This window comes from Mesorhizobium sp. M7D.F.Ca.US.004.01.2.1 (assembly GCF_003997785.1).
Taxonomy (GTDB): domain Bacteria; phylum Pseudomonadota; class Alphaproteobacteria; order Rhizobiales; family Rhizobiaceae; genus Mesorhizobium; species Mesorhizobium loti.
The window spans coordinates 1-42,535 of the sequence record NZ_RZRQ01000013.1 but is presented as its reverse complement, the minus strand read 5'-3'; the positions used below and the strand labels follow the sequence as shown (position 1 = coordinate 42,535).

The window sequence follows — 42,535 nt, the reverse complement described above, 5'->3', positions numbered from 1 at the left end:
GTCCGGCGATTGCGGCGAAATGCCTGGTCAGGCCGAGCGCCTCGATCAGCGCCAGCGAGTTGGCCTCGTACTTGTTGGTGCAGATGGCCAGGAGATAGCCGGCATCTTCGAAGCGCGCGATCGCCTCGACGACGCCGGGGTAGGGGCGCGATTTGCCGGGGATGTTGATCGTGTAGTGGTCGAGGAACAGTTTCAGCAGCCGGTCGTGCTCCTGGACATCGAGCGACCGCTGCTGGGCCGCGTGCGCCCGTTCGATCATCACGCGGCCGCCGTGACCGACAAAGCGCCTGAAGCCGGCTTCGTCGACCGCCGCGAGCGCGCTGGCGGCAAGGCTGTGGTTCAAGCTGTCGAGCAGGTCCGGCGCTGTGTCGATCAGCGTACCGTCGAGGTCGAAGACGATGATCGGTCGGGTCATGGTCAGTCCTGCGCAGATTTGTACAAGGGGGAGGCGATAAAGGCTGCGACGCGTCATGGCAAGCTGACTGGGGGCAAGCCGGCTTGGCAAAGCTCGCTCAGGCAGCCCAAGAGCTGGACATTTCGCGGCGAGCCGCCAGACATGAAAAACCCGCCACGGCGGCGGGTCGCTGGCGCAAATCAGCACCATCGACAAATATGTAGCATAGCTGCCGTCACCGGATCAAGAAAAAATTCCTATCATGGCTGCCCGCGCTCATTGTCCGCGCGTGCACAACATGCCTCTCGCCAACAGCGGTAGGCCACTGCCAAGGGCTTTGACCAGACCGGCAAAGATGCTAGGAGCCCAAAACGTCAGGTTTCGGGGCAGCAAGCGGCATGGATGCAAGGCAATTGAAGGTCGAAGCCGCACGCGCGGCGCTCGCCCATGTGAGCGACGGCATGCGGCTCGGCATCGGCACCGGCACCACGGCCGAAGAGTTCGTGCGGCTACTGGCCGAAAAGGTCGCCACCGGCATGACCGTCATCGGCGTGCCGACCTCGGAGCGCACCGCGTTGCTGTGCCGTGAGCTCGGCGTGCCGCTGTCGACGCTAGAGGAAACGCCTGAGCTCGATCTCACCGTCGACGGCGCCGACGAAGTCGATCCGGAACTGACCTTGATCAAGGGCGGCGGCGGCGCGCTGCTGCGCGAGAAGATCGTCGCTGCGGCGTCCCAGAGCATGATCGTCATTGCCGACCGGTCGAAGATGGTCGAGACGCTCGGCCGTTTTCCACTGCCGATCGAAGTCAACCAGTTCGGCCTGCGCGCCACCGAAATCGCGATTGGCGCCGCGGCTGAAAGGCTCGGTCTTTCCGGTCCGGTCACATTGAGGATGACGGGGGACCAGGCTTTTGTTACAGACGGCGGCCATTTTATCCTCGATGCATCTTTTGGCCGCATTCCGGATACAAGAGCGCTTTCGAATGCTCTCCACGCCATTCCGGGCGTGGTCGAGCATGGTCTTTTCATCGGGCTGGCTTCAGCGGCCATCATCGCCGGCGGCGACGGTATCCAAACCGTCCATGCCGCCCGAAAACCAGGGAGTTCTACCGATCATGATGTTGCATAACCGGGTTCGCAGCCTTTGCGCCGTTCTGGCGGCTTCAGCCGTTCTTGCCTTCTCTTCGCCGGCGTTTTCACAGGATGTCACGGAATCGCACCTGAAGGCCGCCCGCGCCGCGGTCGCGGCGATCCACGCGACCGACCCGTTCGACAACATCCTGCCGCAGGCGGCCGCCGCGCTTGAGTCGCAGCTCATCCAGAAGAACCCGGACATGCAGGAACTGATCGGCAAGACCATCAGCGAGAAGGCGCTGGCGCTGGCTTCGCGCCGCGCTGACCTCGAGAAGGAAGCAGCACTCGCTTACGCAAAAGTGTTCTCCGAAAAGGAACTGACCGATATCGCCGCCTTCTACAATTCCGATTCGGGCAAGAAGCTGCTCGACAGCGGCCCGACGGTGACCCGCGACCTGGTCAAGGCAGCCGACATCTGGCAGAACGGCCTCGGTCGCGATCTTGCCCAGCAGGTCGGCGAAACGCTGGCGGCTGCCGCCAAGGCAAAGGCGCAGGCAGCACCAGCGGCGCCCGCGGACGGAGCCGCTCCGGCGGATGACGCAGCACCGGCCGATGGTGCGGCCCCCGCGGACAACAACTGATCCTGCATTTCAAAACGGCCTAGAGCCCTGGGGCTCTAGCTCTTTATTTGAGCATGATCTTTTCCGAAAACCGGATTCCACTTTTCGGGATCATGCTCAAGCGGCCATCAGCAAAAGCCCGGCTTGTCCGGGCTTTTCTTTTGACGTTTTGCGGCCTACCTGTCTCTCACATTTCTGAAGCCTAGGGAGCCGCGTCATGGCCGGTTACGACTACGATCTTTTCGTCATCGGCGGCGGCTCGGGCGGGGTGCGCGCGGCGCGCGTGGCGGCCGCGCTCGGCAAGCGCGTCGGCATCGCCGAGGAATACCGCTATGGCGGCACCTGCGTCATCCGCGGCTGCGTGCCGAAAAAACTCTATGTCTATGCCTCGCAATTTCCCGAGCATTTTGCCGATGCCGCCGGCTATGGCTGGACGGTGCCGGAAGCCAGTTTCGACTGGCAGACGCTGGTTGCCAACAAGGATCGCGAGATCAGCCGGCTGGAGGCGATCTACAAGAGGAATGTCGAGGGCGCCGGCGGCGAGGCTTTTCATTCGCGCGCCATGATCGTCGACCCGCATGTCGTGCATCTTCTCAGCGAGGATCGCACCGTCACATCGGACCAGATCCTGATCGCCACCGGCGGCCGCCCGGCGGCGCATCCGGCGCTGCCCGGCCACGAACATTGCATCTTTTCCAACGAGGCTTTCGACCTCAAGGAGCTGCCCAAGGCGATCATGATCGAAGGCGGCGGCTACATCGCCGTCGAATTCGCCAACATCTTCCACGGCCTCGGCGTCGACACCACGCTGGTCTATCGCGGCAAGGAGATCCTCAGCCGCTTCGACATGGATCTGCGGCGCATGCTGCACGAGACGATGGAGAAGAAGGGGATAAAGATCCTCTGCCATTCCGTATCCGAATGGGTGCGCAAGCGGCCGGACGGCCGGCTCGACGCGCTCGTCAGCGGCGGCAAGGTGCTGACGGTCGACCAGGTGATGCTGGCCATCGGCCGCATTCCCAACACCGAGAATATGGGCCTGGAAGGCATCGGTCTGGAGATGACCAAGACCGGCGCGATCGCGGTCGACGAATACTCGCGCACCAACGTCGACAACATCTGGGCGATCGGCGACGTCACCAACCGCGTACAACTGACGCCGGTGGCGATCCATGAGGCGATGTGTTTCATCGAAACCGCCTTCAAGGGAAATCCGACCGCACCCGACCACCAGACGATTGCGACCGCAGTGTTTTCACAGCCGGAGATCGGCACCGTCGGCCTGTCTGAGGACGATGCCGTCAAACGATTCTCCGACATCGAAATCTACCGCGCGACATTCCGGCCGATGCGGCACACGCTGTCCGGGCGCGACGAGAAGATGCTGATGAAGCTGGTGGTCGATGGCGCGTCGAAGAAAGTGCTTGGCGCCCACATATTGGGGCCGGATGCCGGCGAGATGGCGCAGCTTCTCGCCATTCCGCTGAAAGCCGAGCTGACCAAGGATGATTTCGACCGGACAATGGCGGTGCATCCGACAGCGGCGGAAGAACTGGTCACCATGTACAAGCCGACCTATCGCGTGAAGGACGGCGAGCGCGTCGGCTGATGCCGGTTGGCTCGTCGCCAAGGGAGCAATCAATGCCCGCACCGCTCGACCATGACTTTGGCGGACGCGTCGATCAGGTTGTCGATAGGGCCGTCGAGGAGGAGCGCATTGTCGGCGCGGTGATCCTCGTCGCCCGACGCGGCGAAACCCTATACAGCCGCGCCGCCGGCCTTGCGGACCGCGAATCCAAGAAACCGATGGCGGCGGACGCGATCTTCCGGCTGGCGTCGGTGACCAAACCCGTCGTCGCGACCGCGGCACTTGCGCTTGTCGAAGCCGGCGTGATCGGCCTCGACGATCCCACGACGAAATTCATCCCTGAATTCCAACCGAAACTGGCGGACGGCAGCGAGCCCGTCATCACCCTGCGACAGCTGCTGACGCATACCGCCGGCCTGAGCTACGGCTTCCGCGAGGCAGCCGACGGACCCTATCATCGCGCCGGGATCTCCGACGGTCTTGACCAGCCCGGCCTTTCGATGGCCGAGAACCTCAGCCGCATCGCCTCGGTGCCGCTGTCCTATGTGCCGGGAACGGGCTGGGGCTATTCGGTGGCGATGGATGTGCTGGGCGAGGCCATGGCGAGAGCCACTGGCGCCACCCTGCCGGAGCTGGTCGATCGCCTGGTCGTCCAGCCGCTCGGCATGGATGACGCAGCCTTTGTCGTGCGCGATCGATCGCGGCTGGTGACGCCTTACGCCGATGGACCCGGCAAGGCCATCGCCATGGGCGAGCAACATCGCGTGCCCTTCGGCGATGGCGCCATCTCATTTTCGCCTGGGCGCGTCTTCGATCCCGCGTCTTTCGCCTCGGGCGGCACCGGCATGAACGGCACCGCCGGCGACGTCCTCAAGCTTCTTGAGGCGCTGCGTTCCAGGGGTGGATCGGTCATCCGCCCCGAAACGGCAGCGGCTATGACCACGGACGCAATAGCGGGCCTGGAGACCACCATGCCCGGCTGGGGCTGGGGTCTCGGATTTGGCGTCCTGCGCGACCCGCTTGCCGCGTCGACGCCCCAGGCCGCCGGCACCTGGCGCTGGGGCGGTGTCTACGGTCATTCCTGGTTCGTTGATCCGACGCTCGACCTGACGGTGGTGACGCTGACCAACACCGCCATATCAGGCATGACGGGCGCCTTCCCCGATGCACTGCGCGACGCGATCTATGGCAGGCAGGCCTGACACAGGGAAGGTCGGAACCCCCGCCGGCGATGGCCGGCGGCGGAGACAGGTGTGCCGCTCAGAGCAGCGTTCCGCGCAGGATCACCAGCGCCACCGAGAAATAGATCACCAGCCCGGTGACATCGACCAGCGTGGCGACGAACGGGGCCGATGCGCTGGCCGGATCGAAGCCGATGCGTTTCAAGGCGAACGGCAGCATCGACCCCGACAGCGAACCGAAGGTGACGATACCGACCAGTGCCGCGCCGACCGTCGTGGCGATCAGCGGCCAGTGCGGGCCATAGTCGTAGAAGCCCATATATTGCCAGAGCGCGATGCGGCAGATGCCGACCACGCCCAGCATGGCGCCGAGCACGAGGCCAGTCGGCAGTTCGCGCAGCGCCACCCGCCACCAGTCACGAAGACCGATCTCGCGCAGCGCCAGCGCCCGGATGACGAGCGACGTCGCCTGCGAGCCGGAATTGCCGCCCGAGCTCATGATCAACGGGATGAACAGCGTCAGCACGATCGCCTTCTCCAACTCGCCCTCATAGCTTTGCATGGCGTTGGCCGTCAGCATCTCTGAGATGAACAGCGCGCACAGCCAGCCGCCGCGCTTCTTGATCATGGCGAGGAAGCTCATCTTCATATACGGCTCGTCGAGGGCTTCCATGCCGCCGAAACGATGGACGTCCTCGGTCGTCTCCTCGATCATCGTGTCGATGATGTCGTCGATGGTGACGATGCCGAGGATCTTGCCGTGATCGACGACCGGGACGGCAAGCAGATCGTATTTGGAGATCGTCTGTGCCAGGGTTTCGCGATCGGTCAGCGGGCTGACCGTCACCGGAACACGATCCGGCGCCACCGTCATGATCGAGTCGTCCGGCTCACCGGTGATCAGCCGGCGCAGGCCGGTCGACCGCACAAGCAGGTGCGTTTCCGGATCGACGATATAGATCGCGTAGACGGTCTCGCGCGTCCGCTCGACCTTGCGGATGTAGTCGAGCGTGCGGCCCACGGTCCAGTCCGAGGGTACGCTGACGAACTCCGTCGTCATGATCGATGCGGCACTGCCTTCGGGATAACCGAGAATGGAAAGCAGCGTTACGCGCAGCGGTGGTGCAAGCCCGCCGAGCAGCTCGGAACGGGCCGGCTCGTCGAGCTCGCGCAGGATGTCGGCGGCGCGGTCGACCGACATGGCGGTGAGCAGCTTGCCCGCCTTGGCGCGCGGCAGCGCCTCCATGAGTTCGGACGCGCCGTCGAGTTCGGGCTGGTCGAAGATCTCGACCAGCCGCTCGAACGTCACTTCACAAAGCAGTTCCGTCGCGGTTTCCCGCGGCTCCCTGTTCAGGGCCTCGACAATGTCGGCGACGTGATCATTGGCTAGGATACGGGCGATGGCGACGGCCTCGTCGCTCGCTACGGCGGTAAATTCGTTCATGGCTCACTCCTTGCCGTCCGGCAGGACATGAACCATTAGAGGTCACGTCTAGGCGGACGGCGGTTGCGTTCGACTGTGACTGTCGCCAGGCATGGCGCGGTGACCTTTCCGCTTGCGGGTTCGCGTTTGACTGTCTGCAAGCGGGCGCAACATAGGAGCGCGCCTTGCCGTGTCAATCGCGGTGAGGAAGGAAAATGCCGGCGGGTTGCCGAGATCGCGCGACTGTGATCGCAGGCCGCCGCATGACACGGCCGGCTCGGATCAGAGCGTCTTTATTTCTGCTTTAGCCGGCGCGAGAAACGCAGCCACTTGTCCTCGACCGGCCTTGGGACCGGCCTTGGCTGCGCGAGAATGGTGGTGAGTTCGACAGGCAGGGTCGGAACCAGCGGCTTCTTGGTGGCGACGCCGTCGGCGATCGCGACGATGCTGTGATAGAATTCGCTGCCGGTCATCGATCGCGGCGCCACCGCCTCGTGCATGACGCTGATCACCGTGACATCGGGGCAGTTGTCCTTGATGGCCTGGTGGAAAGCAATTTTGCCATCGGGGTCGAGCGCGCCGGTTGCCTCGTCGAGGAACAGTAATCCCGGTTGCTGCAGCACGATGCGGGCCACCACCAGCTTCTGTTTCTGGCCACCCGACAGGACCTGATCCCAGCTTTTGCCTTCGCGGTTTTCGTCGGCCATGTGCTCGATAAAGTCGCCCAGGCCGGCCTTGTGCAGCGCTGATGCGACCTGCGCGTCGCCATGGTCGTGCTCGGAGCCGGGCAGGCAGACTAGCTGTTTCAGCGACACCGGCTGCAGCTTGACCTCCTGGGCAGCATAGAAACTCTTGACGCCTTCGGGGAAGACAATGGTGCCGCGGCCATAGGGCCACAGGCCGTTGATCGCCTTGATCAGCGAAGTCTTGCCGCAACCGGACTCGCCTTTCAGGAAGGTCCATTCGCCGCGCCGGAAGCGCAAATTGGCGGCACTGAGGAAGGGCGTCGCATCCTCGCCCTGATGCGCCAGTTCGAGCTTCTGGATGGTCAGACCGAAAACCGGGTTCTGGCTGGCATAGTGGAAGTCGGAGCGGCCGGTCTGGCTGTAGAATTCCTGCGGATGCTGGACATTCTCGATCGCATTGGCCAGCTCGGTGACACGCTGGCTGTTGGCGCGCAGCGTGGCGATGGCGGGCATGACGTGGATGAACCACGAACACTGGCCGATCAACGAATTGACCAGTTCGGAGCCGGTTATGTAGCCCTTGAGATCAAGGCCGTTGTGGATGAACGGCACCAGGCCCGGTCCGTAGGCGACAATGCGGGCGCCGATGAAATTGTAGATCAGCTCGAACGACATGTAGACCGTGTTGACGATGTTCAGCCGCGTCCAGGTGCCGTCGATATCGACATAGAGCCGGCCATGCATGGTCCTTTGCACGCCTTCGCCCTGAGACGCCGCGACATGGAAGCTGCGGCGCAGGAACGTCGTCAGCTCGCCGCGATAGCTGCCCTCGGCTTGCTGCATCCTGACGTTGAGGCGCTCGAGCAGGCCGCCGAGCTTGACCGCGATCCATGTGTTCAGCGGCACATAGGTGGCGACGGCCAGGAAGGCGAGGACAGCGCTGCCATAGTTGCCGAGGAACTCCAGCCCCTTCACCTCGACGGAGTTTTCGAGCAGCTTCTGGCCGACGAAATAGAGCGAAGTGGCGACGCCCAGCACGCCCATGGCGAGCCCGATGGCGCCGCCGGTCATGTCCTTGATGGATTCCTGGACGCGCTGATCGATATTGTCGGGGGCGGGCGCGCCGCTGCCGGTCGACGCATGCTGCGCATGGAAATGCGTATGATTGCCATCCAGCAACGCTTCATTGAAGCGGCTGTCCAGCCAGCCGCGCCATTTGCGGTGCAATGTCGCTGAGACAAGGTTGCGGATGCCAGTGAAGCCGGCGTCCTTGAGCAGGACCAGCAGGACGAGGATGCCGGCATTGACCAGCAGCGAGCGAAGCGGCGTGGTGTTGGCCGCATCATGGAAGAAGGCGATCGAGTTGACCAGTTCGCCGGAGGCTTCGGCGAACCAGACACCGGCCTTGCTGGACAGCGCGGTGAGCAGCGCAATCACCAGCGTCAGTGTCCAGGCTTCTTTCCAGCGGTCCGAGACCCAGTAGGCCCGCATCAGGCCCCAGAAGCTGCGCATCGACGATACCGGCGTCAGAAGCGATCGCCCTGCGGCATCGCGAGGTGTTTTTTCCGGTACTGACTCTTGCGATGGTCTACCGACCCGAATCACGATCCCGCCCAAACCTTTTTTCTTTTGTTACGGATGGTAACACCAATTGATCATTTTCCATTAATTTTTAAAGCTGGCCAAACTGATTACACCCAACGGCCGTTGCCAAGAGGCAACAGATGACACGCCGAAATATAGCGACAACAGCCGGCAAAAATCAGGATATCGTTATTGATTTCAAACGCTTGATCTGCGGAGACATGCCGTCGATGAAGCTTCCCTTAGGGAAGGTTATCGCACGGTTTTGTGAACTCGAAATCGTACGGATCGAGCGATTTTCTCAGAGCGGGCTGGCCCGAACATCGGAAAATTTGCCGTTCGTGACCTCGCCAGGCTTGCCGTTATCGTCCTTGCCGGAGGCAGGAAGTGACCGGAAAATCGTCCGAGCGGCGCGTTCCGTCTTGTCGGGTCAGCTCAGGAACTGCGTTTGACAATTCATCCGTTCGGGATTGAACCTTGCCTGGCATTGTCGACACTCATGCATGTCCGGTTCTCCAACAAGGAAGCTCCCAATGCTTGCACGCTCGGCCGCAATCCTGTTCCTCTTCGCCTGGCTGCCCCTATTTGCCTCTGTACCTTTGGCCCATGCCGCCGAGCAGGGCATCCCGGCAAGCGCCGACGGCCAGATCGAGTTCAACACGCCATCCGGCAACATCGGCTGCATCTACACGGCGAAAGGCGGCACCAGCACCTATGAGCCGAAGGATGGCGGCCCGGAATTGAGTTGCTCGCGCGTCGAGCCGAGCTATGTCACCATCATCCTGGGCCCCAAGGGACCGGCGACACTGATCAAAAACCCAGGCGAGCAAGGCTGCTGCAGCGATGTCGACAAGCTTGGCTACGGCAACAGCTGGAGCGCAGGACCGTTCTCGTGCCAGTCGTCAACCAAGGGACTGACCTGCACGGCCACAAACGGCCATGGATTTTTCATCAGCAAGGCCAAGGTGACGGTGAAGTAAGACTTGCTCCTGTCGGGAAAGGAGAAGGTGGCCGGCCTCAGCCGACCTTTTCCAATTCGCCGCGCGCCTTGGCAGCCGCCACCTGGCGAATGGCATCAGCCAGGGTATCGGCATCCTGCGCGCCCATGACCGCGTATTTGCCCTCGAGCAGGAAGCACGGCACGCCAGATATGCCCATTCGCGACGCGGTGGCGATCTCGGTGCGAACCGCCTCGACATCGGCGTCAGTCGGCAAAAGCGTGGCAACGACGGACGCGTCCATGCCGGCCTCGCGCGCGGCTTCGATCAGAACGGCATGGTCGCCGATGTTGGCGCCTTCCTCGAAATTCAGCTGGAACAGCCGGCGCACAAGCCTGTTCTGCACGGCTTCGCCGGCGGCACCCGCCCAGCGGATCAGGCGGTGCGCATCCAGCGTGTTCGGCGCTACCTTGATGGTGTCGAAGGCGAAGGAGATGCCTTCGACTTCGCCGAGCGGCTCGATGCGGCCATGAATCTCGCGGATACGCTCGTCACTGCCGAACTTGGCCAGCATGTATTCGTGGCGATCCTTGCCTTGCGGCGGAATGGTCGGATCGAGCTGGAATGGCCGCCAGCGAATATGCACGTCAACATCGCCGACAGCCGCGATCGCTCTGTCGAGCCGCTTCTGCCCGATGAAGCACCATGGGCAGACCACATCGGACACCACATCGACGGTGATGGCGTTCATCTCGCTCATCTCGATCTCCTGTATCTTCAATTTGGCTTGCGCCACCAGGTCGGCAGTTGATAGCCAAATATGGGCGTCTTTTGCGGATGTTCCAGATAGTTCCAGTAAGCAATCCATTGCTGCGTGTTGTGCTGCATCGGCACCATGTAGTTGCCGGAGATCAGCAGCCGGTCGAGAACGCGAACCGCAGCGACATAATCCTCCTTCGAGCGGGCGCGCAGCATCGCTTCGATTGCCGCGTCCACCGCCGGATCGGCGACGCCGGCAAGATTGAACGAGCCTTCCGTCCTGGCCGCGGCCGAACTCCAACGCCCGGTCTGCTCGATGCCGGGCGACAGCGAATTGTTGAAGCCGCTCGATCCAACCAGGACCTCGAAATCGAAGCGCTGCTTGCGCGACTGGATCTGATCGCCGTCAAGGCTGCGAATGGTGACATTGATGCCGATCTTCTCCAGCGTGCGCTGGTAGATGCCGGCAAGGCGCTCCTCGTCCTGCGAGGCGGTCAGTATCTCGAAACCGAAAGGTTTGCCCTCGGCATCGAGCATTATCCCGTCCTGCACATGATAACCGGCGCTTTTCAAGAGATCGAAGGCTGCCTTCAGCACGCGGCGGTCCTGGCCGGATCCGTCAGTCACCGGTGGCCGATACGTGCCGTCCATGACATTGGCCGGCACGCGGCCGGGGTAGGGCGCCAGAAGCGCCTTCTCCCTGTCGTCGGCCGGATGACCGATCGCGGAAAGCTCCGAATTCTGCCAGTAACTCATCGTGCGCGTGTATTTGCCGCCAAACAGGTTCTTGTTGGCCCATTCGAAGTCGTAGAGCATGCCGAGCGCGCGCCGCACGGCCGGATTGGCGAATTTCTGCAGCCTTGTGTTGAACAGGAAGCCGGTCACGACGGGCGGAATGCCGGTGTCGAAGGTTTGCGCGACCACATCGCCCTTGTGGAAGGCCGGAAAATCGAGATCGCGCTCGCGCTTGACCGGGTCGCTGTCATCGTCGATGGCGCAAAGGCCTTTCTTGAACGCTTCGAGCTTGGCGTTGGCGTTGAGGAAATACTCGATGGTGATCTGGTCGTAATTGTCGAAACCGCGCTTGGCAGGGACATCCTTGCCCCAGTAATCCGGGTTGCGCTTGAACACGATGCGCTGGCCGGGCTGTACCTGCGCGATCGTATAGGGACCACTGCCGATCACCGGCTTCAGCGTCGTCTTGTCGAAGGTCTCCTTGTCGAAGGCGTGCTTCGGGATGATCGGCGTCAGCGCGATGATCAGCGGGAATTCGCGATCGGCCTTGTCGTTGAAGGTGAAGCGCACACTGTGGTCGCCGGTCTTTTCGAGCTTGGCGACCCTGGCCATGCGGTCGCTGTAGGGCGGTCGCCCTTTCTCGGTGTAGACGTCATAGCTGAACAGCACGTCCTCCGGCGTCACCGGCTGGCCGTCCGACCACTTGGCTTTCGGATTGAGGTGGAATTCGATGCTCTTGCGCTCGGGATCCATGTCGGCCGTGTCGGCCAGCAGCCCGTAGAGCGTGAAAGCCTCGTCGGCATTGCGCTGCATCAGCGGTTCGAAAACCAGATTGCCGAAGATCGTGTCCATCATGCCGCGCGCCGTCGTGCGCAGGCTCTTGAGGATGAAAGGGTTGAGATTGTCGAAGCTGCCGACGACGCAATAGGTGATCGAGCCACCCTTCGGCGCATCGGGATTGACGTAGTTGAAATGCGTGTAGTCGGGCGGCAGCGCCGGTTCGCCCTGCATGGCGATCGCGTGCTTCGGCTCCGATGCGGCCGGCTGATGCGAAAGTGCGAGAAACGATATCGCGGTGATCAGCCAAACAAGAACGCGGCCCATGACCGTCTCCTTACTGGGTCGGCTTGATGATTCGGTGTGCACCCTAGCATGAGGCGGCTGCGCGCCAGCCAACCGCGCGCTCAACAATTGCTCACGTCGGGCTGGATTCGGCCTCGCTTGCAGTGTAACACGCCCTCCGAAGTCATTCTGTTGCCTCATTTCGGCAACAGGTAGCTGGACCACACGGCACGAAGAAGCCGGTCCCGGGATCATTTGAGAGGAAGTGCACGACATGACGAGCCTGAACAGCAACGCGTACCGCCTGTCGGTCATGGCCGCTGGCGTGATCGGCTTTCTGGGCGCAGGACTTCCCGCTGCTTCCGCACAGCAGCAACAGCAGATTCCGCAAGGCTGGTTCAAGGCCTGCACCAAGCAGGAAGACGTCGACATCTGCAATGTCCAGAACATCACCACCGCCGGCAATGGCCAGCTGGTCACCGGCGTCAGCTTGATCGAGCTCAAGGGCAAAGTGAACCGCAAGGTGTTCCAGGTGACGGTCCCAACCGGTCGTCTGGTGCCTCCCGGCATCGGCCTGCAGATCGACACCGGCAAGGCGCAGAAGCTCGACTATGTGATTTGCTTCCCGGATCGTTGCGTGGCCGAAGTGCCGCTGACCGATCAGCTTGTCGCCTCGTTCAAGAAAGGCCAGGCGATCACGCTGACCTCCGTCAATTTCCAGAACCAGCCCAACCCGATCAAGATCGCCCTGCAGGGCTTCAGCGGCGCCTATGACGGCCCGGCGCTGCAGCAGTCGGACATCGAGGACCGGCAGAAGAAGCTTCAGGACTTCGTCGCCAAGAACAACCAGGATTTCGCCAAGAAGCTCAAGGAAGAGCAGGACAAGGCGAAGACCGCCAACTGATCGGCCGATATCGCCGAGCCAATAAAAAAGCGGGATCATGCCCCGCTTTTTTTGTGACCCTGGTGGGTCAATGCCTCGACTGCCGTTTCGGCTGGTAGCCCCCATCCGGCTTCTTGTCGAACATCTCCTTGATCTGCGGATGCCGGACCGGTTCACCCGACTGATCCTCGAGCAGATTCTGCTCGGAGACATAGGCGATGTATTCGGTCTCCGAATTCTCGGCGAGCAGATGGTAGAAAGGTTGATCCTTGCGCGGCCTAACGTCGGCGGGGATGGCTTCGTACCATTCGTCGGTGTTGGCGAATTGCGGATCGACGTCGAAAATGATGCCCCGGAATGGAAACAGCCGGTGGCGAACCACCTGTCCGATTGCGAATTTGGCTGTTTTCATCGTACTCACCACTGAATTCCTTGAGCTTATTTGGCGCAGACGGCTCATCAATTCAATCCCGAAGCGTCCAAGCGCGCCTCTAAGCTACGCAGGACGCGATGCAAAGGTTTGCAGCACGCGACGATGTCGATGACGCAGATTATCGGAAACGTTCGGAAATTCGCTGTCAGCGTGCCGGCCTTCGCAGGCCGCCGGCCAGTGCCGCGAAACCGCTGCCGGGACGAAGTCCCTCGCGCATGAAAAAGGCGCGAAGCGGCGCGAAGCCACCGAGCGCGCCGAGCCCGGCAACGCGGGCCATCTGCGCCGGCAGCATGTCGGATAGCAGCGACATGTTGAGCAGGTTGACCGCGCTGCTGCGCGCCAGAATATCGGGCCGACGCTTGAAGTCATAGGCTGCCAAGGCCTTGGCGGCGCCGGGATCGCTCCGATTTTCACAAGCGATTCCAATCAGATCGTCGACATCCCTGATGCCGAGATTGAGGCCTTGCGCGCCGATCGGCGGAAACACATGGGCGGCTTCGCCGACCAACGCCACACGGTCTCGCGCGAAACGCAGCGGCGTCACCGCCGAAAGCGGATAGATCTGCCGGCCCGGCTCGATCGTCACCCGGCCCAGCATCGACTGCATCTGCTGTTCGACCCGCATCGAAAGCGTCGCATCGTCCAATGCGGCGAGTTCGGTCGCGGTCTCGGGCCTCACCACCCAAACCAGGCTCGAGCGATTGCCGGGAAGGGGAACCTGCGTGAACGGGCCGGTTTCGGTGTGGAATTCCGTCGAGGTGAAGGCGTGGTCGCTGCTGTGGCGGAAATTGAGGACAAAAGCCGCCTGCGGATAGGAGCGAGCCGAGGTCGAGATGCCGGCTGCCTGGCGCGCCGGCGACAAGCGTCCGTCCGCGGCGACCGCCAGCGATGCATCCACCGAGCTGCCGTCGCTCAGGACGGCACGGACGTGCTCGGCATCGAGGTGCCAGGTCGCCACCATTGACTTCAGCCATTCGATGCCGGCATGCGCGGCAACCTTGCTGGCGAGTGCCGGATTGAGCACGCTGTTGGGCAGGTTCAGCCCGAACTGGTCCTCATCGATCTCGCTTGCGCGAAAGGTGACGACCGGGCTGCGGATCAACCGGCTGGTCGCGTCGACGATGCGCATGACTTTCAGGGGCGCCGCCTTGGGCTTGATGTCTTCGAGCACGCCCAGCCGCTCAAGCACTTTCAAGGCGGGGTTCATCAGGGCCGTGGTGCGACCATCGGGGGCAGTGGCCTCCGGCCCGACCAGCGTCACCGGGAAACCTGCGGCGGCAAAACCGAGCGCCGCGATCAGTCCTGCCGGCCCCGTGCCAGCAACCAGTATCCGCGCAGTTTGCTCATGCTCCAAGATCGGCTTCCGGCTTGCAGTGCGAGGCGGTCTACCCGACCCGCCGTTCGATAAGCATATAGGTCAGATCATGCCGCTTGATCAACGCGGCGATTCGGCCCATTCGAATGACATGACCGGCCAGCAAGACGACTTCAGCCATCTCGACCGCGCCGGCCGCGCCATGGCGAGCATCGCACGAAATCCTCGCGTCACGGTAAACGTCGTTGTCGGCGCCTGTATCTTGCTTGCCTGGCTGTCTCTTGCCGCGATGGCAATCCGCAGCGCTGAAGGCAGGATTGCAGGCGTCAGCACCCCTGGCGACACGATCCTGCGCAATCTGCCGCGATTGCCGCTGCCCGATTTCCTGGAACGGTTCTTTGCGCTCTGCCTCTCGCCGGTGCCTCTGGACGCAAGTCTCGGCCTGCAGGTCGGCGCGCTCGTTTTCATGTGGTTCCTGATGGCGATCGCAACGATGCTGCCTTCGGCCGCGCCGATGATCCGCACCTATTGCGAGATCGCCGATACGGCTCGCATCAAGGGCGAACCAGTCGTCCATCCGCTGGTGCTGGTCGCTGGTTACCTCAGCGTCTGGCTCGCTGCCTCAGTGATGTTCGCGGCGCTGACCCTGGCCGCCCATACATTCGCCGCTTCAGGCGAGATGCTCGACCCGGTCGTCGGCGCTGCCAGTGCGCTCGCTCTGCTGGTCGCCGGCCTCTATCAGTTCAGTGGCCTGAAGGAAGCCTGCCTGAAGAAATGCAAGAACCCGTTCTCGATCCTTTTCGCGAACTGGAGCGCCAGGCCGGCCAGCATCTTCCGGCTTGGCGTCACGCAAGGCCTGTGGTGCCTCGGCTGCTGCTGGGCGTTGATGCTGGTGATGTTCGCCGTCGGCGTCATGAACGTCTTCTGGATGGCGCTGATCGGGCTGTTCACCCTGATCGAAAAACAAACGGCCAGCAGGGTTCCAACCCGGCTGGCCGGTGCGATACTGCTTGTCTGGGCAGCCGCGCTGCTAGTAGTCTCGCTGTGAGTGGGGGAAAATCGATGGCAGATCATAACTGGGCAATGAAGGGAGAGCTTGTACTCTCCTGCAATTGCACGGTTTTTTGCCCTTGCGTGCTGTCCCTCGGCAACCATCCGCCAACTGAAGGCTATTGCCAGACCTGGGCCGGGTTTCGCATCGATGCAGGCCATTTCGGCGACGTCGACCTGTCCAATCTCAATCTTGGGCTGGTCATGGAAATCCCCGGTTACATGAGCCGCGGCAACTGGACCGCCGGCCTGTTCATCGACAAGCGAGCCTCGGTCTACGCGGTCAAGGCGCTGACCAAGATCTTCACCGGCAAGGCGGGCGGAACCACATCGCTGCTCTCCATCCTGGTCGGCAAATTCCTCGGCGTCGAGCAGGTGCCGATTACCTATGAGACGCGTGACAAGACGCGCATCTTCCAGATACCGAAGATCATCGACGGGGCGGTGACACCCATCCCCGGCAAGGACCGCGACAAGGATACGGTGATCAGCAATTCTGAATACTGGATCGCGCCGGAGATCATCGTGGCCAGGTCCGACAAAAGCAAGATGCGGGCTTTCGGCCGCAACTGGAATTTCGCCGGCCGTTCGGCCGAAATCTGCAAGCTGGATTGGCGGGGCCCGTGAGCAAGAACACAACGGCCAGAAAAGCCGCCAAGAAGATCACGGACCGGATTCCGCGGCCGAAGAAGAAAGTCACCTGGCCGCAGGCAAGGGCGTTCTCCGTCCATCTCTTGACCGCATCGGGCTCGTTCCTGGCCTTCCTGTCGCTGGTGGCGGCAAGCGAAGAGCGCTGGACGGCGATGTTCTGGTGGCTCGGGCTGGCGCTGTTCGTCGACGGCATCGACGGGCCGATCGCGCGCAAGCTCGAGGTCAAGGAGATCCTGCCGACCTGGTCGGGCGAACTGCTCGACAACATCATCGACTACGTGACCTATGTGCTGATCCCGGCCTTCGCGCTCTATCAGCGCGGCTTCATGGGCGAAGGCCTGTCGTTCCTGTCGGCGGCGATCATCGTCGTCTCCAGCGCCATCTACTATGCCGATACCGGCATGAAGACGAAGGAGAATTTCTTCAAGGGATTCCCGGTGGTCTGGAACATGGTGGTGTTCACGCTGTTCGTCATCGAGCCCGGACAATGGGTTTCGTTCGCGGTGGTGGTGGCGGCCGGCATTCTGACTTTCGTGCCGATCAACTTCATCCATCCGGTGCGTGTGGTGCGGCTGCGGCGCATCAATCTTGCGATGACCCTTTTGTGGTGCGCTTTCGGCGCGCTTGCCCTGGCGCAGGCGGCACTTGCCGCCTTCTATGATCAGATCGGCGTGCTCGGCGAACAGGTCAGCACCTTCACCAAGATTGGCATCACCATCACCGGGCTCTACCTTGCCTGCATCGGTGGCGTCATGCAGTTCTTTCCCAACCTCGGTGCCAAAAAGGCCTGATCAGCCAGTTTTCTCAAGGAAGCCTAACGATGTCCAAAGCGATCCGTATCCACGCCCATGGCGGCCCGGAAGTCCTGACCTATGAGGACACAGATCCCGGCCAGCCGGGATCGGGGCAGATCCTGATCCGGCACACGGCGATCGGCCTCAATTTTATCGATGTCTATCATCGCACGGGCCTTTATCCGCCGCCCGGCGGGTTCCCGCTTGTGCCAGGCAGCGAAGCCGCCGGCGTGGTGCTGGAGGTGGGCCAGGACGTCGATTGGCTGAAGCAGGGCGATCGCATCGCCTATGCCGTGACGACAGGGGCTTACGCGCAAAAGCGCATCATCGATGCCAGCCGCGTCGTCAAGGTTCCAGATGGCATCAGCGACGAACAGGCCGCCGCGATGATGCTGAAAGGCATGACATCAGAATATCTGCTGCGCCGGACATTCAAGGTGAAAGCCGGCGACACGATCCTGTTCCATGCCGCGGCCGGCGGCGTCGGGCTGATCCTCGGCCAATGGGCGAAACATCTCGGAGCGACCGTCATCGGCACCGCCAGTTCGTCCGACAAGATCGAACTCGCCAAGGTGCACGGCTTCGACCACGTCATCAACTACAAGGAACAGGATTTCGTCGCCGGCGTCGCCGCCATCACCGGCGGCAGGAAGTGCGATGTCGTCTACGATTCGGTCGGCAACGACACGTTTCCGGCTTCACTCGACTGCCTGAGGCCGCTTGGCATGTTCGTCAGCTTCGGCCAGTCCTCCGGACCGATCCCGCCGTTCAGCATGTCGTTGCTGGCACAGAAGGGCTCGTTGTTCGCAACCCGGCCGACGCTGTTCGTCTACAATGCAAAACGCGAAGACCTCGAGGCGTCCGCCGCTGCCTTGTTCGAAGTCGTGCTCACTGGCGCCGTCAAGATCAAGATCAACCAGCGCTATGCGCTCAAGGACGCCGGCAAAGCGCATTCCGACCTCGAGGGCCGCAGGACGACAGGGACGACCATTCTCATCCCTTAGTCCGTTCTGCCTTGCTAATCCTTGAATTTCCGCTGAAATTCTTGAAGCTCTTTCAAGACGCGTGCCGCTTTCCGATGAGAGCCGGCCGCGCCTACCATGCTTGCGGGAACACAGAACATATCTGGCTAACCAGATGGGAGGCACTGTGAGTGCAAATCAGGACGGCACGAACCTGCTCGAGGTCCGTGGCCTCACCAAGATATTCGGCACGCTGACGGCGTGCGATCACATCGATCTCGACATCGCCAGAGGTGAAATCCACGCCTTGCTTGGCGAAAACGGCGCCGGCAAGTCGACGCTGGTCAAGATGCTGTTCGGCTCGCTGGAGCCCAATTCCGGCGAGATCTTCTGGAACGGCCAGGCAGTCAGGATTTCCAGCCCGGGCGTCGCGAAAAAACTCGGCATCGGCATGGTGTTCCAGCATTTTTCGCTGTTCGAGGCGCTGACCGCGGCCGAAAACATCGCGCTATCGCTGGACGACGGCTCGCCGATCAGCAGCATCGCGGCGAAGGCGAGGGCGCTTTCCTTCAGCTATGGCCTGCCGCTCGATCCTGAATCGCTGGTCGGCGACCTGTCGGTGGGCGAGCGCCAGCGCATCGAGATCATACGCTGCCTGCTGCAGACACCGCAGCTCATCATCCTCGACGAGCCGACCTCGGTGCTGACGCCGCAGGAAGCCGACAAGCTGTTCGAGACGCTGGAGCGTCTGCGCTCCGAGGGCAAATCCATCCTCTACATTTCGCACCGGCTCGAAGAGGTCAAACGCATCTGCGACCGCGCCACCGTGCTGCGCCACGGCAAGGTGGTCGGCCACTGCAACCCGCGTGAGGAAACCGCCTCGTCGCTGGCCCGCATGATGGTCGGCAATGAGGTGCAGGCCGTGGTGCGCGCACCGGTCGAGGGCATCGCCACGGCGCAACCGCTTCTCGAAGTCCGCAACCTCAGCCGCAAGCCGGCAACGCCGTTCTCGATCCCGCTCAAGGGCATCAACCTGAATGTCCGGGCCGGCGAGGTGATCGGCATCGCGGGCGTCGCCGGCAACGGCCAGGGCGAGTTCTTTGAATCCGTCTCCGGCGAGGTGTTGCAGCAGGATGCCGCCTCGGTGCGCATCCGCGGCAAGGACGCAGGTGGCCTCACCATCACCGGACGGCGCCTGCTGGGTGCCGCCTTCGTGCCAGAGGAACGCCTCGGCCACGGTGCCGCGCCGCGCATGAAGCTTTCCGAGAACCTGCTGCTGTCGCGCCATGCAACCGACGGCAAGGCGTTTGTCGGCACTGGGGGAATGGTCAAGAGCGCCGCCATCTACGCCGCCGCCCAACGCATCATCGAGGCGATGGATGTGCGCAAGAGCGCGCCGGATCCTGAAGCAGCAGCCCTTTCGGGCGGCAATCTGCAGAAATTCATCGTCGGCCGCGAACTCGATCGCCGGCCAAGTGTCTTGGTGGTGAACCAGCCGACCTGGGGTGTCGATGCGGGCGCCGCCGCCCACATCCGCCAGGCGCTGATCGAGTTGTCGCGCAGCGGATCGGCGGTGCTGGTGATCAGCCAGGATCTCGACGAGCTGTTCGAGATATCGGATGCGATCGCCGTCATGCACAATGGCGTGCTGTCGAAGCCGATGCCGATCGCCGAGGCCACCTTCGAGAAGGTCGGTTTGCTGATGGGTGGCGCCGAACCCGGTCACGCCGAACACACGCTGGAGACGGCATGATGCGCCTCGAACTCGTCAAACGCCCGCAGCGCTCCGCGCTGTTTTCGGCCCTGTCGCCGTTCATCGCCTTCGCGCTGACGATCATCGCCGGTGCCATCATGTTCGCGTTGCTCGGCGTCAATCCGCTGACCGCGTTCAATATCTATTTCATCGAGCCGATCAGCCAGGTCTGGCAGTTGCATGAACTGGCGATCAAGGCAGCGCCGCTCATTCTGATCGCCGTTGGCCTGTCGGTCTGCTACAAGGCCAACATCTGGAACATCGGCGCCGAAGGTCAGTTCATCCTGGGCGGCATTGTCGGCTCGATCATTCCGGTGCTGTTTCCGCAGTTCGAAGGCCCGCTGGTGCTGCCGCTGATGCTTTTGCTCGGCATGGTCGGCGGCGCCGCCTATGCGGCAATCCCGGCCTTGCTCAAGACGCGCTTCGGCACCAACGAGATCCTGACCAGCTTGATGCTGGTCTATGTCGCTCAATTGTTCCTCGACTGGCTGGTGCGCGGCCCATGGCGCGATCCGCAGGGCCATGGCTTCCCACAGACGATCCAGTTCGGCGACTCGGCCGTGTTGCCGGAACTTATGCCGGATGCCGGGCGGGCGAACTGGGGATTTGTCTTCGCGCTGGTCGCCGCAGTGCTGGTCTGGATCCTGATGAGCCGCATGCTGAAAGGTTTTGAGGTGCGCGTACTGGGCTCAAGCCCGCGGGCAGGGCGCTTCGCCGGCTTCGGCCTCAACCGGATGGTGTTCTTCGCCTTCCTGCTGTCGGGTGCGCTCGCCGGCCTGGCCGGCATCTCGGAAGTCTCCGGCGCCATCGGCCAGTTGCAGCCCGTCATCTCGCCCGGCTACGGTTTCACCGCCATCATCGTGGCCTTCCTTGGCCGCCTCAACCCGCTCGGCATCGTCGCCGCCGGTCTGGTGCTGGCGCTGACCTATCTCGGCGGCGAAGCGGTGCAGAGCGCGCTCGGCATTTCCGACAAGGTGGCGCGGGTGTTCCAGGGCATGCTTTTGTTCTTCGTGCTCGGCTGCGACACGCTCATCCACTACCGCATTCGCCTGATCGGCCTGGCGCTGACCAAACCGCAGGATGCCGCGAAACTCGAAGCCGCGCCAAAGTTGAAGGAAGCCCGTTGATGGACATCACCGTAAACATCCTTCTGACCATCGCCACGGCGGCAACGCCGCTGCTGATCGCGGCGATCGGCGAACTGGTCGTCGAGCGCTCCGGCGTGCTCAATCTCGGCGTCGAAGGCATGATGATCATGGGCGCCGTAGGCGGCTTCGGCGCCAGCTATCTCACGGGCTCGCCCTGGATCGGCCTCCTGGCGGCCATCGCCATGGGCGCGGTGTTCTCGCTGCTGTTTGCCGTCATGACGCTGTCGCTGGCCACCAACCAGGTCGCGACCGGGCTGTCGCTGACGCTGCTCGGTCTCGGCCTATCCGGCATGATGGGCACCAGCTTCGTCGGCCAGCCCGGCGAACGGCTGCCCAACATCGACATCCCTGGCCTGACCTCGATCCCGGTGATCGGCAGATTGCTGTTCGGCCAGGATCCGATCTTCTACATCTCAATTGCCCTGACCGCTGCCGTCATGTGGTTCCTGTTCAAGACCCGTACCGGGCTGACGCTGCGCTCGATCGGCGACAGCCATACGTCGGCGCATGCGCTCGGCATCAAGGTCATCCGCTACCGTTATCTCGCGGTCATCTTCGGCGGCGCCTGTGCCGGCCTCGCCGGCGGCCACCTGTCGCTGGTCTACACGCCGCAATGGGTGGAGAACATGAGTGCCGGCCGCGGCTGGATCGCGCTAGCGCTGGTGGTGTTTGCCTCGTGGCGGCCATGGCGGGTGCTGGCCGGCGCCTACATCTTCGGCGCGGTGTGGATCGGACAGCTTCATGCACAGGCTTTTGGCATTCCGGTGCCTTCACAGTTCCTTTCTTCGCTGCCCTATCTGGCAACCGTCGTGGTTCTCGTTCTAATCTCGCGCAACAAGCGTCTGACGATGATGAACACGCCGGCTTCCTTGGGGCAGCCATTCGTTCCGGATCGTTGACAACAAAAACAAAACGGGAAGCTCCAAGGCTTAACTCAGAGAGGTAACACAATGAAAAAACTGCTTATTGCCCTGATGACCACGACCGCCGCCTTATCGCTGGCGGCAACCGCAGAGGCCGCGGACAAGCTGAAGGCGTGCTGGGTCTATACTGGCCCGATCGGCGACTTCGGTTATTCCTACCAGCACGACCAGGGCCGTCTCGAAGTGGAGAAGGCGCTCGGCGACAAGGTCGAAACCGCCTATCTCGAAAACGTCTCGGAAGGCCCCGACGCCGACCGCGCTTTTGAGCGTCTGGCGCGCGAAGGCTGCAAGATCATCTTCGGTACATCCTTTGGCTTCATGGACCCGGAAGTGAAGGTCGCCAAGAAATTCCCAAAGGTGATGTTCGAGCACGCAACCGGCTACAAGACATCAGACAATCTCGGCATCTACAATGCGCGTTTCTATGAAGGCCGCTATGTGCTCGGCCAGATCGCCGCAAAAGAATCGAAGGCCGGCGTTGCCGGCTACATCGTTTCCTTCCCGATCCCCGAAGTGGTGATGGGCATCAACTCCTTCATGCTCGGTGCACAGTCGATCAACCCGAACTTCAAGGCCAAGATCGTCTGGGTGAACTCGTGGTTCGATCCGGGCAAGGAAGCCGACGCCGCCAAGGCGCTGTTCGACCAGGGCGCCGACATCATCGTCCAGCACACCGATTCGACCGCTGCCCTGCAGGTGGCGGAAGAGCGCAAGCTGCACGGCTTCGGCCAGTCCTCCGACATGATCAAGTTCGCGCCGAACGCGCAGCTGACCTCACTTACCGACGAATGGGGTCCCTACTACATCAGCCGGGTCCAGGCAGCCCTCGACGGAACCTGGAAGCCGGACAATGTCTGGCTTGGTATCAAGGACGGCGCGGTCAAGCTCGCCCCCTTCACCAACATGCCCGACGATGTGAAGGCGATGGCTGAGGCGACCGAAAAGAAGATCGCCGGCGGCTGGAACCCCTTCACCGGACCGGTTGCCAAGCAGGACGGCACGCCTTGGCTGAAGGATGGCGAAGTCGCCGACGACGGCACGCTGCTCGGCATGAACTTCTATGTGAAGGGCGTCGACGACAAGCTGCCGCAGTAAGCAGCCCAAGATATCAATGAAGAGGGCGCCGCGAGGCGCCCTTTTCATTCGGCGGGCTGCGCCTTAACCGAGACGCGACGAAATCGAGCCAGTCCAGCATCGACCGCGCGGCCAAGCCAAATCCTCAGCAGCCGCTGCGCGGGTCGTTCGCAGGTGCGCCAGATCGCCCACGAAGCGGAGAGCATGAGCGCAATGCAGCCAAAGGCGGCAAACCATTTCCCGACCAGGGGTGCTGCGGCATTGATAGCGAGATAGCCGATCTCCTGGTGCAGCAGGTAGAGCGGATAGGTCAGCCCGCCCAAGGCTAGAGTGAGTGAGGATGGCCTGACACGGCAGCGCAGCAGGACCGCGCCGATCAGCGCGCCATGCATGACGATATTGGCAACGACCAGATTGGCCGACGAAACGGCAATGCCGTAGTGGTTCTGCATCCAATGCTGCGTCACCGACAGAGTGCCGCAGGAGATCAGGAATGCAGCGGCAAGCAGCAGCAGGGCCAGCAGTGAACGGCCATGCGCATGGAGGTGGTGGACCAGCACGCCGGCGGCGAAGAACGGCCCGAACTCGGTGATGAACAGCAATCGAACCGCGCCGCTGCCGAGGAAGAATTCGTTCAAGGCCGAGATCGCCAGCCAGACGAGGATCAGCTCCAGCTTGCGTTTCTGGAAGAGCCCGGTGAACAGGGCCAGCGTCACCCAACCGTAGAAAACCAGTTCAAGCACAATCGACCAATAGACGCCGTCCATGAAGGGTTGGCCGAAGGCTGGCGCAAACATCGACAGATTGGCGGCATACTGGCTGAACGAGGCTGAAAGCAGCGGTGAGCCGGCAAGGGCGATAATCGCGAAGGTGATCGTCATGCAGAGCAGGAAGCCCGGATAGAGGCGAACGAACCGCGCGATCGCAAACTGGTCCCAACTGCGGTTTTCCGCTGACCAGGCAATGACGAAGCCGCTGATCAGGAAGAACAAATTGACGCCGAGATAGCCGTAGAGAGCCACCGGTGCGGCAAGCGGATAGCCCTCGGCAAGGTAGCCTTCAGCCGCCGCGCCGCGGAAGAAATAGTGAAAAAACACAACCGCAAGTGCCGCCGCCAGCCTGAGCAGGTCCAACGTCGCGATGTAATCCTGCCCAGCAGGTCTGGTGTTCATCCGAGTTCCCGCTTTTACGATCCGGAAACCATAGAGCGGATCGCGGCTGAGCGGGTTAAGACGGCTGAACTATCGCTAGATGTAGTAAATACGGGCCCGTCAAACCGCCGAACCGTAGAGATCGTAGGCATCGGCACGGTCGATCTTGACGGTGACGATGTCGCCTTGGCGCAGCGGGCGGCGCGACTGGATATGCACCGAGCCGTCGATCTCGGGCGCGTCGTATTTGGTGCGGCCCTTTGCCGATGTGCCATGCGCCTCGTCGATCAGCACCGGCAAGCGCTTGCCGACCTTCTTGGCCAGCTGCGTCGCCGAAATCTTCTGCTGGCGCTGCATGAAGCGGTGCCAGCGCGCCTCCTTGATCTCCTGCGGGACCTGTTCGAGCCCAAGATCGTTGGAACGGGCGCCCCGGACCGGCTCGTATTTGAAGCAGCCGGCGCGATCGATCTTCGCCTCATCGAGCCAGTCGAGCAGCATCTCGAAATCATCGTCCGTCTCGCCGGGGAAGCCGACGATGAAGGTCGAACGAATGGCCAGATCCGGGCAAATTTCGCGCCAGCCGCGAATGCGCTCGAGCGTCTTTTCGCCATGCGCCGGCCGCCGCATGTTCTTCAACACCTGCGGCGAAGCGTGCTGGAAGGGGATATCCAGATAGGGGAGGATCTTGCCTTCCGCCATCAGGGGGATGACATCGGCGACATGCGGGTAGGGGTAGACATAGTGCATGCGCACCCAGATGCCGAGCTTGCCCAGTTCTTCGGAGAGATCGAGGAATTTCGCACGGACTTCGCGGTCGCCGAACATGCTGGTCTGGTACTTGATGTCGATGCCGTAGGCGCTGGTGTCCTGCGAGATGACCAGGAGCTCCTTGACGCCAGCTTTGGCCAGTTTCTCGGCCTCGCGCAGCACATCGGCCGCCGGTCGCGAGACGAGGTCGCCACGCAGAGCGGGAATGATGCAGAAGGTGCAGCGGTTGTTGCAGCCTTCGGAAATCTTGAGATAGGCGTAGTGGCGCGGCGTCAGCTTGACGCCCTGCGGCGGCAAGAGATCGATATAGGGGTCGTGCGAGGGCGGTGCGGCCTCGTGCACGGCGGCCATCACGCTCTCATAGGCCTGCGGTCCGGTGATCGCCAGCACATTGGGGTGCCTCTCGCGAATGACATCCGGTTCGGCGCCGAGGCAGCCGGTGACGATGACCCTGCCGTTTTCCGAAAGCGCGGAGCCGATGGCATTGAGTGACTCGTCGCGGGCGGAATCGAGAAAGCCGCAGGTGTTGACGACGACCAGGTCGGCGCCGTCATGCTTGCGGGCGATCTCGTAGCCTTCGGCGCGCAGGCGCGTGATGATGCGTTCCGAATCCACAAGGGCTTTCGGGCATCCAAGACTGACAAAACTCACGCGAGGAGCGGACATAGAGGGTTTCCGGGCTTTTCAGGATTGCCGGCGCAGTACCACACTTATTGCGGCATTGGTATGGGCACGGCTGCGATGCGGCAAAACGCATGGCGATTGCGCTGCGGACCTCGCTTTGCGGATCGAAGACGAGGCAGGCCGGCAGCCTCAGCTGACCGCGTTGTTTAGATGCGGCCAGACTTCCACCGCGCCACGATAGACCATGTCCAACGCGACATAGAAAATGATCAGCAGGCCGACATAGGCGATCCAGCGGTGGCGATGCAGCAGTTTTGCGATGAAAGTCGCGGCGAGCCCCATCAGCGCGATCGACAGCACGAGGCCGATGACCAGCACCGGGAAATGATCGCGCGCGGCACCCGCGACCGCCAGCACGTTGTCGAGCGACATCGACACGTCGGCGACGACAATCTGCAATGCGGCCTGGCCGAGCGTCTTGCGCTTCGTCTTGCCGGCCACCGCATTGTCGCTGTTGAGATCGGAGTTCGACAGCGCCTCGGTCGCCTCCAGCTCATCGGCATGGGACGTGCGCAGCTCGCGGTACATCTTCCAGCAGACCCACAGCAGCAAGATACCGCCAGCCAGCAGCAGGCCGACGATCGCCAGCAGCTTGACGGTAACCGCGGCAAAGCCGATGCGCAGCACCGTTGCCGCCAGCACACCGATGAGGATCGCCTTCTTGCGTTGTTCGGCCGGCAGGCCGGCAGCGGCAAGCCCGATGACGATCGCATTGTCGCCGGCAAGCACGAGGTCGATGGCGATGACCTGGAGCAGGGCGGTCAGGCTGGCAGCGCTGAAAATGTCCATCGACCGGAAGCCCTTGCTGGTTTGCCGAGTGTTCGTCGATTATCCAGACGGCCCTAACTTGGTGGTCCCTTGGCGTCAAGGGATCACTCGTGGTGACCTCACCGAAGCATCTTCAGGTCAAAACCGGATCAAAGACTCTGCAGCACTCGCCGGCAGCCGGGCAAAACCGCCGCGGCCGATCATAAATCAATCGTAGAGATTGTACTTTGCCCAATCTGCTTCCGGAATCTCGTCACCGATCCGGTAGCGGAGCTGCAGAACTTCCATATGGTCGGGCGCCGTCTGGCACTTGAATTTCAGCCGGTACCATTGCCCGTTGCTGCGAAACGCAGCGCCGGGGCTTTTGATTGCATCAGCACCCATCTCGGGCGTCGCGAAGGCGTAGGCGACGACGCGATCGGCTTTGAACTTGCGATCGTCGTGGGTGATCCGGTCGAGCACTTCGGCGTCACAACGCTGTTCAAGACGGGTTTGGGGATCGAGTTTCATCAAGCCGGCGCGCAATGCACTGTCCATTGCGTTGGCTGGAAAACTCAGTGTCACAGACGCCAAGGCGGTCATGCAGAGTTTCTTCATGGGCGGGACAAGCAACATATTTTGTCGGAGAAATCAACCAACGGGACCGGCTCGGACCCCGCAGGCATCATCAATCAAATGGCCGATGCGTTCAAAATTGCGTGTCGGGATTCATCATGCGATGCCTGCGGCCAACGGACCAACGAGGCGCGGCCGGCATCGGTGAGATCGTAGAGGCCGCGGTCGACGCGCGCGAACCAGCCATAGACATTGTGCTGCAGGATCTTCGGCGCGAGCGGCGTCAGCGCCTTCAGATCACGCGGGCGCCTGGGTCCGTCCACCATGGCGGCAGCGCAGGCGAGGGCGCTTTGGCGATAGGCCGTCATGATCGGATTGCGCGATCCTCCTCCAGCAACAGGATCGCCGCGACGGCGCTGGTGCTCGTCGACCAGGCGAGAGCGCCGGCGTGCATTGTTGCGCGGTGCCGGCGCGATCGGGCTGAGAAGCACCTCGACCCGGTCCGTCGCGGTCACGCCAAGCAGACCGAAGCCAAGGCGGCGGCAGAGATTGCGGAACCTGGCATCGCTCTCGCGTCCCTTGCCGCGGGCCGATAGGCGCGCGGCAAGCCACACCTCGTCACAGGCGGCCGCGCGATCGACGCCTTGCAGCACCAGTTCCAGATTGAACTGCAGCTTCAGTTCGCAGATGACAACGACAGGCGGCTCCCCCTCGCGCAATGCAACGATATCGCAGCCACCGATCTCGCCTTTCACGACGAAATCCAGGTTTTCGAGGAACCGCTTCACCGGCGCATAGAGTGAGGTCTCGTTCATGCCTCGAAGGTTTAGCCGATTCGAGGCGAAAAGCCTTCAGACCTCGTGGCTGCCCGAAGCCATCGAGCAACCCGCTCGATGCCGTCGAATCTGGCGGCCTACGCAATCCGCTACGGATTCTCAGGCGATATCGGCCGGTTCGGCTTTGCGTTTTCGCCCGGTGATCATTGCCCGAACCAGGTTTTCGCGATGGCGAAAGCTTGCCAGCGCAACGCCGCTGCCGCCGGCAGCGAGTGCCGGTCCTGCGACCATGCCGGCGAGAGCGAGTGTGCGATACATGATGGCTCCATTCGGGAGGTTGGGCGCGAATGTCACGCCTGCGGTTGGGATTTCGATCGGCCGTGTCAGACGGCGATTTCACCGTCATTGGTGCGACATAGCCAATTCAACCTGACAACTGGCTAACAACTGCATCCGCGCCGCTGATGGGCCGCCCAACCAAATTTTCACTGTCAGCTTGTTGTCAGCGTGGCTGTTCTAGCCGAGTGCCGCGACCAAGAATCATTCCCCAATCAGTGCTTGCGGGGTCGCCGCAAGCGATCAGGAGCCTTTCGAACATGCAGCCCTTCAAGACCGGACTGGTCCTCGTCCTACTAGCCGCGTCGGCACCCGCCTTCGCCAACACGATCGTAAACGTCAAGCTGTGGGACAAGGATGGCGTCGCGAACCCCGATGCAAAGATGGGAATGGGCATGCCGGCAAACATGAGCATGGCAACCATGAGGATCAAGCTGGACCAGACCGTCGTATTAGCGGGCAAGGTGACCTTCGAGGTTCAGAACAGCTCCAAGGACACGGTCCATGAGATGATCGTGGTGCCGGTGAGCGACGCCAAAAGGACAACGCTGCCCTATGTGCCAAATGAAAACCGCGTCAACGAGGATGCGGCAGGCCATCTCGGCGAAGTCTCCGAGCTTGATCCGGGCAAGACCGGATCACTGACGCTAGACCTCAAGCCTGGCAACTATGCCGTCTTTTGCAACATTCCCGGCCACTTCATGAATGGAATGTGGGCGACCATCCTGGTCAAGTAGGCCGTGATTTGATGAGGCACCCGCCGCGCCAAAGGAGCGGCGGGTTTTTGGTTTCATGTCCGTCGATGCCAACCCGTCAGGCTTCAGTGCTCTGCGCTGCTCGCTTCACAAGCTTCCTGCGGGGCAGGAGCGGATAGCCGATCTGGCCGAAATAGGTGGAGGGGATCGGATCATCGACGCCGTACTTCTCCGGCACCTTGTCACCGGTGACATTGTAAGTTCCGAACAGCATGTCGAGGACAGGCAACTGCCCGGCGAAGTTCTTGTCATAGGCTTCGCGCTGGTTGGCATGGTGCCAGCGATGGAACTGCGGGCTGGCGATCAGCCACTTCAAGGGGCCGAACGGAATCCGCACGTTGGAATGAACAAGCATCGTGTGGCCAAAGTAGATCATCGAAAAGAGGGCGATTGAGGCGTCGGAGAAGCCGAGGAAATAGACCGGCGTCAGCGATACTGCCTTCGTGACGATGATGTCGACCGGATGATTATGGAAAGCACCGAGCCAATCCAGTTCCTCGATGCCATGGTGAACTGCATGGAACTTCCAAAGTGCAGGGATTTTGTGGAAGGCTCGATGTGCCCAATAGACGCCGATATCGGTGATGAGGATGATCTCCGCAACCTGCAGCCAGACGGGCTGACCGCTGACGGCTTGCGTTATCGATTGCGGGACGAGCATTTCAGCGGCGCCGAGGGCACCGGCCGCTATCATGACGATGGCAACTTTTACGATGAAGCCGTTGAACAGCAGATAGATCAGGTCGACAGCCAGACCCTTGCGGAAAATCTTCTGCGGCCGCTCGGCAAACAGATGTTCGAACGGAATGAAGATCAGCGCGCAGATCAACAGTGCCTTGATGCCAAAGATATCCATCCATTCGCCCCGGCGCGCCGTCTGCGCCTCTGAGAAGAACCACATCTCCCTTTCCAAAGGGCTAAAGGCTCTGCCGTTTTTGGGTGGCGGACCGCACCTGACGATGACGAGCCCTACGCTGTCGCGCTGCGATAAACAGGATCCCGCGACCGATATCGGCTGTCAAAGTCCAACAAGGTCGGCCTGAAACCTGCTATTCCCGGTGCATCCCGACGCTGTGTCGTAGTAAGCGGAACGTGCGAGCAAATGTCGCCGAACGCGACGGCTCGGAGTAATGGGACCGTCGAACACGGTTCCTTGACAAGGCTTCGAACTGTTCGTGTCCTAGCCGTCAAGACCCCAAAGATCCGGGTTGCGTTTGAAATATTCAATCAGCATCTCGGTGAGCACCCGCACTTTCCGCGTAGGATGCTGACCCGGCGGGCGGACGACATACGCGGCTCCCGGAGGCACCGGATAGCGTGTCATGATCGGGACCAGCGCACCGGAGGCCACATATTCATGTGTGATGCAATCGGGGAGCCAGGCGATGCCGAGACCTGCCGCCGCCGCAGCGGCAAGCGCCGTGGCGCTGTCGGCCTTGAACCTGCCCTGCGGCTGGACCGTAACAATCTTGTCGCCATCTATGAACTGCCAGGCTTCCGTTCCCTGCATGAGGGCCTGATGGGTGACGAGTTCGTCCGGAGTCTCGGGTGGTACGTGCGCTTTGATGTAATCCGGGCTCGCGACAAGCTTTCCATGGATCGGCCCGACGCGCTTCGCGATTAGGTTGGAGTCCTGAAGGTAGGCGCCCCGGATCGCGCAATCGAAACCCTCTGCGATGAGATCGACGAAGCGATCGCTGTAAGAAGTATGGATGTGAAGCTTCGGGTGCAGACGCGCCATTTCCGCTAGCACGGGGGCGAAATGGGTCGCGCCGAAAGTAAGCGGCATGGCAACCCTCAGGCGGCCGCGCAGCTCACCTGTGGGGAGGATCGTTTCCCTGGCCGTATCAATCTCGGCGCTGGCTCGGGCCGCATGGTCTCTGAACGTGATGCCCGCTTCTGTGAGCGAGGCGCCGCGGGTCGTTCGTGCAAGCAGCTGGACGCCAAGTTCCGCTTCAACCCGAAAGAGCCGCCGACTGACGATTGACTTGGAGACGCCGAGCCGGCGCGCGGCGGCCGATACGCCCCCGGCGTCGGCCACTGCGACGAATGTCTGTAGATCTTCGATGTCCATTGGTGTTCCTCGTTTAGCGACACAGCTTGCCTGAACATGGCACTACCGCATCACCAAAAGGAACAGCAAATTGCGTCCAGGCAACGTCGCCCGCCGGCGCATGTCTCCCATGAACCCATTGCCGTCCATCGCGACGGAGAAAGAACGTCTTTATGACCTTTCGTAACGGCCTTGATTCACTTCTTCGCCCCGAGGATTCGGTCCTCGTTTTGATCGACCACCAGCCTTACCAGCTCGCAAACCTGAACAGCCACGATCCGCACATGGTGGTCAACAACACGACCGCGCTGGCGAAGCTGGCAAAAGCCTTCAATGTTCCGACCATTCTCACCAGCGTGATCGCGGCGCGCGGTGGACTTCTCTTTAAGCAGATCACCGAGGTATTTCCGGACCAGGAAGTCATCGATCGCACCTGGGTGAACACCTGGCAGGACGAGAATGTGGTGAGCGTCGTCAAGGCGACTGGCCGCAAGCAGCTGATCATCGCCGGTCTGTGGACCGAGGTCTGCGTCGCAATGCCTGTCATCCAGGCCGCCGGCGAAGGCTGGGACGTGACCGTGATCACCGACGCGTCGGGCGGGATTTCGAAGGAGTCTCACGAAGTTGCCATCCAGCGAATGATCGCGGCCGGCGCGAACGTGATGACCGTGATGGCGCTCGCTGGCGAATGGCAACGCGATTGGGCGCGCACCGAGCATGTCGAGGAGCTGACCGAGATTCTCATCCAGCACTTCGGCGGCAGCGGCATCGCGTATCTTTGGGAGCAGCAGCTTCTCAACACGCCTGTGCCGAGCACCACGGGTTGATCTGGGCGGAGGTGACGAAAGTTTTGAGCGATCCAGCGCCAACATGCTGACTGCTTATCGAGCCGCGTCACCCCCGCTCCACAAGACGGCCGCCCATGCCTGAATGCAGGGCGGCCGGCATGATCAACGACCACTTCCTCCAGCCATTATCCAGGACAGAGGCTCGGCATCACCGAGGTCGACGACGCATTTGGCTCTTGAGCTTCATGCAATATGATCTCGGATATATCGACCTGGAACAGGGGACTTTGCAACCAATCGACAACCCGTTCGGCACGAGGTTGTCACCCATGTCTTAGGTACAAACTGTTACCCACCGCTGTGGCGGCTTCCTGCTGTCCTGGCAGGAGGTGCGCATAAATGTTCAACTTGACCGACCGGTTCGCATGGCCGGCGCGTGCCGACACGACATGCACAGGAACGCCGCTGCGCAAACAGGTGCGTGATATGGGTATGCCGGCGGCCATGGAAGTTACTTGCGGAACGCCTGCGGTAACCCAAGGTAAAGCCGAATCATCTGGACTGACAAAGGCGGGGGACTTCCGAGAGAGAAAGGAAGACCCAATGAACATGATCGATCACGGTTCGCACTTCGAATGTGCGGACGCCGACCAGTCTGAAATGACTGATGATGAATTTGCTGCCGTTCAGTTCGAAGAGTGGAAGCATAAGGAAGGCGAGTGGACCCCGCCTTCAAACGTTGATTGGTGTAACCCGACATTAGTCTCGGTTCGCATTGCTTGGCTAACTATGTTCAAACCCAAGGGGGAACTTGTAGCCTTGTTCGAAGCGAATCCTGACCTCGCAATGGAGATGACCGACAGGATCGTTCAGGCCAAGAACGACCTTGATCTCATAATCACTATCCTTGACGGAGCCACGGGAAGGCTTTTAGTCGCGGGCACCGAAGCTTCGTTGGCTGAGACGGTGTCATGAGCACGCCGCTCGTCGAACCGGCCATCGTTCCAGACATCTTCGTCACAGGAAATGCGCCAACGACCACAATGGGCGACAATCTCAGGCTCACCTTGTTCGTGGCCCAGCGCTCGACCTTGGACTGCAGTCCAGAAAACGTCGTTGTCGCGAGGATCGTCGGGAGCAGGTCGGATATGCTCCGGATCGCTGCGGCTATTGTACGGGGCTGCAACTCTACGGAAAAGGCGGCTGAGGCCTTCGAGGCGTTCTTGGACGCACCCACCACGGGCCGGCACTGAAAATCCGCCAACTGGCGATATTGGCCCGCCACCTCTCGGCAGCGGGCCATTTTGGGCCTAATTGTCGTATTCCTTCAGCCCTTCAAGCTCGGCCTTCAATTCCTTGTTGTCTGCAAGGATAGTGTCTGTCGTGTCTACAGACGGCCCATTATCGTGCTTTGAGTAGAAGCGGGCCTTTCCGGCTTCGATCATCTCGATGCGAGCATTCAGACTGACAACCTCCTTCTTCATCCAGGCGATATGATTCTCTAACATGGCGGTCATGCTGCTTTCTTCCATTGTTGCTCTGCTTTTTCACTCCCACATGAAGCCGGTGAAAGTGTCAGTATCAACCATCCGCAAGGTCATCGTCTCAAAATAGTTCTTTCCGAACCATCCCTTGTAATGGATGCGGATCGGGAACTCCGCGGCGTTCCTCCAGAACCCTTTTTCTTCCCCTTCAGTCACGCCAAATGAACAAGAGACCTGTGCGCCGTTGTGCAGCACTGGAATCATGTCCCTACGGTCGAAACAGGACAACCACGCCTTTTTGTCCTTATTATTGGCGCCTCGACCTAATGCAGCAGCCAGGGCTTTAGCGTCCGCGACTTCGAACCAGACGTCGCGAGCGGGAATGGATCCTGAGTTGAGAACAACGAGATTATAGGCGATTCCCGTATTGCCGCCGGAGTGTGTCTTGACCATCGCAGTGACAATCGGGCGAAACTGACGCCTCCAGAAATGAGCAGACATCGCCAAGGCGATCAGGGCGACTGCGAGAGCCGCAATGTTCATCCAGTCCACCTTTTCGCCCCCCAATATTACCCTGAGTGTCGCAGGAAAGAAATGGCACCGCAATTGGCACCGGGGTCGGCTGACGTCGCCTCACGGCGGCCACTTGATCTACTGGCAAATATGAGATCAGCTTCCCGATCCACCCAAACCAGAGAGTTTCAGCAATGCACGTTTTGCTCCGGGGAGATGTGACGTTCGGCAACAACGATCCCGGCCCCCCGCTCGATAAGGTCTACAAAACCGTCACGGTGAGTACGGCCAACGGGCCATTTGTTTTCACTGGCGAAGGCGACATCGCGCGCCACGTCTTCGACTACATCCGTCGGGCTCACGGCAGGAGCGGCGCGTCTAAAAAACTGAAAGACTGCCATGCTGCCATCAAGGTTGGTAAGGGAGCAGCGGCCGACATCGTCTTCGCGTAAGCGGGGCAGATTCTGATTATTTCCAAACGTGCGACAAAAGCCCGCTGACCCTTAACCGGTGGTGGCGGGCTTATTCAACGCAGGATCGCGACGGTGAGAGCAATCACGGCGATCATGGTCCCAATCACCCATTTCCAGTGCTCTAGGTAAAAGTCGACCAAGACATGCGCGGCTTTCGATGTCCAATGCCGTTCATAGCGTTCGCCGGGGAGAACAATGAAATGCTTGCTGACCATTGATTCCTCAGGGACAAGACGGCCCTGATACCAAACGGCCACCACCCGACGAACGTCCATTTTCTCTGGCGACCTCGTTGTGCGTTAATTTGTACGCAAGAACACTAAAATTTCTTATTAGATAAGTAAATCAGCGGCATATGGCGGAGGAAGTGGGATTCGAACCCACGGTGAGCTTGCACCCACGCCGGTTTTCAAGACCGGTGCCTTAAACCGCTCGGCCATTCCTCCAAACAGTTGAAATCATTGTGCTTTTGTCTATTTGTTGCGGGCGACGGATTGTCGTTTGCAACGCACTTTGCAACTATTTGCCTTTTCGCTCGCTGCTTATAGCCGCCTGCAATGCCACGTCAACTTGCTCCGCTGCGTCGGCCTGCATTCCTGGCATGACATGCGAATAAAGGTCTAGCGTGATCCCGATGTTCGAATGTCCCAGGCGCTCGCTTGCTATCTTCGGGTGAACCCCGGCCGAAAGCATCTGCGTGGCGTGGGTATGCCGCAAATCGTGGAATCGGATGCGGGGCAGGGATGTCTTGCCGAGAACGCGCACCCACTCATGCGTGAGGGAACGGGGTTGCAGGGGCTGGCCGTCGACCTGGGCCACAACGAAGCTGTCGGCGTCCGGACGAATGCCAAGGCGCAACTGTTCCTCGGCCTGGCGCGCGCGATGCGCCTTCAGTTCGGCGACAGTGCTGGCCGAAAGCGCCACCGTCCTGGCCCGGCCGCTCTTCGGTTCTTTGTAGCGCACGCCGTCAGCGGTCTGCTCGGCGCTCTCTTCGATCGACATCTGCCGGCGATTGTCTCCAAGCTCCAGGTGCCGCCACCGAAGGGCAAGGATCTCGCCGCGACGCAAGCCACACGTCACAGCCAACAAAATCGGGATAAACATTCTCGTCGGCCGGAGGGTCTCAAGCAGCGTCGCTGTCTGGATCACATCATAGGCGAGCATCTTCTGTCGCTCGACCTTTGGCGGAGTTGTAGCCAAGGCAGGATTGCGAGAAAGCCTCTCCCATGTCACGGCTTGGCCTAGCGCTTTGACCAGCACTCTCCGGTAGTGGTGAACCGTTCGAGGCGACAACGGCGGGAGAGGGTTTAAAGGCTCACCGTCGTTCCTCCGGCGATGATCGACACGCGGAGCTGTCAGTGCGGTGGTGAAGGCGGCATCAATTCGATCAGTTTTCAACTTGGACAGGATCACGTTGCCGATAAGCGGAGCCATACCTTTACGGCATATCTCGGCGTACCGCTCGTGCGTCTTGGGCGCCACAGACGGCCTGATAAAGCCGAGCCACTCGTCCAGGAACTCGGCAACCGTCTGCTTGGTCGGCTCAACATAGAGGCCTTGGTCGAGAACCGTAATGAGGCGGGAGCATTCCTTCTGCGCCTCGCGCTTCGAGCCTTTGAAGCTATGCCATTTGCGCTTCTTCTTGCCGGTCTTAGGGTCGATCTCGCCGACGTCTAATACGATTGCCCAATGGCCTGGGCTGCGTTCGCGGATATGGCCCTTCATTCGCTCACCTCGCGTTTTTCTTGGGCTTTTTGGCGCTGGGCCTGGATTTTGTCTCTCCGCTTTCTCCACCATTCAAGCTGAACTTTGCGAGATGCGCCGATCGCCAGCAAGATTTCTTCGTTGGGATATTCCTCCGCCGCAAGGCGGTCGGCGTCTTTGATCGCCTCCGAAAGCGCAGGGTTGTTTATGAGTGGCGCTATTTCAACGAGGAGGCGAAATAGATTGTCCTGTGCTTCAATCTGTCTGTTGAATACGAAATTCACGGAATCGTAGAGCCTATGAGCAATGACTTTGTCTACCTCGACTTGGGGGGCATCCTCCACCTCCAAGCCGGCGAGTACTTGTTCAGGAATATCTGTTGCTTCTGCTGCAAGGTCGAGAACTTCGGCCACATCTTTGACGATTGACGGCATCGACCGCACCGTTCGCATTCCAATCTGAACAAGGCGGCGCATCGCGTCCGATCTCGTTGCAACCTTGTTTGCGTGCTGCCAATTGTCGACGGCCTCCAACTCCTCAGGCGAAATGAGCATATGGAGCCGCTCGGTCTTCTCGCGCCCCTTGTACCCCTTTGGCATCGGCTGTCCCCGTTCGTGTGAAATTGGGGAATATGCACATATTCGCGTTGCGAACAATGCCGAATTGGCTTAGAACGAAATATGCGCATCTTCCGCATAACCTAATGGAGGTCACTTTGACGCTTGACGAAGCTCTGGCGCGCCCAACGGTATCTGTTCCGGTTGCGGGTGCAGTCTTTTACGATTTGGGCCGAAACGCCGCCTACAGCGCCGCGAAAAGAGGGGACTTCGAAACAATCAAGATTGGCGGCCGGATTGTAGTCCCGGTGGCGCCGATCGCCGCCCGGCTTGGCCTCCAGATGAGCGTCAATGACAAGAAGGCGGTAGCTGCTTGAGCGCCAGTCAGAAAGATCGGACCACCAGGGGCAAGACCTACAATCTAGTCAGGAAGCGCACCAAGCCGCCTATCGACGAAAACGGCTGGCAGGCTTTGACGGCCGACTTCATGGAGTCTGACGCGTTCCGTACGCTCAGCGGCAACGCCTACAGGGCACTCTTCCGGTTAATGATTGAACACGTCTCGCACGGCGCACTTAGCAACGGCCGGCTTGTCGTGACCCATACTCAGTTCATCGACTACGGCGTTACCGGCGAATACGTGGCCGATGCGACCGGTGAGCTCGAGTTCAAAGGGATCGTTCGAGTCAAGCGTGGGAAGGCTGGCGATGGCACGTCTCATCCGAACACATATCGTTTGACCTTTACAGGGGATTTCGAAGGGGCGGCTGCAACAAACGAATGGCGCCGTTTCACTATGGCAAAGGCGAAAGAGTGGTCGACAACAGTCAGGAAGCAATTGGCCGAACAGCGCGGCAAGCTCGGGCGGAAGAAAAAAACCTCGCTTCGGAATCCCGAAATGCCGCCGCTTGGGAATTCCGAAATGCGCGAGGCCTCGTGATGATTTCGGCGCCCAAAAATTCAATGAATTCAATACCCAGCACATTTCGGAGTTCCGAAGTCCTATACATATATCGGAGGGGATATCGATGCGGAGTCTGAGCGCACAGCCGATCACTGATGCATCGTGTGACATCCTTCCCTTCCCGACAAACCGCCGTGTCGGAAAGATCCGTCGAACCGTCGAAGTTCTGTCCGATCGATCCGGAAAGGGTGCCGACCAGTACTGGAAACAGGTGATTGCAGGTATGCGAACCCAGATGGTGTCGGCCGGCTTGGCCGATGACGTCATCGAGAGGGAACTAAGGGCTTTCGCCGACGAGGTTTTTGGCCGGATCAGTCACTGTCCTCGACCTGAAACGAACGGTGCATTGTGAAAGGAAAAGACCACATGAAATACGTTTGGCCGGCGGGCCTCGAACCGCTGCGCAAATGGCTCGTAGCTCAAGGGGTCGACACCAAGTCGATCGTCAGCGAGCGTCAAGCCGCGTTCTTTGTCCAGAAGCTGAGCGACCAGCGCATTAAGTTTCCGGCTGATCGCTCGGCTTCGCATTTCCCGCTGCTCAAGAAGCTGCAGGATATCATCTGCACTGGTGCGGCTACGCCTCGGCCGGTGCCGACACGCGGTCAACCGTTCGCGCCGAAGAAAAAGGGCAAGGCAAAGCCGGCGCACGGACAGACGCATGAGATGCCGGCCGATGCGCTGGTGATCTACTGTGACGGGTGCTGCGAACCTAATCCCGGCGTCGGCGGGTGGGGCTTTGCAGCGTATAAGGACGGCGTTGAGATTGATGCCAGCTTCGGCGGCGCGGCCACTGCCACAAATAACACCATGGAACTGACCGGCCTGCTGATGGCATTGGCCTGGGTCGCGGCCTCGGCGCCGGCTGAGCCTGTGGTGATCTACTGCGATAGCCAGTATGCGGTCAAAGGCCTGAACGAGTGGGTTCCGGGCTGGAAAGCCAAGGGCTGGAAGCGCAAGGGCGAAAACGCCAGCGAGAAAAACCAGTCTATCGCGAACCTTGCCCTATGGCAGGCGATCGACAGGGCGCGCGATGAACTGCAATTCGTCAAGGTCCAGTGGGTAAAGGGCCATGCCGGCGCCGTGGGCAATGAGCGGGCCGACGAGCTGGCGGGGCAGGGGCGCGAAGAGGCTGTCCCTGTGGAAGTCACGCCTCTCGATCTGATCAAACAGCAACTCCAATATTCGGTGTAGCGAATGAACCAGCGCGCGCAAGCTAACCTCTGGTATGTGGTGGAATCGGCGCCGTCGACTGAGCGCAAGGCGCGCGATGAACTGCTGCGCGCCGGCTACGAAGTTTTCTGGCCGTTCTGGCGCAAGGAAATCAAGCATCACCGGACGAAGAAATGGATGATGAAGGACTTCCCGCTGTTCGTGCGCTACGGGTTCGTTCGCCTAGGGTCACCGGATCGCTGCTCTGAGCTGGATGATATCGATGGCATCAACAAGGTGCTGCGTGTCCAGGGCTTCCCGGTGCCCGTCTATGACGATGTGGTCGTGCGGATTCGCCGGGCGGTGGAAAGCGGCGCGTTTGATGAAACCCGCGAAGATGGCTACCGGCTCCACGCTGGCGACAAGGTGAGGATCGCCGAAGGCCAGTTCCTCGGGCTGGAAGGCCTCATCGACGCGGTGAAGGACAATCGGAAGGCAAAGGTGCTGGTCTCGATCTTCGGCCGAGCGGTGCCAACATCGATAGAACTTGAAAATCTGGCGAAGGTAGCGTAATACCACACATAGGCGATTTGCGGCTGACTGAGCGGGATCTTCGGATCACTCGCCGGGCCGATGCGGGGGCAAGATTTCGCCGCCCCCGCGCTCAGGGACATATTCCAGAAATTCAAACGTTAGCTGCTGTTTGCAAACGTTGGTCACGTGAACCGTCAACATGTCACAGTGATGTAACGTTACGTGGCGTTACGAAGCGTTCCAGACCGGGGTGACGAGGGCGTTCAGTCGCCGCCACTTCCATCAGATTCAGAAATGGAGGTTGCAGGCTCCACAGAGGGGCCGGACCGTGGTGTCTTGCTCTCCTCGGCAATTACCAAGAGGGCTTCAAGGGTGACCGCAATACCTGACATCAGCGCGGAAATATCGGTGTTCCCGCCGGGCAATGCGAGTTCTGCCGCCCTGGTTTGCATGCTGGTGCTGAGTTCTTTCAATTTCTGGCGCAGATCGTCGTCCATGACATTCCTCCATTGACTGGAGGCCTAACGCTGCGTTTAGCGACCAGTTCCTTCCTGGCTGATTCCCAGCCTGCTGGGGCGCGCCTATGCTGGATCAGGGCGCACTTGGACTGCTCGCTTCAGCCTGCTCATACGGCAATTCGCCAAGGTGCCGGTGTAGAAACCGTCAGTCGCTGTCTTCCCGCTGGAGTTTGGAGTCGCCAGAGCAACATCTCGGCTTCATCCCGCGCAAGCCCAATGAGCACTCTGCCGGCAATCTCAGCTGGAAGTTCGGAAACTAGATCGTACACCATCCAGTAGTCGGTCGGTTCTTGGATCGCAATGAACCTCATCCCCGCCTCCTTCATTAGTGAGGCCTAACGTAACCGAAACGCGCTCAGTTCCACATAGTGCTTTCGACTAGCCGGCCTCGGTAGCCCCGATACTATGGCTGAAGCAGGGCAGCCCCATATTGTGCCCACAACCGTTCGCAGTCTTTGGCCCTTAAGCTGGGGGTCCCCGGTTCGCCGTAGAACACCATCGCTCCTCGGACGTCATATCCAAGAACCGAAGCGTTAGCCACGAACTGAATGGCCTCCCCGAGCCGCGTGGTGATCTGGCCTTCCGTTTTGCTCGTGAGGTCAACCACCCCAAGAATTTCCGCCTCGGAACTCTTGGCCCCGAGGACAGCAGCCGCCGTCGCACTGCATATGGCAAGTAGCATCCCATTAGCCTCCGCTAATGTCTGTAACCGCGCAACGTATCCTTTGTTCCAGGAATCTGCACCGTCTCAGACCGGGAGAATCGGCCGGCAAGGTGGCTGCGGTCGTTTTGGACCGGGAAAGCGAAAAGACGGCGATCTACTCGGAAGGCCATTCGGTGCGCCATTTGCCGTCGGCGCCTTGAACCAGGACCTCTGCCACGTGCCCGTGCGACGCGGCGACCTTCGCCCCTCTGATTGCTGCCACGACAGCGGCGACGTTCGAAACGTATGAGTAGACCTCTCCGTCGTACCGGACCTTCCAACGATCACCTTCTCTGAAGACGTAGTATTTCGCGTCCGCCATAGGGCCCCCAGCGAAGATGCGCGTTGAACATCGCTCATGCAGCAAACCATGGCGGTGACATTTCTACAAACTTGCACCCGCTCAGACCGGGGAGACCATCTATGCCCGCAAACGAGTTGACCCCGAAGCAAGCGCGCTTCGTCGACGAATTCATGATCGACCTGAACGCCACACAGGCGGCAAAGCGGGCCGGCTACAGCGAATTGACCGCAGATGTGCAGGGTCCGCGCCTGTTAGGGAATGTTGGTGTCGCCGCTGCCATTGCAGCCAGGCAGGAAGCCATCGCCAAAAAGCTTGGCGTCACTCAGGAGCGCATCGTCGCCGAACTGGCGAAGATCGGCTTTTCGGACATTCGCAAGGCGATCAAGTGGCAGAGTGCCCTCATCATCGAACAAGATAATCCGGACGGCGGCGATGTCCTGGTGATCCGAACGGCCGTCACGAACACTGTGCAGATGGTGGCGAGTGACGAACTGGACGACGACACCGCAGCCGCGATTTCCGAAGTCAGCCAGACCGCAACCGGCGGCGTGAAGATCAAGCTTCACGACAAGAAAGGCGCGCTGGTCGACCTCGGCAAGCATCTGGGCATGTTCAAGGAACGCGTCGAGCATACCGGTAAGGACGGCGCGCCGCTTGTCCCGGTGGTCAATGTCCGCCTCAGCAAGCGCTGAGATCAATCTGGACCTGCACGACAAGCAGGCCCTGGCATTCGAGACGGAAGCAACCGAAGCGCTCTATGGCGGGGCAGCGGGGGGCGGGAAGTCGCATCTGATGCGCTCTGCCGCGATAACGTGGTGTTCGGAAATTCCGGGGCTTCAGGTCTATCTATTCCGTCGAATTCGGGAAGACCTGATCAAGAACCACATGGAAGGCCCGCAAGGCTTTCGCGCGTTGCTCGCCGGCTGGGTGGAATGCGGCTTCTGCTCCATCGTCGAGGATGAAATTCGGTTCTGGAACGGGTCCAGGATCTACCTCTGCCATTGCAAGGACGAGAAGGACCGTTTCAAGTATCAGGGCGCCGAAATCCACGTCCTGCTGATCGACGAGTTGACCCACTTCACGGAGGTGATTTACCGGTTCCTCCGCAACCGCGTCCGCATGGTCGGCATAAAGCTTCCCGCGAAGTACGCCGGCCGATTCCCGCGCATCCTATGCGGCGCGAACCCGGGCGGAATCGGCCACCAGTTCGTCAAGGTCACGTTCATCGACGGCGCCAAGGCGATGAGGGTCTACACGACCGAGCCCAGCGAAGGCGGTATGCGGCGGCAGTTCATCCCGGCCCAGCTCGAAGACAATCCGAGCATGAACGACAACGACCCCGGCTACGAAAACCGGCTGATGGGTCTTGGGTCGGAAAGCTTGGTCCGCGCCATGCGATATGGCGACTGGGATGTTGTCGAGGGAGCCTATTTCGACAACTTCGAACGTCGGCGGCATGTGGTGAAGCCCTTCACGCTTCCCGATCACTGGATCCGCTTCCGCGCTGGTGACTGGGGTAGCGCAAAGCCTTTCGCCTTTGGCTGGTATGCGGTGGCGTCGGACGACACGATCATTGCGCCCGGCGTCGTCATTCCGCGTGGCGCCCTGGTCAAATACCGCGAATGGTATGGGGTGAAGGTCGACAAGTCCGGCAAGTATCTGCCCGATGTCGGCCTGAAGCTGCACGCGGAAGCCGTCGGCGCTGGCGTCAGGCAACGCGATTACGATGACATCATCGTCTATGGCGTGCTCGATCCCGCTGCGTTCGCCCAGGATGGTGGCCCCTCGCTCGCCGAGCGCATGGCCCGGGGAACGACCGGTTCCAATGGATCGACCTTCCGCAAGGCCGACAACAAGCGGACGGCCGGTCGCGGCGCCATGGGCGGATGGGATCAACTGCGCGGTCGCCTGACAGGTGACGAAGACGGCCGTCCGATGCTGGTGATTTTCGACACCTGCATTCACAC

At 60.9% G+C, this 42,535-nt stretch carries 47 protein-coding genes and 1 tRNA gene; 26 read left to right on the top strand and 22 right to left on the bottom strand.

The annotated features are described in order from the left end of the window. A partial coding sequence (locus EN993_RS04600; protein ID WP_127262508.1) for an HAD hydrolase-like protein occupies positions 1 to 415 on the bottom strand: 415 nt, incomplete at its 3' end. 377 nt (positions 416 to 792) lie between these two features. Here EN993_RS04600 and rpiA point away from each other — a divergent pair. The 4 genes from rpiA (at position 793) to EN993_RS04580 (ending at position 4,879) form a co-directional block, all read left to right on the top strand. Next, a complete protein-coding gene (gene rpiA, locus EN993_RS04595) occupies positions 793 to 1,524 on the top strand; it encodes a ribose-5-phosphate isomerase RpiA (RefSeq protein WP_127262507.1) in 732 nt (243 codons plus the stop codon). Next, positions 1,511 to 2,110 (top strand): DUF2059 domain-containing protein, encoded by a 600-nt coding sequence (locus EN993_RS04590; protein WP_109671253.1) that lies wholly within the window; start codon positions 1,511 to 1,513, stop codon positions 2,108 to 2,110. The genes rpiA and EN993_RS04590 overlap by 14 nt, the downstream gene beginning before the upstream one ends. 196 nt (positions 2,111 to 2,306) lie before the next feature. Beyond that, positions 2,307 to 3,698, top strand: a complete 1,392-nt coding sequence (gene gor / locus EN993_RS04585; protein WP_127262506.1) for a glutathione-disulfide reductase — start codon at positions 2,307 to 2,309, stop codon at positions 3,696 to 3,698. Positions 3,699 to 3,730: 32 nt separating this feature from the next. Next, positions 3,731 to 4,879 (top strand): serine hydrolase domain-containing protein, encoded by a 1,149-nt coding sequence (locus EN993_RS04580; RefSeq protein ID WP_127262505.1) that lies wholly within the window; start codon positions 3,731 to 3,733, stop codon positions 4,877 to 4,879. Positions 4,880 to 4,937: 58 nt separating this feature from the next. Here the strand turns inward: EN993_RS04580 and mgtE are convergent, their stop codons facing one another. Continuing rightward, positions 4,938 to 6,302, bottom strand: a complete 1,365-nt coding sequence (gene mgtE / locus EN993_RS04575; protein WP_109671256.1) for a magnesium transporter — start codon at positions 6,300 to 6,302, stop codon at positions 4,938 to 4,940. A gap of 272 nt (positions 6,303 to 6,574) precedes the next feature. Continuing rightward, positions 6,575 to 8,479, bottom strand: a complete 1,905-nt coding sequence (locus EN993_RS04570) for an ABC transporter ATP-binding protein/permease (protein WP_164548693.1) — start codon at positions 8,477 to 8,479, stop codon at positions 6,575 to 6,577. Positions 8,480 to 9,084: 605 nt separating this feature from the next. On the opposite strand from EN993_RS04570, the gene EN993_RS04565 reads away from it, so the two are divergent. Further along, on the top strand, positions 9,085 to 9,531 hold the full coding sequence (locus EN993_RS04565; protein ID WP_109671257.1) for a hypothetical protein: 447 nt from the start codon (positions 9,085 to 9,087) through the stop codon (positions 9,529 to 9,531). A 37-nt stretch (positions 9,532 to 9,568) separates the two neighbouring features. Here the strand turns inward: EN993_RS04565 and EN993_RS04560 are convergent, their stop codons facing one another. Continuing rightward, complete coding sequence (locus tag EN993_RS04560; RefSeq protein WP_109671335.1) at positions 9,569 to 10,249, bottom strand: DsbA family protein; 681 nt, start codon at positions 10,247 to 10,249, stop codon at positions 9,569 to 9,571. Positions 10,250 to 10,266: 17 nt separating this feature from the next. Next, positions 10,267 to 12,087 carry an extracellular solute-binding protein gene (locus tag EN993_RS04555; RefSeq protein WP_109671258.1) on the bottom strand — a complete coding sequence of 607 codons (1,821 nt, stop codon included), beginning with the start codon at positions 12,085 to 12,087 and terminating at the stop codon, positions 10,267 to 10,269. A gap of 232 nt (positions 12,088 to 12,319) precedes the next feature. Between EN993_RS04555 and EN993_RS04550 the strand changes: the two genes are divergently transcribed. Further along, positions 12,320 to 12,949, top strand: a complete 630-nt coding sequence (locus tag EN993_RS04550; RefSeq protein WP_109671259.1) for an invasion associated locus B family protein — start codon at positions 12,320 to 12,322, stop codon at positions 12,947 to 12,949. Positions 12,950 to 13,016: 67 nt separating this feature from the next. Here EN993_RS04550 and hspQ read toward each other — a convergent pair whose 3' ends face one another. Together hspQ and EN993_RS04540 are read right to left on the bottom strand one after the other, a co-directional pair. Then, the gene (gene hspQ, locus EN993_RS04545) at positions 13,017 to 13,340 is read right to left on the bottom strand and encodes a heat shock protein HspQ (RefSeq protein ID WP_056587784.1); all 324 of its coding nucleotides are present in this window, start codon (positions 13,338 to 13,340) and stop codon (positions 13,017 to 13,019) included. A 166-nt stretch (positions 13,341 to 13,506) separates the two neighbouring features. Beyond that, positions 13,507 to 14,715: a UbiH/UbiF family hydroxylase gene (locus EN993_RS04540; RefSeq protein WP_127262504.1), complete on the bottom strand. Its 1,209-nt coding sequence runs from the start codon at positions 14,713 to 14,715 to the stop codon at positions 13,507 to 13,509. Between the two features lie 70 nt (positions 14,716 to 14,785). Here EN993_RS04540 and EN993_RS04535 point away from each other — a divergent pair, with 70 nt between their 5' ends. The 8 genes from EN993_RS04535 to EN993_RS04500 all read left to right on the top strand — a co-directional run bounded on the left by EN993_RS04535 (position 14,786) and on the right by EN993_RS04500 (position 23,052). Then, positions 14,786 to 15,724, top strand: a complete 939-nt coding sequence (locus EN993_RS04535) for a DUF2182 domain-containing protein (protein WP_127262503.1) — start codon at positions 14,786 to 14,788, stop codon at positions 15,722 to 15,724. Positions 15,725 to 15,738: 14 nt separating this feature from the next. Continuing rightward, complete coding sequence (locus EN993_RS04530) at positions 15,739 to 16,353, top strand: DUF1326 domain-containing protein (protein ID WP_109671262.1); 615 nt, start codon at positions 15,739 to 15,741, stop codon at positions 16,351 to 16,353. Continuing rightward, the gene (gene pcsA / locus EN993_RS04525) at positions 16,350 to 17,168 is read left to right on the top strand and encodes a phosphatidylcholine synthase (protein WP_126069135.1); all 819 of its coding nucleotides are present in this window, start codon (positions 16,350 to 16,352) and stop codon (positions 17,166 to 17,168) included. The genes EN993_RS04530 and pcsA overlap by 4 nt, the downstream gene beginning before the upstream one ends. Before the next feature lie 29 nt (positions 17,169 to 17,197). Beyond that, complete coding sequence (locus EN993_RS04520; protein ID WP_127262502.1) at positions 17,198 to 18,175, top strand: quinone oxidoreductase; 978 nt, start codon at positions 17,198 to 17,200, stop codon at positions 18,173 to 18,175. A 133-nt stretch (positions 18,176 to 18,308) separates the two neighbouring features. Beyond that, on the top strand, positions 18,309 to 19,886 hold the full coding sequence (locus EN993_RS04515) for an ABC transporter ATP-binding protein (protein WP_164757535.1): 1,578 nt from the start codon (positions 18,309 to 18,311) through the stop codon (positions 19,884 to 19,886). Continuing rightward, a complete protein-coding gene (locus EN993_RS04510; RefSeq protein ID WP_126069138.1) occupies positions 19,883 to 21,013 on the top strand; it encodes an ABC transporter permease in 1,131 nt (376 codons plus the stop codon). Before EN993_RS04515 ends, EN993_RS04510 begins: the two co-directional genes overlap by 4 nt. Then, on the top strand, positions 21,013 to 21,933 hold the full coding sequence (locus EN993_RS04505; RefSeq protein WP_109671266.1) for an ABC transporter permease: 921 nt from the start codon (positions 21,013 to 21,015) through the stop codon (positions 21,931 to 21,933). Before EN993_RS04510 ends, EN993_RS04505 begins: the two co-directional genes overlap by 1 nt. 51 nt (positions 21,934 to 21,984) lie before the next feature. After that, positions 21,985 to 23,052, top strand: coding sequence for a BMP family ABC transporter substrate-binding protein (locus EN993_RS04500; RefSeq protein WP_109671267.1), 1,068 nt, complete (start codon positions 21,985 to 21,987; stop codon positions 23,050 to 23,052). A 44-nt stretch (positions 23,053 to 23,096) separates the two neighbouring features. Here the strand turns inward: EN993_RS04500 and EN993_RS04495 are convergent, their stop codons facing one another. The 6 genes from EN993_RS04495 to EN993_RS37650 all read right to left on the bottom strand — a co-directional run bounded on the left by EN993_RS04495 (position 23,097) and on the right by EN993_RS37650 (position 28,051). Further along, positions 23,097 to 24,203: an acyltransferase gene (locus EN993_RS04495; RefSeq protein WP_109671268.1), complete on the bottom strand. Its 1,107-nt coding sequence runs from the start codon at positions 24,201 to 24,203 to the stop codon at positions 23,097 to 23,099. A 99-nt stretch (positions 24,204 to 24,302) separates the two neighbouring features. Then, positions 24,303 to 25,616 (bottom strand): 30S ribosomal protein S12 methylthiotransferase RimO, encoded by a 1,314-nt coding sequence (gene rimO / locus EN993_RS04490; RefSeq protein WP_109671269.1) that lies wholly within the window; start codon positions 25,614 to 25,616, stop codon positions 24,303 to 24,305. Between the two features lie 147 nt (positions 25,617 to 25,763). Next, the gene (locus EN993_RS04485; RefSeq protein ID WP_109671270.1) at positions 25,764 to 26,423 is read right to left on the bottom strand and encodes a TerC family protein; all 660 of its coding nucleotides are present in this window, start codon (positions 26,421 to 26,423) and stop codon (positions 25,764 to 25,766) included. 186 nt (positions 26,424 to 26,609) lie between these two features. Next, positions 26,610 to 27,017, bottom strand: a complete 408-nt coding sequence (locus EN993_RS04480; RefSeq protein ID WP_164548695.1) for a DUF930 domain-containing protein — start codon at positions 27,015 to 27,017, stop codon at positions 26,610 to 26,612. 56 nt (positions 27,018 to 27,073) lie between these two features. Next, a complete protein-coding gene (locus tag EN993_RS04475; RefSeq protein ID WP_109671271.1) occupies positions 27,074 to 27,772 on the bottom strand; it encodes a DUF2161 domain-containing phosphodiesterase in 699 nt (232 codons plus the stop codon). 120 nt (positions 27,773 to 27,892) lie between these two features. Beyond that, positions 27,893 to 28,051, bottom strand: coding sequence for a hypothetical protein (locus EN993_RS37650; RefSeq protein WP_245468638.1), 159 nt, complete (start codon positions 28,049 to 28,051; stop codon positions 27,893 to 27,895). A gap of 278 nt (positions 28,052 to 28,329) precedes the next feature. On the opposite strand from EN993_RS37650, the gene EN993_RS04465 reads away from it, so the two are divergent. After that, positions 28,330 to 28,806, top strand: coding sequence for a plastocyanin/azurin family copper-binding protein (locus EN993_RS04465; RefSeq protein WP_127262500.1), 477 nt, complete (start codon positions 28,330 to 28,332; stop codon positions 28,804 to 28,806). A gap of 76 nt (positions 28,807 to 28,882) precedes the next feature. Here EN993_RS04465 and EN993_RS04460 read toward each other — a convergent pair whose 3' ends face one another. Together EN993_RS04460 and EN993_RS04455 are read right to left on the bottom strand one after the other, a co-directional pair. Continuing rightward, the gene (locus EN993_RS04460) at positions 28,883 to 29,725 is read right to left on the bottom strand and encodes a sterol desaturase family protein (protein ID WP_245468636.1); all 843 of its coding nucleotides are present in this window, start codon (positions 29,723 to 29,725) and stop codon (positions 28,883 to 28,885) included. 279 nt (positions 29,726 to 30,004) lie between these two features. After that, positions 30,005 to 30,898, bottom strand: coding sequence for a LysR family transcriptional regulator (locus tag EN993_RS04455; protein WP_109671273.1), 894 nt, complete (start codon positions 30,896 to 30,898; stop codon positions 30,005 to 30,007). A 152-nt stretch (positions 30,899 to 31,050) separates the two neighbouring features. Here EN993_RS04455 and EN993_RS04450 point away from each other — a divergent pair, with 152 nt between their 5' ends. The 3 genes from EN993_RS04450 (at position 31,051) to EN993_RS04430 (ending at position 32,918) form a co-directional block, all read left to right on the top strand. Then, complete coding sequence (locus EN993_RS04450) at positions 31,051 to 31,704, top strand: hydrolase (protein ID WP_127262511.1); 654 nt, start codon at positions 31,051 to 31,053, stop codon at positions 31,702 to 31,704. 360 nt (positions 31,705 to 32,064) lie between these two features. Continuing rightward, entirely contained in the window at positions 32,065 to 32,640 is a 576-nt protein-coding gene (locus EN993_RS36940; RefSeq protein WP_164757534.1) for a hypothetical protein, read from the top strand. After that, complete coding sequence (locus EN993_RS04430) at positions 32,637 to 32,918, top strand: hypothetical protein (protein WP_127262497.1); 282 nt, start codon at positions 32,637 to 32,639, stop codon at positions 32,916 to 32,918. The genes EN993_RS36940 and EN993_RS04430 overlap by 4 nt, the downstream gene beginning before the upstream one ends. A 57-nt stretch (positions 32,919 to 32,975) precedes the next feature. On the opposite strand, the gene EN993_RS04425 is transcribed toward EN993_RS04430, so the two are convergent. Together EN993_RS04425 and EN993_RS04420 are read right to left on the bottom strand one after the other, a co-directional pair. Next, complete coding sequence (locus tag EN993_RS04425; RefSeq protein WP_127262496.1) at positions 32,976 to 33,197, bottom strand: hypothetical protein; 222 nt, start codon at positions 33,195 to 33,197, stop codon at positions 32,976 to 32,978. A 15-nt stretch (positions 33,198 to 33,212) separates the two neighbouring features. After that, positions 33,213 to 33,692, bottom strand: a complete 480-nt coding sequence (locus EN993_RS04420; protein ID WP_127262495.1) for a hypothetical protein — start codon at positions 33,690 to 33,692, stop codon at positions 33,213 to 33,215. A 164-nt stretch (positions 33,693 to 33,856) separates the two neighbouring features. Here EN993_RS04420 and EN993_RS04415 point away from each other — a divergent pair, with 164 nt between their 5' ends. Next, entirely contained in the window at positions 33,857 to 34,114 is a 258-nt protein-coding gene (locus EN993_RS04415; RefSeq protein ID WP_127262494.1) for a hypothetical protein, read from the top strand. Between the two features lie 74 nt (positions 34,115 to 34,188). Here the strand turns inward: EN993_RS04415 and EN993_RS04410 are convergent, their stop codons facing one another. The 4 genes from EN993_RS04410 to EN993_RS04395 all read right to left on the bottom strand — a co-directional run bounded on the left by EN993_RS04410 (position 34,189) and on the right by EN993_RS04395 (position 36,438). Continuing rightward, positions 34,189 to 34,410, bottom strand: a complete 222-nt coding sequence (locus EN993_RS04410) for a hypothetical protein (protein WP_127262493.1) — start codon at positions 34,408 to 34,410, stop codon at positions 34,189 to 34,191. 81 nt (positions 34,411 to 34,491) lie between these two features. Next, positions 34,492 to 34,581: transfer RNA gene (locus EN993_RS04405), tRNA-Ser, on the bottom strand. Between the two features lie 73 nt (positions 34,582 to 34,654). Next, a complete protein-coding gene (locus EN993_RS04400; protein ID WP_127262492.1) occupies positions 34,655 to 35,860 on the bottom strand; it encodes a site-specific integrase in 1,206 nt (401 codons plus the stop codon). Next, positions 35,857 to 36,438, bottom strand: a complete 582-nt coding sequence (locus EN993_RS04395; protein WP_127262491.1) for a hypothetical protein — start codon at positions 36,436 to 36,438, stop codon at positions 35,857 to 35,859. The genes EN993_RS04400 and EN993_RS04395 overlap by 4 nt, the downstream gene beginning before the upstream one ends. Before the next feature lie 116 nt (positions 36,439 to 36,554). On the opposite strand from EN993_RS04395, the gene EN993_RS04390 reads away from it, so the two are divergent. From EN993_RS04390 to EN993_RS04370, 5 genes are all read left to right on the top strand, one after another. Beyond that, positions 36,555 to 36,773 (top strand): DNA-binding protein, encoded by a 219-nt coding sequence (locus tag EN993_RS04390; protein ID WP_245468635.1) that lies wholly within the window; start codon positions 36,555 to 36,557, stop codon positions 36,771 to 36,773. Beyond that, entirely contained in the window at positions 36,770 to 37,336 is a 567-nt protein-coding gene (locus EN993_RS04385; protein WP_127262489.1) for a hypothetical protein, read from the top strand. The genes EN993_RS04390 and EN993_RS04385 overlap by 4 nt, the downstream gene beginning before the upstream one ends. An 88-nt stretch (positions 37,337 to 37,424) precedes the next feature. Next, positions 37,425 to 37,712: a DUF6074 family protein gene (locus EN993_RS04380; RefSeq protein ID WP_127262488.1), complete on the top strand. Its 288-nt coding sequence runs from the start codon at positions 37,425 to 37,427 to the stop codon at positions 37,710 to 37,712. Between the two features lie 14 nt (positions 37,713 to 37,726). Beyond that, a complete protein-coding gene (locus EN993_RS37645) occupies positions 37,727 to 38,551 on the top strand; it encodes an RNase H family protein (protein ID WP_127262487.1) in 825 nt (274 codons plus the stop codon). A gap of 3 nt (positions 38,552 to 38,554) precedes the next feature. Next, complete coding sequence (locus EN993_RS04370) at positions 38,555 to 39,082, top strand: transcription termination/antitermination NusG family protein (RefSeq protein WP_127262486.1); 528 nt, start codon at positions 38,555 to 38,557, stop codon at positions 39,080 to 39,082. A 224-nt stretch (positions 39,083 to 39,306) separates the two neighbouring features. On the opposite strand, the gene EN993_RS04365 is transcribed toward EN993_RS04370, so the two are convergent. Beyond that, complete coding sequence (locus EN993_RS04365; RefSeq protein ID WP_127262485.1) at positions 39,307 to 39,540, bottom strand: hypothetical protein; 234 nt, start codon at positions 39,538 to 39,540, stop codon at positions 39,307 to 39,309. A gap of 1,147 nt (positions 39,541 to 40,687) precedes the next feature. Between EN993_RS04365 and EN993_RS04355 the strand changes: the two genes are divergently transcribed. After that, the gene (locus EN993_RS04355) at positions 40,688 to 41,260 is read left to right on the top strand and encodes a terminase small subunit (RefSeq protein ID WP_127262483.1); all 573 of its coding nucleotides are present in this window, start codon (positions 40,688 to 40,690) and stop codon (positions 41,258 to 41,260) included. After that, the coding region (locus EN993_RS04350; RefSeq protein WP_245468631.1) for a terminase at positions 41,238 to 42,535 on the top strand (1,298 nt) is incomplete at its 3' end. The genes EN993_RS04355 and EN993_RS04350, both read left to right, overlap by 23 nt.

What these genes read in the sequence shown, in the direction of transcription:
- EN993_RS04415 (WP_127262494.1), top strand. Translation starts at nt 33,857, where the DNA reads ATGCACGTTTTGCTCCGGGGAGATGTGACGTTCGGCAACAACGATCCC.
- EN993_RS04535 (WP_127262503.1), top strand. Translation starts at nt 14,786, where the DNA reads ATGCCGCTTGATCAACGCGGCGATTCGGCCCATTCGAATGACATGACC.
- EN993_RS04475 (WP_109671271.1), bottom strand. Translation starts at nt 27,772, where the DNA reads ATGAACGAGACCTCACTCTATGCGCCGGTGAAGCGGTTCCTCGAAAAC.
- EN993_RS04530 (WP_109671262.1), top strand. Translation starts at nt 15,739, where the DNA reads ATGGCAGATCATAACTGGGCAATGAAGGGAGAGCTTGTACTCTCCTGC.
- EN993_RS04395 (WP_127262491.1), bottom strand. Translation starts at nt 36,438, where the DNA reads ATGCCAAAGGGGTACAAGGGGCGCGAGAAGACCGAGCGGCTCCATATG.
- EN993_RS04380 (WP_127262488.1), top strand. Translation starts at nt 37,425, where the DNA reads ATGCGGAGTCTGAGCGCACAGCCGATCACTGATGCATCGTGTGACATC.
- rpiA (WP_127262507.1), top strand. Translation starts at nt 793, where the DNA reads ATGGATGCAAGGCAATTGAAGGTCGAAGCCGCACGCGCGGCGCTCGCC.
- EN993_RS04580 (WP_127262505.1), top strand. Translation starts at nt 3,731, where the DNA reads ATGCCCGCACCGCTCGACCATGACTTTGGCGGACGCGTCGATCAGGTT.
- EN993_RS04515 (WP_164757535.1), top strand. Translation starts at nt 18,309, where the DNA reads ATGGGAGGCACTGTGAGTGCAAATCAGGACGGCACGAACCTGCTCGAG.
- EN993_RS04555 (WP_109671258.1), bottom strand. Translation starts at nt 12,087, where the DNA reads ATGGGCCGCGTTCTTGTTTGGCTGATCACCGCGATATCGTTTCTCGCA.
- EN993_RS04420 (WP_127262495.1), bottom strand. Translation starts at nt 33,692, where the DNA reads ATGAACATTGCGGCTCTCGCAGTCGCCCTGATCGCCTTGGCGATGTCT.
- EN993_RS04500 (WP_109671267.1), top strand. Translation starts at nt 21,985, where the DNA reads ATGAAAAAACTGCTTATTGCCCTGATGACCACGACCGCCGCCTTATCG.
- EN993_RS36940 (WP_164757534.1), top strand. Translation starts at nt 32,065, where the DNA reads ATGTTCAACTTGACCGACCGGTTCGCATGGCCGGCGCGTGCCGACACG.
- EN993_RS37650 (WP_245468638.1), bottom strand. Translation starts at nt 28,051, where the DNA reads ATGTATCGCACACTCGCTCTCGCCGGCATGGTCGCAGGACCGGCACTC.
- EN993_RS04410 (WP_127262493.1), bottom strand. Translation starts at nt 34,410, where the DNA reads ATGGACGTTCGTCGGGTGGTGGCCGTTTGGTATCAGGGCCGTCTTGTC.
- rimO (WP_109671269.1), bottom strand. Translation starts at nt 25,616, where the DNA reads ATGTCCGCTCCTCGCGTGAGTTTTGTCAGTCTTGGATGCCCGAAAGCC.
- mgtE (WP_109671256.1), bottom strand. Translation starts at nt 6,302, where the DNA reads ATGAACGAATTTACCGCCGTAGCGAGCGACGAGGCCGTCGCCATCGCC.
- EN993_RS04355 (WP_127262483.1), top strand. Translation starts at nt 40,688, where the DNA reads ATGCCCGCAAACGAGTTGACCCCGAAGCAAGCGCGCTTCGTCGACGAA.
- gor (WP_127262506.1), top strand. Translation starts at nt 2,307, where the DNA reads ATGGCCGGTTACGACTACGATCTTTTCGTCATCGGCGGCGGCTCGGGC.
- EN993_RS04560 (WP_109671335.1), bottom strand. Translation starts at nt 10,249, where the DNA reads ATGAGCGAGATGAACGCCATCACCGTCGATGTGGTGTCCGATGTGGTC.
- EN993_RS04450 (WP_127262511.1), top strand. Translation starts at nt 31,051, where the DNA reads ATGACCTTTCGTAACGGCCTTGATTCACTTCTTCGCCCCGAGGATTCG.
- EN993_RS04495 (WP_109671268.1), bottom strand. Translation starts at nt 24,203, where the DNA reads ATGAACACCAGACCTGCTGGGCAGGATTACATCGCGACGTTGGACCTG.
- EN993_RS04485 (WP_109671270.1), bottom strand. Translation starts at nt 26,423, where the DNA reads ATGGACATTTTCAGCGCTGCCAGCCTGACCGCCCTGCTCCAGGTCATC.
- EN993_RS04400 (WP_127262492.1), bottom strand. Translation starts at nt 35,860, where the DNA reads ATGAAGGGCCATATCCGCGAACGCAGCCCAGGCCATTGGGCAATCGTA.
- EN993_RS04460 (WP_245468636.1), bottom strand. Translation starts at nt 29,725, where the DNA reads ATGTGGTTCTTCTCAGAGGCGCAGACGGCGCGCCGGGGCGAATGGATG.
- EN993_RS04455 (WP_109671273.1), bottom strand. Translation starts at nt 30,898, where the DNA reads ATGGACATCGAAGATCTACAGACATTCGTCGCAGTGGCCGACGCCGGG.
- EN993_RS04510 (WP_126069138.1), top strand. Translation starts at nt 19,883, where the DNA reads ATGATGCGCCTCGAACTCGTCAAACGCCCGCAGCGCTCCGCGCTGTTT.
- EN993_RS04565 (WP_109671257.1), top strand. Translation starts at nt 9,085, where the DNA reads ATGCTTGCACGCTCGGCCGCAATCCTGTTCCTCTTCGCCTGGCTGCCC.
- hspQ (WP_056587784.1), bottom strand. Translation starts at nt 13,340, where the DNA reads ATGAAAACAGCCAAATTCGCAATCGGACAGGTGGTTCGCCACCGGCTG.
- EN993_RS04520 (WP_127262502.1), top strand. Translation starts at nt 17,198, where the DNA reads ATGTCCAAAGCGATCCGTATCCACGCCCATGGCGGCCCGGAAGTCCTG.
- EN993_RS04550 (WP_109671259.1), top strand. Translation starts at nt 12,320, where the DNA reads ATGACGAGCCTGAACAGCAACGCGTACCGCCTGTCGGTCATGGCCGCT.
- EN993_RS04590 (WP_109671253.1), top strand. Translation starts at nt 1,511, where the DNA reads ATGATGTTGCATAACCGGGTTCGCAGCCTTTGCGCCGTTCTGGCGGCT.
- EN993_RS04570 (WP_164548693.1), bottom strand. Translation starts at nt 8,479, where the DNA reads ATGCGCAGCTTCTGGGGCCTGATGCGGGCCTACTGGGTCTCGGACCGC.
- EN993_RS04465 (WP_127262500.1), top strand. Translation starts at nt 28,330, where the DNA reads ATGCAGCCCTTCAAGACCGGACTGGTCCTCGTCCTACTAGCCGCGTCG.
- EN993_RS04480 (WP_164548695.1), bottom strand. Translation starts at nt 27,017, where the DNA reads ATGTTGCTTGTCCCGCCCATGAAGAAACTCTGCATGACCGCCTTGGCG.
- EN993_RS04370 (WP_127262486.1), top strand. Translation starts at nt 38,555, where the DNA reads ATGAACCAGCGCGCGCAAGCTAACCTCTGGTATGTGGTGGAATCGGCG.
- EN993_RS04505 (WP_109671266.1), top strand. Translation starts at nt 21,013, where the DNA reads ATGGACATCACCGTAAACATCCTTCTGACCATCGCCACGGCGGCAACG.
- EN993_RS37645 (WP_127262487.1), top strand. Translation starts at nt 37,727, where the DNA reads ATGAAATACGTTTGGCCGGCGGGCCTCGAACCGCTGCGCAAATGGCTC.
- EN993_RS04365 (WP_127262485.1), bottom strand. Translation starts at nt 39,540, where the DNA reads ATGGACGACGATCTGCGCCAGAAATTGAAAGAACTCAGCACCAGCATG.
- EN993_RS04425 (WP_127262496.1), bottom strand. Translation starts at nt 33,197, where the DNA reads ATGGAAGAAAGCAGCATGACCGCCATGTTAGAGAATCATATCGCCTGG.
- EN993_RS04430 (WP_127262497.1), top strand. Translation starts at nt 32,637, where the DNA reads ATGAGCACGCCGCTCGTCGAACCGGCCATCGTTCCAGACATCTTCGTC.